Source organism: Acinetobacter sp. NIPH 1852, from assembly GCF_022549455.1.
Taxonomy (GTDB): domain Bacteria; phylum Pseudomonadota; class Gammaproteobacteria; order Pseudomonadales; family Moraxellaceae; genus Acinetobacter.
On sequence record NZ_JAKZGG010000005.1, the window covers coordinates 115,343 to 173,013 of the forward strand.

At 41.5% G+C, this 57,671-nt stretch carries 50 protein-coding genes and 4 tRNA genes (1 of these 54 cut by a window edge); 14 read left to right on the forward strand and 40 right to left on the reverse strand.

From position 1 onward, the window contains the following. The first annotated feature begins 19 nt into the window (after positions 1-19). Positions 20-1,222 carry an NAD(P)/FAD-dependent oxidoreductase gene (locus MMO38_RS05895; protein ID WP_241322907.1) on the forward strand — a complete coding sequence of 401 codons (1,203 nt, stop codon included), beginning with the start codon at positions 20-22 and terminating at the stop codon, positions 1,220-1,222. Between the two features lie 33 nt (positions 1,223-1,255). Here MMO38_RS05895 and MMO38_RS05900 read toward each other — a convergent pair whose 3' ends face one another. The 3 genes from MMO38_RS05900 to MMO38_RS05910 all read right to left on the reverse strand — a co-directional run bounded on the left by MMO38_RS05900 (position 1,256) and on the right by MMO38_RS05910 (position 3,527). Beyond that, complete coding sequence (locus MMO38_RS05900) at positions 1,256-1,432, reverse strand: hypothetical protein (RefSeq protein WP_241322908.1); 177 nt, start codon at positions 1,430-1,432, stop codon at positions 1,256-1,258. 94 nt (positions 1,433-1,526) lie between these two features. Then, complete coding sequence (locus MMO38_RS05905) at positions 1,527-3,089, reverse strand: mechanosensitive ion channel (RefSeq protein ID WP_004669875.1); 1,563 nt, start codon at positions 3,087-3,089, stop codon at positions 1,527-1,529. 237 nt (positions 3,090-3,326) lie between these two features. Continuing rightward, a complete protein-coding gene (locus MMO38_RS05910; RefSeq protein WP_004669874.1) occupies positions 3,327-3,527 on the reverse strand; it encodes a hypothetical protein in 201 nt (66 codons plus the stop codon). 208 nt (positions 3,528-3,735) lie between these two features. On the opposite strand from MMO38_RS05910, the gene MMO38_RS05915 reads away from it, so the two are divergent. Next, complete coding sequence (locus tag MMO38_RS05915; protein ID WP_004669873.1) at positions 3,736-4,158, forward strand: hypothetical protein; 423 nt, start codon at positions 3,736-3,738, stop codon at positions 4,156-4,158. Positions 4,159-4,257: 99 nt separating this feature from the next. Here the strand turns inward: MMO38_RS05915 and MMO38_RS05920 are convergent, their stop codons facing one another. After that, the gene (locus MMO38_RS05920) at positions 4,258-5,019 is read right to left on the reverse strand and encodes a ferredoxin--NADP reductase (RefSeq protein WP_241322909.1); all 762 of its coding nucleotides are present in this window, start codon (positions 5,017-5,019) and stop codon (positions 4,258-4,260) included. Positions 5,020-5,131: 112 nt separating this feature from the next. Here MMO38_RS05920 and gigC point away from each other — a divergent pair, with 112 nt between their 5' ends. Then, complete coding sequence (gigC, locus tag MMO38_RS05925; protein ID WP_005198287.1) at positions 5,132-6,016, forward strand: LysR family transcriptional regulator GigC; 885 nt, start codon at positions 5,132-5,134, stop codon at positions 6,014-6,016. A 10-nt stretch (positions 6,017-6,026) separates the two neighbouring features. Here gigC and MMO38_RS05930 read toward each other — a convergent pair whose 3' ends face one another. The 16 genes from MMO38_RS05930 to MMO38_RS06005 form a co-directional block, all read right to left on the reverse strand. Next, the gene (locus MMO38_RS05930) at positions 6,027-6,734 is read right to left on the reverse strand and encodes a cold shock domain-containing protein (protein ID WP_241322947.1); all 708 of its coding nucleotides are present in this window, start codon (positions 6,732-6,734) and stop codon (positions 6,027-6,029) included. Positions 6,735-6,850: 116 nt separating this feature from the next. Beyond that, complete coding sequence (locus MMO38_RS05935; RefSeq protein ID WP_004669869.1) at positions 6,851-7,141, reverse strand: cold shock domain-containing protein; 291 nt, start codon at positions 7,139-7,141, stop codon at positions 6,851-6,853. Positions 7,142-7,260: 119 nt separating this feature from the next. Beyond that, positions 7,261-7,896 (reverse strand): uracil phosphoribosyltransferase, encoded by a 636-nt coding sequence (gene upp / locus MMO38_RS05940; protein ID WP_241322910.1) that lies wholly within the window; start codon positions 7,894-7,896, stop codon positions 7,261-7,263. A gap of 106 nt (positions 7,897-8,002) precedes the next feature. Next, positions 8,003-9,499, reverse strand: a complete 1,497-nt coding sequence (nuoN, locus tag MMO38_RS05945; protein WP_004669867.1) for an NADH-quinone oxidoreductase subunit NuoN — start codon at positions 9,497-9,499, stop codon at positions 8,003-8,005. Between the two features lie 3 nt (positions 9,500-9,502). Then, on the reverse strand, positions 9,503-11,101 hold the full coding sequence (gene nuoM, locus MMO38_RS05950) for an NADH-quinone oxidoreductase subunit M (protein WP_004669866.1): 1,599 nt from the start codon (positions 11,099-11,101) through the stop codon (positions 9,503-9,505). Between the two features lies 1 nt (position 11,102). Beyond that, complete coding sequence (gene nuoL / locus MMO38_RS05955) at positions 11,103-12,998, reverse strand: NADH-quinone oxidoreductase subunit L (protein WP_005198300.1); 1,896 nt, start codon at positions 12,996-12,998, stop codon at positions 11,103-11,105. Then, positions 12,995-13,303: an NADH-quinone oxidoreductase subunit NuoK gene (gene nuoK / locus MMO38_RS05960; protein WP_004638057.1), complete on the reverse strand. Its 309-nt coding sequence runs from the start codon at positions 13,301-13,303 to the stop codon at positions 12,995-12,997. Before nuoK ends, nuoL begins: the two co-directional genes overlap by 4 nt. Further along, positions 13,303-13,821 carry an NADH-quinone oxidoreductase subunit J gene (gene nuoJ, locus MMO38_RS05965; protein ID WP_241322948.1) on the reverse strand — a complete coding sequence of 173 codons (519 nt, stop codon included), beginning with the start codon at positions 13,819-13,821 and terminating at the stop codon, positions 13,303-13,305. The genes nuoK and nuoJ overlap by 1 nt, the downstream gene beginning before the upstream one ends. Next, positions 13,821-14,363: an NADH-quinone oxidoreductase subunit NuoI gene (gene nuoI, locus MMO38_RS05970; RefSeq protein WP_004669863.1), complete on the reverse strand. Its 543-nt coding sequence runs from the start codon at positions 14,361-14,363 to the stop codon at positions 13,821-13,823. The genes nuoJ and nuoI overlap by 1 nt, the downstream gene beginning before the upstream one ends. Positions 14,364-14,381: 18 nt before the next feature. Continuing rightward, complete coding sequence (gene nuoH / locus MMO38_RS05975) at positions 14,382-15,398, reverse strand: NADH-quinone oxidoreductase subunit NuoH (protein ID WP_121930105.1); 1,017 nt, start codon at positions 15,396-15,398, stop codon at positions 14,382-14,384. Positions 15,399-15,401: 3 nt separating this feature from the next. Then, complete coding sequence (gene nuoG / locus MMO38_RS05980; RefSeq protein WP_241322911.1) at positions 15,402-18,086, reverse strand: NADH-quinone oxidoreductase subunit NuoG; 2,685 nt, start codon at positions 18,084-18,086, stop codon at positions 15,402-15,404. Positions 18,087-18,097: 11 nt separating this feature from the next. Further along, entirely contained in the window at positions 18,098-19,423 is a 1,326-nt protein-coding gene (nuoF, locus tag MMO38_RS05985; protein WP_241322912.1) for an NADH-quinone oxidoreductase subunit NuoF, read from the reverse strand. Further along, positions 19,420-19,929, reverse strand: a complete 510-nt coding sequence (gene nuoE / locus MMO38_RS05990) for an NADH-quinone oxidoreductase subunit NuoE (protein WP_004669859.1) — start codon at positions 19,927-19,929, stop codon at positions 19,420-19,422. Before nuoE ends, nuoF begins: the two co-directional genes overlap by 4 nt. A gap of 12 nt (positions 19,930-19,941) precedes the next feature. Continuing rightward, the gene (nuoC, locus tag MMO38_RS05995; protein WP_004669858.1) at positions 19,942-21,729 is read right to left on the reverse strand and encodes an NADH-quinone oxidoreductase subunit C/D; all 1,788 of its coding nucleotides are present in this window, start codon (positions 21,727-21,729) and stop codon (positions 19,942-19,944) included. Positions 21,730-21,815: 86 nt separating this feature from the next. Continuing rightward, complete coding sequence (locus tag MMO38_RS06000) at positions 21,816-22,493, reverse strand: NADH-quinone oxidoreductase subunit B (protein WP_004669857.1); 678 nt, start codon at positions 22,491-22,493, stop codon at positions 21,816-21,818. A 6-nt stretch (positions 22,494-22,499) separates the two neighbouring features. Next, positions 22,500-23,051, reverse strand: coding sequence for an NADH-quinone oxidoreductase subunit A (locus tag MMO38_RS06005; protein ID WP_004669856.1), 552 nt, complete (start codon positions 23,049-23,051; stop codon positions 22,500-22,502). A gap of 395 nt (positions 23,052-23,446) precedes the next feature. Between MMO38_RS06005 and MMO38_RS06010 the strand changes: the two genes are divergently transcribed. Both MMO38_RS06010 and MMO38_RS06015 read left to right on the forward strand, forming a co-directional pair. Then, positions 23,447-24,865 carry a diguanylate cyclase gene (locus MMO38_RS06010; protein ID WP_241322913.1) on the forward strand — a complete coding sequence of 473 codons (1,419 nt, stop codon included), beginning with the start codon at positions 23,447-23,449 and terminating at the stop codon, positions 24,863-24,865. A 92-nt stretch (positions 24,866-24,957) separates the two neighbouring features. Further along, positions 24,958-25,314 (forward strand): hypothetical protein, encoded by a 357-nt coding sequence (locus MMO38_RS06015; protein ID WP_004669854.1) that lies wholly within the window; start codon positions 24,958-24,960, stop codon positions 25,312-25,314. A gap of 96 nt (positions 25,315-25,410) precedes the next feature. On the opposite strand, the gene bfmS is transcribed toward MMO38_RS06015, so the two are convergent. Both bfmS and bfmR read right to left on the reverse strand, forming a co-directional pair. Then, positions 25,411-27,051 (reverse strand): sensor histidine kinase BfmS, encoded by a 1,641-nt coding sequence (gene bfmS, locus MMO38_RS06020; protein WP_005198311.1) that lies wholly within the window; start codon positions 27,049-27,051, stop codon positions 25,411-25,413. An 85-nt stretch (positions 27,052-27,136) separates the two neighbouring features. Then, positions 27,137-27,853, reverse strand: coding sequence for a response regulator transcription factor BfmR (gene bfmR, locus MMO38_RS06025; protein ID WP_004669852.1), 717 nt, complete (start codon positions 27,851-27,853; stop codon positions 27,137-27,139). 523 nt (positions 27,854-28,376) lie between these two features. Between bfmR and MMO38_RS06030 the strand changes: the two genes are divergently transcribed. The 3 genes from MMO38_RS06030 (at position 28,377) to MMO38_RS06040 (ending at position 32,819) form a co-directional block, all read left to right on the forward strand. Then, positions 28,377-31,211: a ribonucleoside-diphosphate reductase subunit alpha gene (locus tag MMO38_RS06030; protein WP_241322914.1), complete on the forward strand. Its 2,835-nt coding sequence runs from the start codon at positions 28,377-28,379 to the stop codon at positions 31,209-31,211. Between the two features lie 51 nt (positions 31,212-31,262). Next, the gene (locus MMO38_RS06035) at positions 31,263-31,397 is read left to right on the forward strand and encodes a preprotein translocase subunit YajC (RefSeq protein WP_165382399.1); all 135 of its coding nucleotides are present in this window, start codon (positions 31,263-31,265) and stop codon (positions 31,395-31,397) included. Positions 31,398-31,535: 138 nt separating this feature from the next. Further along, entirely contained in the window at positions 31,536-32,819 is a 1,284-nt protein-coding gene (locus MMO38_RS06040; RefSeq protein ID WP_241322915.1) for a ribonucleotide-diphosphate reductase subunit beta, read from the forward strand. 111 nt (positions 32,820-32,930) lie between these two features. Here MMO38_RS06040 and MMO38_RS06045 read toward each other — a convergent pair whose 3' ends face one another. The 7 genes from MMO38_RS06045 to MMO38_RS06075 all read right to left on the reverse strand — a co-directional run bounded on the left by MMO38_RS06045 (position 32,931) and on the right by MMO38_RS06075 (position 40,895). Beyond that, entirely contained in the window at positions 32,931-34,877 is a 1,947-nt protein-coding gene (locus MMO38_RS06045) for a DUF3732 domain-containing protein (protein ID WP_241322916.1), read from the reverse strand. Then, positions 34,874-35,362, reverse strand: coding sequence for a three component ABC system middle component (locus MMO38_RS06050; RefSeq protein WP_241322917.1), 489 nt, complete (start codon positions 35,360-35,362; stop codon positions 34,874-34,876). The genes MMO38_RS06045 and MMO38_RS06050 overlap by 4 nt, the downstream gene beginning before the upstream one ends. Then, the gene (locus tag MMO38_RS06055) at positions 35,359-36,585 is read right to left on the reverse strand and encodes an ABC-three component system protein (protein ID WP_241322918.1); all 1,227 of its coding nucleotides are present in this window, start codon (positions 36,583-36,585) and stop codon (positions 35,359-35,361) included. The genes MMO38_RS06050 and MMO38_RS06055 overlap by 4 nt, the downstream gene beginning before the upstream one ends. 323 nt (positions 36,586-36,908) lie before the next feature. Next, entirely contained in the window at positions 36,909-38,252 is a 1,344-nt protein-coding gene (locus MMO38_RS06060) for a DUF3526 domain-containing protein (protein ID WP_241322919.1), read from the reverse strand. After that, entirely contained in the window at positions 38,249-39,679 is a 1,431-nt protein-coding gene (locus tag MMO38_RS06065) for a DUF3526 domain-containing protein (protein ID WP_241322920.1), read from the reverse strand. The genes MMO38_RS06060 and MMO38_RS06065 overlap by 4 nt, the downstream gene beginning before the upstream one ends. Then, a complete protein-coding gene (locus MMO38_RS06070; protein ID WP_004669846.1) occupies positions 39,676-40,437 on the reverse strand; it encodes an ATP-binding cassette domain-containing protein in 762 nt (253 codons plus the stop codon). Before MMO38_RS06070 ends, MMO38_RS06065 begins: the two co-directional genes overlap by 4 nt. A gap of 275 nt (positions 40,438-40,712) precedes the next feature. Continuing rightward, a complete protein-coding gene (locus MMO38_RS06075; protein ID WP_241322921.1) occupies positions 40,713-40,895 on the reverse strand; it encodes a hypothetical protein in 183 nt (60 codons plus the stop codon). Between the two features lie 516 nt (positions 40,896-41,411). Between MMO38_RS06075 and mqo the strand changes: the two genes are divergently transcribed. Further along, positions 41,412-43,052, forward strand: coding sequence for a malate dehydrogenase (quinone) (gene mqo / locus MMO38_RS06080; protein WP_241322922.1), 1,641 nt, complete (start codon positions 41,412-41,414; stop codon positions 43,050-43,052). Positions 43,053-43,260: 208 nt separating this feature from the next. Here mqo and MMO38_RS06085 read toward each other — a convergent pair whose 3' ends face one another. Next, positions 43,261-43,434 (reverse strand): hypothetical protein, encoded by a 174-nt coding sequence (locus MMO38_RS06085; RefSeq protein ID WP_241322923.1) that lies wholly within the window; start codon positions 43,432-43,434, stop codon positions 43,261-43,263. Between the two features lie 28 nt (positions 43,435-43,462). Between MMO38_RS06085 and MMO38_RS06090 the strand changes: the two genes are divergently transcribed. After that, the gene (locus MMO38_RS06090) at positions 43,463-43,918 is read left to right on the forward strand and encodes a hypothetical protein (RefSeq protein WP_241322949.1); all 456 of its coding nucleotides are present in this window, start codon (positions 43,463-43,465) and stop codon (positions 43,916-43,918) included. Between the two features lie 52 nt (positions 43,919-43,970). On the opposite strand, the gene MMO38_RS06095 is transcribed toward MMO38_RS06090, so the two are convergent. Both MMO38_RS06095 and MMO38_RS06100 read right to left on the reverse strand, forming a co-directional pair. Further along, the gene (locus tag MMO38_RS06095) at positions 43,971-46,031 is read right to left on the reverse strand and encodes a choline transporter (RefSeq protein WP_005198325.1); all 2,061 of its coding nucleotides are present in this window, start codon (positions 46,029-46,031) and stop codon (positions 43,971-43,973) included. A gap of 120 nt (positions 46,032-46,151) precedes the next feature. Then, positions 46,152-47,750, reverse strand: coding sequence for a BCCT family transporter (locus MMO38_RS06100; protein WP_241322924.1), 1,599 nt, complete (start codon positions 47,748-47,750; stop codon positions 46,152-46,154). Between the two features lie 200 nt (positions 47,751-47,950). Here MMO38_RS06100 and betI point away from each other — a divergent pair, with 200 nt between their 5' ends. From betI to MMO38_RS06120, 4 genes are all read left to right on the forward strand, one after another. Beyond that, entirely contained in the window at positions 47,951-48,574 is a 624-nt protein-coding gene (betI, locus tag MMO38_RS06105) for a transcriptional regulator BetI (protein ID WP_241322925.1), read from the forward strand. After that, positions 48,567-50,039, forward strand: a complete 1,473-nt coding sequence (betB, locus tag MMO38_RS06110) for a betaine-aldehyde dehydrogenase (RefSeq protein ID WP_241322926.1) — start codon at positions 48,567-48,569, stop codon at positions 50,037-50,039. Before betI ends, betB begins: the two co-directional genes overlap by 8 nt. A gap of 78 nt (positions 50,040-50,117) precedes the next feature. Beyond that, a complete protein-coding gene (gene betA, locus MMO38_RS06115) occupies positions 50,118-51,812 on the forward strand; it encodes a choline dehydrogenase (protein ID WP_241322927.1) in 1,695 nt (564 codons plus the stop codon). Between the two features lie 64 nt (positions 51,813-51,876). Further along, positions 51,877-52,668 carry a TorF family putative porin gene (locus MMO38_RS06120; RefSeq protein WP_241322928.1) on the forward strand — a complete coding sequence of 264 codons (792 nt, stop codon included), beginning with the start codon at positions 51,877-51,879 and terminating at the stop codon, positions 52,666-52,668. 117 nt (positions 52,669-52,785) lie between these two features. Here MMO38_RS06120 and MMO38_RS06125 read toward each other — a convergent pair whose 3' ends face one another. The 8 genes from MMO38_RS06125 to nadA all read right to left on the reverse strand — a co-directional run. Beyond that, positions 52,786-53,961: a zinc-binding dehydrogenase gene (locus MMO38_RS06125; RefSeq protein ID WP_241322929.1), complete on the reverse strand. Its 1,176-nt coding sequence runs from the start codon at positions 53,959-53,961 to the stop codon at positions 52,786-52,788. Between the two features lie 350 nt (positions 53,962-54,311). After that, a complete protein-coding gene (locus MMO38_RS06130) occupies positions 54,312-55,916 on the reverse strand; it encodes a choline dehydrogenase (protein WP_241322930.1) in 1,605 nt (534 codons plus the stop codon). A 288-nt stretch (positions 55,917-56,204) separates the two neighbouring features. After that, positions 56,205-56,672, reverse strand: a complete 468-nt coding sequence (locus tag MMO38_RS06135; protein ID WP_005198340.1) for a DMT family transporter — start codon at positions 56,670-56,672, stop codon at positions 56,205-56,207. A gap of 322 nt (positions 56,673-56,994) precedes the next feature. Next, positions 56,995-57,071, reverse strand: a tRNA-Pro gene (locus MMO38_RS06140). Positions 57,072-57,089: 18 nt separating this feature from the next. Continuing rightward, positions 57,090-57,165: transfer RNA gene (locus MMO38_RS06145), tRNA-His, on the reverse strand. A 38-nt stretch (positions 57,166-57,203) separates the two neighbouring features. Further along, positions 57,204-57,280, reverse strand: a tRNA-Arg gene (locus MMO38_RS06150). Between the two features lie 70 nt (positions 57,281-57,350). Further along, a tRNA-Pro gene (locus MMO38_RS06155) sits at positions 57,351-57,427 on the reverse strand. Positions 57,428-57,559: 132 nt separating this feature from the next. Continuing rightward, positions 57,560-57,671 carry the 3' end of a quinolinate synthase NadA gene (gene nadA / locus MMO38_RS06160; RefSeq protein WP_004669832.1) on the reverse strand. The gene runs 953 nt beyond the window's last position, so only the last 112 of its 1,065 coding nucleotides appear in the window; the start codon falls outside the window, past its right edge — the gene reads right to left on this strand; the stop codon is at positions 57,560-57,562.

Below are 57,671 nucleotides of genomic sequence, written 5' to 3' on the forward strand. Positions count from 1 at the left end.
GCTTTTCGTCTATCGAGTTATGTCCATGGTTCATCAAGTTGATGTGGTTGTTTTAGGTGCTGGTGCATCAGGCTTGATGTTGGCTGCTGAGGCTGCAAAACGTGGACGATCGGTTGTGGTACTCGAAAAAGCCAATAAAGTCGGTAAAAAGATTTTAATGTCAGGTGGTGGTAAATGTAACTTCACCAACCTAGATGTTGAACCTAAAAACTTTCTTTCTGAAAACCCACATTTCGTTATTTCTGCCCTATCACGCTACACCAATTGGGATTTCATCGGTTTGGTTTGTGAGTATGGCATCGAATATGAAGAGCGCAAACACGGACAACTTTTCACCACGAAAGGTGCAAAAGAGATTCTGGAAATGTTGCTTGCAGAGTGTACCAAAGCAAAACGCGTCAAAATTGAAACCCATTGTGATGTTCATACAGTCACAGCAAAACAAGATTCTGGTTTTGTTATTGACACCAATCAAGGTACCTTTCAATGTGAATCCTTAGTTGTTGCGACAGGTGGATTATCCATTCCAACCTTAGGCGGTTCAGGTTTTGGTTATGAACTTGCACAACAATTCGGTCATCACGTCTTCCCAACTCGCGCAGGGTTAGTTCCATTTACTTTTTCAGATCAGTTTAAAGAAGTGACCTCTCGCTTAAGCGGTAACGCCTTGGATGTAAGTTTGAGCAATGATCGCCATCAATTCACTGAAGCATTGCTATTTACCCATCGCGGTTTAAGTGGGCCAAGCTCATTACAGCTCTCAAATTACTGGCAGGTCGGTGAACGCTTTAATATTGATTTCTTTCCGAGCCAAGACTTCACACAATTTTTCAAAGATAAGAAAAAAACACAGCCTAAAGTTTTACTACGTACCCTACTTAATGAATTCACCGCCAAAAGTATCGTACTCGAATTACAACAATTGATTTGGGCTGAGCAAAGCGAAACGGCGATTGGCAATATCAGTGATCTACAACTTGAACAAATCGCAGCACAATTGCATGCATTTTCAGTCAAGCCTTCTGGAACTGAAGGTTATCGTACAGCCGAAGTCACCCTCGGTGGTGTAGATACCAGCGAAGTCTCATCGAAAACCATGGAAAGTAAAAAACAGAAAGGCTTATATTTTATTGGTGAGGTGCTTGATGTAACGGGACACTTAGGAGGATATAACTTCCAATGGGCATGGTCATCAGCACAAGCTGCCGCCCAATTTGTTTAAACCACGACATCAATCGAGAGCTGGCTCAGAACTTCAACGATGCTCGGAAGTCTTTTCTGCTTCTGAAGAAGATGCCTTGCGTGCGTTGGGGCTTGATTGTTCTTTTTCAGCATTTGATTTCGCAAAGACAAATTTATAAGCACTCGCCAAAAAACCTACAGTGATCCCTGCAATAATAATCGGCGCGAATACTCGATTTGGCTTCTTCATTTCATTCTCCTATAAATTTTTTATTCATATATAAGTAAAACGACCACTCGCTAAGAGTGGTCGAATTGGCAAAAAAAATCAAAGATTATTTTTTCTATTCATCCGAATGTGGTGGAGATGGCGGTGTCGGTTGAACAGTATTAGGTGAAACAGTCTCGTTTTTATGCAAAGGATTTGGTTGTTTCGCATCAGCTTTTGCTTTATCGAGCAAATCACCAAGTAAACGTTCAGCGGGTTGACGACCACCCAATCCGAATGCCAGTGCAAATGCAACAGCGACCGAACCAAGCGTTAAACCGAATGCCAAATTCACAATCGAGTCTGCAATGCCCATTGCTTTTAAGCCCATTGCAATGACTAAGCCCATAATCAAGATACGAACCAGCGTACCCAACCAGCGTGAACAATTATATTCACCACGCTGCACGACATTTGCAACGACATTTGCCAGCCAGAAACCGATCACCAAAATCACAGCACCAAGTAAGATACTTGCACCAAACTGGATAAACATGGCGATGAGTACACTCACCTGTTCCAATCCAAGTCGATTTGCGGCTTCTGATACTGCAAACAGCATGGTAAAGAAGACGATCAAATAGCCAACTACATCAGATACACGAGTTTGTCCAAGGAAACGCTGCACATCCAGCTTCATTGGAACTTCATCAACACCTGCCCCTGAAATGAGTTCAGCAACTAAACGTCCGACAAAACGAGAGACCACGTATGCAACAATTAAAATCAATATCGCTGCAATGATTTGTGGTATCGCCAACATAATGTCATTGAGCATTGCTGTTGCAGGTTGAGAAATTGCATCTACCCCTAATGCCTCAAATGCAATGATCAATGTCGTAATCATGATCACAGCAAAAACAAAAGAGCCTAAAAATTTACCAACACTTGAATTTTTAAATAATCCCACTTTTTCAGCTTGTGCTTGTAGACCCACACTACTGACCAAGCCTTCCACAATTCCACGAACGATTTTTGCAAGAATATAGCCTACAAAAATGATTACACCAGTAATAAACAGACTTGGTAAATAAGCAATTGCTTCGTTCACCATATTCTGCACAGGAATCAATAAACCGGTTAAACCCAAGATAGATAAAACAATTGGTAAGAAAAGTAATAAAATTAACCAGTATATAATTTCACCAATATTACTACTGAGCGAACCGACACCGACCTCGCCACTTAGCTTTTCATCAAGCTCAGTTCGTGCAAGTACACGGGTGATGCCTGTTCGTACTAAACTGGCAATAAGCCAACCCAGTCCACCAACAACAATCGCAGCGATAAGATGCGGTATAAACAGTAAGACACTGCCCACCATATTACTAAACGGATCGCTAATACTATTGATATTGAGCACGTTTAATGCCCCAACAACAGCAAGGATCATAATGAACCAAAATACAATTTTGGAAACAATACCCTCAATATTCGGTGTACTGCCTGTCGCAGATGACAATCTATTATTGGTATCAAGTTTTTGCAGTAATTTCTTTACACCTGCCGCAATGACCAATGCAATAATCCACCCGATTAGCAGGATTGCAATTGCAGCTAAAATCGGCTGAAATTGATCCCAATAATACATTGCATCGAATCCTCCACGTTGGGAGGGATCTCTAAAAAATTCATTCATGTTGTTATCCTTATGTCATGTCGTGTTTTTACATTTTGTACGATCCAATCATGATCACTTTATAAGCAAGCACATAGTTTATGGATGCTTTAACCTTAGTTTTTGTCTATTTTCCAATCAATGAACCGCATCACTAATACAACAAAAAGCATGTAATAGTTTGCAAAAAGCCCCTTGATTTATACCAAAGGGCTTTGGTTATTTAACTATTCATCGAATATGGTCTTAAATGATGCTCTACGCATTCAGTAGCAACGACTGCACATAAGGCATAATTACCTGTGCAGTTGGTTTGGCTGAATGATCAGCGAGCATAAACACAAGCAGCGCGATCAGAAAGATACCAACAATAATGAGCATATAGACAGGTAGTTTCCGTTTACGCGCTGTATCTTCCTTACTTTCTACATGTGGTTTTGGCTTACTAAAATCATGCATCGCAGCTAGCCCTCTTGTTATTACTTATTTGACTTTCATCTTAGCAGTACGCAATGTTGCATTGTGTGAAGAAACATCGGACTATCGTTGTCTTGTTTGCAGAACTCTACTTTTTATTGTTTGACGTTTTGTTTAAAATATATGCGATTTTAGAATGCGATAAAAATAAGCTATAATATTTCTCCTCGTTTCTTTAATATTCTGCTTTATGTCCTATAGCCAACAGCGCGTTTCTCTTGAATTAGACACTGATGTCACGCATCAATGCTTTTTGCACCATACACGCGACGAACATTTGATTGGAATTATTGAGTTCAATAAGCCAAGCTATATCCTAAAATGGGGGGATTTGGAATATTTTCGACGTCGAACAGAAGAACTTTCGGTGATGCCATTGCCTGATTGTATCAATGCGATGATTGTTGATATTCGCAATGTACTGCCTTTCTTAGATAATGAAGTTCCGATTTTACCTTGGCGCTTATTGGAAGAGGATTGCCCTGTACGCTTGGTCGTCCCACAAGATCGTTTAGAGCATTATACGGGGATTTTTGAACCGACTTGGCTCTCTACAGATGTTGAGACCGCAATTCAAGAAATCCGCGAATTTATGGATATGTTTGTTCATTAACAATATATCCTCTCTCGCTCACTGCTTCCATCACTCTTGCGCTGCTACAATCGCCTTGCGGAGCTACAATCGCCCTTGCGCCGCTACAATCGCGGCTCATTACCAATAATTCTCTACCGCAATATTTCCCACACCACGCCGATTCATAATGAGACCACGCTGCTTTAATGCTTCTTTGGTGTCATCGACCATTTGTGGGTTGCCACATAACATCACATGACTGCTGGCAGGATTGAATGACAGTCCTACAGCCTTTTCTAAGTCACCATTTGCAATCAATACTGGCAAACGATCATGTAAAGCTGCATTTGGATCTCGGGTGATAATCGGCACAAATTTAAATCCAGAATGCCCCTCACCGAACAGTTCCGCAATCTCCTGAATACGCTCGATATACGCCAATTCAGACTCAGTTCGGACACTGTAAACCAAGGTAATTTGCTGATATTTGTTCCACGTTTCAAAATCTTGCAACATAGAAAGAAATGGCGCTAAACCTGTTCCCGTAGCCAACAACCATAAATCTTGTGGCAATGGCTGTTGATAACGAGCCAGTGTTAGATACCCATAAGATATTTTTTCGAGATAAAGTTCATCACCGACTTTTAGATGTTGTAAGTTCGAGGTAAATGCCCCATCGGGTACCACAATCGAAAAGAACTCTAAGGTTTCATCATATGGCGAAGACACCACGGAATACGCACGAATGACTAGCTCATCACCGACCATTAAACCAATCCGAGCAAACTGCCCTGCGGTAAATTTAAAGTGTGCTGGTCGAGTCATCGTGAAACTAAAAAGGTTGCTGGTCCAACGCTGTACCGATAAAACTTTTTCTACGCTAAATTTTTCAATTGACATGATTTGAACGTGGCACGAAACAGTGCGCTCATGGTAGCATGATCTGATTATTGATGAATACTCTAGGGTCTGTTAAATGTGACGAGACCCTCAACACGTTAAGGCTTTTAACATGCGCATGACATTACGCCAATTGGCAGTTTTCGTGGCGGTCGCTCAAGAGGGAACGGTAACCAAAGCCAGTGATGCTGTCCGACTCACACAAAGTGCGGCGAGCATGGCTTTAGCTGATTTAGAAGACGGTCTCGGCGCACCTTTATTTGACCGTTTAGGCAAACGATTACAACTCAATGATTTAGGAAGATTTTTACTTCCACAAGCTTTGGAAATATTAGGTCGCTGCGAATCCTTTGAACAGGCAGCAAAGGGAGAGTTACAAAGCATTGATTTACGCTTAGGCGCGACCCTGACCATCAGTGATTATTTAATGCCTGATCTCATGGCAGATTTTTTAAAGCGTCATCCACAAGCTCATCTACAACTACAAGTGGGTAATACACGCCAAATGATTGAAGCTGTGAATCAGTTTCAGCTCGATCTAGCGTTAATTGAAGGTTCTTGTCATTTACCATCACTGCAATGTATTCATTGGCGTAATGATGAATTAGCCGTGTGTTGTTCACCTGATCATCCCTTGGCCCAGTTAAATCGTCCAATCACGCAAGCAGATTTTCTTGATGTCGAATGGATTTTACGTGAAGAAGGCTCAGGCACACGCGAAGTGTTTGATAACGCCATCTTGCAAGACTTACCCGATGCCAATATTCGTTTAACCCTCGGTCACAATGAAGCGATTTTAAAAATCGTCGCAGGCGGTTTAGGGATGTCGTGTATCTCTAAGCTTGCAATTGAACCATTGCTTGAAAAAGGTCAATTGGTTATTTTAGACACGCCATATTGGCAATTGACACGTCCACTCTACATGCTGGTACATCGTCAAAAATATCAAGGACCTGGCTTAAAAGCTTTTTTACAGTTCTGCGAAAATCAGACTTGATCTAATCTTGTTATCGTCCAAATTGCCGTTCACATGGAATGCCATCTCCATCGCCATCCATTTCGGTATTTGGACAATTCCTTAAAAAGAAGACAGCCTCTTCATAAGATCTCATTTGAGAACAATGTTTACGTCCATCACAGCTAAACTCGCTGTTCACTGTGTTTGTTTGTGTCGATTGATGATTTTGAGTTAGATCATTATTATTTCCCAAGGACATTAGTGCTTTCTGCGATTTTTCTGTGAACTTTACTTCTGGTAAATCCCCTATCGCTTTTCGTTGTTCTTCAATAATTCTCTTTTGCTCTTCAATAAGCTGAGCTGTTTTTATTTTTTGCGATTGTTGATAGGACTGATATTTTTGGAAGACTAATCCCGTTAATATCGCGATCACTATCAATCCCACTATCATCAGAGTTATCCCATTCTTATTTGATTGAGAATGAGCTCGAGCCACTAACTTCTGAGCTGGTTCATTTTGAACAGTTGAATTGCCTAACGCTGTAGTCTTTAAATCTAAGCGAACGATATTTACAGCTTTATACTTCCCCTTATCCTCAACAATGAGAAACTTGAGCCTCTCTCCAAGTTTTGGCTCTCCAGCAGCTTTGGGAAAATCAGTAACGTGGAAGAAAATATCCGATTGATTTCCGTCTACTTCAATAAAACCAAAACCGCGTTCGGTATTATATTTTTTAATTTTTCCCTCAAGAAACATCATTAATACTCTATTTTTATAGTGACTATATTCTAATAAAAAATGAGGCTAAAAAGCCTCTTTTATCGGTATATTCAAAACGAAGTCTGAACCGATCAGCACAAAAAACTAAATCATTAGCGTCGAAAATTTGACAACAAATCTGTTGTGATCGATTCATTATGCGCCAGTATTTTAGTTTTTCTAGTTTTGGCAGGGTTTGGATCAACGCGCTCAATTTTTGTGGCTTTATATTTTCCATCATTTTCAATTACCACAAATTTCACTTTTTCATTTCTTTTCGGCTCACCGTCTGTTGGATATTCTGAAATATGAAAAAACACATCTCCTTCAGCCGTTGCAATAAAGCCAAACCCTTTGTCTGGATTGTATTGTTTAATTTTTCCTTGATAGAACTCTTGCTTCATTAACTTCACCCTATTCTGTAAACGCTGTTAGTCACAGTATATATAAAAAAAGAGACTGTTGATCCGCCCACAAAATTTTTACGGGTGAATGCAGCCTCTTTTTATCTGTATTTCAAAAATTAATCTTTTTGAACACTACCAAAAATCTTGTCACCAGCATCGCCCAAACCAGGAACGATATAGCCTTCTGCATTTAATCCTTGGTCAATCGAAGCCGTATACATACGCACATCAGGATGCGCCGCTTCAACTTTTGCAACACCCTCAGGTGCAGCCACTAAGACCATGACACGAATATCTTTACAGCCACTTGCTTTTAAGACATCAATTGCAGCAATCAAAGAATTTCCTGTTGCAAGCATTGGATCAATGATCATGGCTAAACGATTGGCGACATCTGGCACTAACTTTTTATAATAGGTACGAACTTCTAAAGTTTCATCGTCACGCTCTAAACCCAATACACTCACTTTTGCGCTTGGGATCAGATTAAGTACGCCTTCCAGCATCCCAATACCTGCACGTAAAATCGGAACAATGGTAATTTTCTTTCCTGCGATACGTTGTGTTGAGACTGTTCCTGCCCATCCATCAATGTCATGATCAACCACAGGTAAATCTTTGGTTGCTTCATAAGTCAATAACATCGTGACTTCTTGCGCCAATTCGCGAAAGTTCTTGGTACTAATGTTTGAACGACGCAATAAACCAAGTTTATGGCGAATAAGTGGATGACGAATTTCTTGAATGGACACAAGCAAATACCTAATTCATATTAATCTCTGACTATTATAAAGTGTTTTTTTACTCTTCAATAAAAAAGCCCCCAATTTTGGAGGCTTTTTTGTACAAATCAGATCATTACTGCTGTTGAGATAACATAAAGTGCAATGGAGAAAGAATTTCTGCCTTCAATGCCAAGTTAATCATCGGATCTGGATAAATACCCAAGAACAACACCAACAATGCAGCACCGAGTACCATGATACCACCCACTTGTTGACCCCAATGGGCATCAGCATCAATACGTGGTACATCAGGTGGTGTCATATACATGACCACCATCACACGGAGGTAATAATACAAACCGATACCACTACCGACCACGATCATCGCAGCCAAGAACCAGTGCTGAGTTGTAACTGCGGCCATCACAACAAGGAACTTACCAATAAAGCCCGCTGTTAATGGAATACCAGCCAAAGACAACATCATCACCGTTAAAGCGGCAGTCAAAATCGGACGGCGCCAAAACAAACCACGATAGTCTGCAAGACTTTGTGCTTCATCCACATTGTTATATGGACTAGACATCAATGCCACGACACCAAACGCACCAATTGTAGTGAGTACATAAGTAATCACATAAACCGTTACGCTACCTAGACTTGCATAAGTCATGCTGATTAAAGCAATCAACAAATAACCAAAATGCGCAATCGATGAATAACCCAAGATACGCTTCAAGTTCACTTGACGTACAGCGAGTAAGTTACCCACCACGATCGACAATACCGCAAGGATAGTTAAAACCGTAATGAGTCCTTGATGTAAAATTGCGCCAGACGTAAGTATGTAACGAACAAACAAACCGATGGTTGCAACTTTGGCGACGGTTGCCAAGAATGTTGCCATTGGTGCTGGTGCACCTGCATACACATCTGGTGTCCATTTATGGAATGGTGCAAGCGAGAGTTTGAATGCGACTGCAAAGACAATTAAAGCCAAGCCCAATAACACCATTGGCTGATCAATGACAGCAAATAATGTCTGAACAGAGTCATAGAAAGACAACGAACCTGTATAGGCATAGATATAAGCCATACCCATCAACAACATTGCAGATGCAGTTGCAGAAAGGACGAGGTATTTAATCCCTGCTTCCAAAGACTGACTACGTTGGTAGGTATATGCCAACATGCCATAAATTGGAATCGACATAAGCTCAAGACTGATGAAGAATGCCGCATAGTGTGAACTTGCAACCATCAACATTGCACCCGCTACTGAAGTCAGTAACAAGATATACAGCTCTTCGCGGTTGTCTTTATAAGTCTCAATATAGGCATGAGACAAAGTACAACATGCCAATGCAGCGATCAAAATTAAGAATTGATAGAGCATGGTAAATGGATCAACCATAAACATGCCCATCACGTTTACTGGAACAAAACTTCCACTAAACACGGTGTATACAATAAAGATTGCCGCAAGGTTTAAACCCACAACCGAGGTCGTGGCAATGAGGTTATGGTGACGTTTGATCGCAATCAATAACATCACCACGATTGCAGTCAATGCCACAATCATCACAGGCACAAGCGGCATAAGCTCAGAAAAAGAAAGTGTGAAGTTCATGATTTATTGCATCTCCACATGTTCAAGTTGAGTTGCTGCCTGCTGAACAGTTTCGACAACTTCTTGTACTGGCATATAACTATTTACGATCCATTGCATACTCGAATGAGATACATCCAAGAACGTTTGTGGGTAAATACCTAACCAAACTAAACCGATCACGCAAATCATCAAAATGCTGACTTCACGTGCCGATAGATCTTTGAGTGGACTTGTATAATGTTGCTTTTGTTCAGGGTTCGGTTCACCAAACAAGGCTTTATGAATCAAAATCAAACCATAAAGACCTGCAAATACCAAACTCACTGCTGCCATGATCGTGAACGTTGGGTAGGCTTTAAATGAACCCATTAAGATCAGGAATTCACCAATAAAGTTACCTAAGCCCGGTACGCCAACAAGCGCTGCCACGAAGAACATCAAGAAGAAAGGCAAGTATTGCAATTGACCACGAAGACCGCCCATTAAGCGCAAATCACGAGTGTGTAAACGCTCATACACTTGACCAGACATAATAAACAATGCCGCTGATGACAAACCATGTGCCAGCATCATAATCATTAAGCCTTGGAAGGTCAGAATATTACCTGCATAGATTGCAAGTAAAATAAAACCCATGTGTGAAATAGACGTATACGCAAGTAAGCGTTTCATATCTGTTTGCTGGTACGCTAAGAATGCACCGTAGAAAATACCAATCAGACCCAAAATGATTGCGATATCAGCAAATTGTGCTGATGCCGCTGGGAAGAATGGAATCACAAAACGAAGCAAACCGTAGGCTGCAGTTTTAATCAAAATACCCGCTAAGTCCACAGAACCCGCTGTTGGTGCTTGCGCATGCGCATCAGGCAACCAACCGTGTAATGGGAATACAGGAAGTTTCACCGCAAAACCAATGAAGAAACACAGCATGAATGCATAGGCAACTTCAGGTGGTAAATGGTTCGCTACAGCAAGTAAGTAGTTGTAATCGAAACCAATCATGCCCGTCATCATGTATCCATAAACCACGAGGCCTAGGATACCGATCAACATAATCAAACCAGCGATTTGAGTATATAAGAAGAACTTGGTTGCAGCATAAACACGTGAACGACCATTCGAGCCTTTATGACCCCATAACGCAATCAAGAAATAGATTGGTACAAGCATCATCTCCCAGAAGAAGAAGAACAAGAACATGTCAATCGCAAGGAAGACACCAATAACCCCACCCAAACTCCAAAGTAAGTTTAAGTGGAAGAAACCGACGTTTTTCTGAATCTCGCCCCATGAACAGCCAACTGCAAGTACACCCAGTAATGCAGTCAGTAGCACCATCAATAGAGATAAGCCATCCACCGCTAAGTGAATACTAATACCTAAAGTCTGAATCCAAGGAAGATGAAACTCCGCTGCCCAAACTGGAACTTTTGAGCCAATTTCATAAACGAATGTGCCACTTTGCCATAACGCGATACCTAAACCTAAGGTAATCAGCATACCAATCAAGGCAATCCAGCGCGGTAAATGTTGGTCGAATTTATCTACCAACCAACAAATAAAACCAGCAATGAAAGGAACTAAAATCAGTGCGGGTAAAATTAAATTGTTTTCCATTTTATTTCCCCACAACCTCAATAACGATCAAGACCATCAATAGCACCACGATACCAAGTGACATGCTTGATGCGTATTCACGTAATGAACCTGTTTGACGCGAACTTGTAAAGCTATTACCACCTTGCACAATCGCAGGAAGTACCAGCCACAAACCATCTACTGGATCGCGACCTAAAATTTTCGCAATCAATAAATAAGGTTTTACAAATACAATGTTATATAAAGCATCGAAACCAAATGCAGTACGGCAGATGTGTGCTAAACCTGAACCCAACGATGTTTGAGCAAAAGATTTGACCGCACCATAGGCAAAGACAAACAGCACAATACCAACCACTAAACCAGCAAGCGCAATACCAACCGCTTTTAATTCAACCGCATGCTGTAAATGTGCTAGCGCATCCGTCATCACAAATGCAGGGATACCCGCGGTATTTAACAGACCTTGTACCGGACCTTGCAACAAAGCACCAACGCCAGTTGAAAGTACAGCCAAAATTGCAAGCGGCGCCCAGTAAGTCGCACCTTTGATTTCGTGATATGGGGTCTTTTCTTCACCAAAGAATACAATCCAAATCAAACGGAACGTATAAATAGAGGTTAAGAATGCACCAGCAACACCCACCCAGAATAATGAACCATAGGTCTCAATACCTGTAGTGTGACCATGTGCCCAAACTTGCCATAAAATCGCATCTTTAGAGAAGAAGCCGACTGTGATGAATGGAATCGCCGCTAACGCACCGCCACCAATCGCAAAACAGGCAAATAAGAATTTGTTATGCTTGAATAAGCCGCCCATCTTGAAAATGTTTTGCTCATGATGGTAGGCCAAAATAACCGCACCAGAAGACAAGAACAATAACGCTTTAAAGAATGCATGCGTCAACATGTGGAACAAACCTGCTTGGTATGCTTCAGCACCCACCGCCATAAACATATAACCGAGCTGACTCATGGTTGAGTAAGCCAAGATACGTTTGATATCGGTTTGAACCAATGCTGCAAAACCAGCCACCAGCAATGTCACCGCACCTGTAATCGAAATGAATTGCATCACTTCTGGTGCCATTTCCATCACAGAGAACATACGGCAGCACAAGTACACACCCGCTGTAACCATGGTCGCTGCGTGGATCAATGCAGAAACTGGTGTAGGACCAGCCATCGCATCCGCTAACCACGTTTGGAGTGGGATTTGCGCTGACTTACCTGCTGCCCCCAAGAACAACATCAATGCTGTCCAGATCGACAATGAAGAGCTTTGCGTCATCACCGCTGCTGCATTTTCAACAATGTACTGTGTATTCAAAGTACCAAACTGTTGATAGAGCAAGAACAATGCGATCAGTAAAAATACATCACCCACACGCGTTACGGTAAATGCTTTGATCGCCGCCCAACCATTGGCAGGGTTTGAATAATAGAAACCAATCAGCAAGTACGAGCACAGACCTACGCCTTCCCAACCTAAGAACAATAACGCTAAGTTATCGCCCAGTACCAACAACAACATGCTGGCAACGAATAGGTTGAAGTAAGAAAAGAAGCGCGCATAGTCTTCTTCGCCACGCATATACCAAGATGCAAAAATGTGGATCAGGAAACCAACCCCTGTCACCATTCCCATCATCAGTAATGAAAGACCATCAAGTTGTAGGCTAATTCCCGGCTCAAAACCAGCAACACTGAACCATGTCCACAAGTGTTGAATAAAGACAGTTTCGCCACTATTGCTAAATGCCAAACCTGCAATTAAAGCAAATAGAGCAGATAAACCAACTGACCCCACACCAATAATTGCCGCTACATTTTCAGATAGTTTGTTACGTCCTGCCGCTAAAAGGATAAAACCAATGAGCGGAAATAAAACGGTTAAATATAATGTACTCATCCGCGCATCTCACTAGCAGCATCCACATCCAAATGATGGAAGCGATGATAGAACTGAAGGACGATCGCAAGACCGATACACGCCTCTGCCGCTGCAAGGGTCAAGATCAAGATGAACATGACCTGTCCATCTGGTTGCGCCCAAACACTGCCCGCTAAGACGAATGCCAATGCAGCGGCATTCATCATCACTTCAAGGCTCATTAACATAAATAATAGGTTGCGTCGCACCATTACACCGTAAAAACCCAGTGCAAAAAGGATGGTTGCGACAATCAAACCATGTTCTAAAGGGATGTGTCCCATTATTCTTTATCCTCTTCTGCACCTGGTTCACGTTTGCCTAGATGGAATGCTGCAACTAAGGCTGCAAGCAATAACATCGCGGCAACTTCTACCAATAATAGATAATGCGTAAATAATGCTTGTCCTACTGCTTTCGGACCCACCACTTCACGCCCCATCACTGCACCCAAAGTCGTATAGTCACTACCCAGCATCCAGACTAAAAGTAAGCCCATGAGAAAACTCATCAATGCAGGAAATGCCCAAGCATCAGAGCTTAACCACTTACTTTCTTGTTCAACGGTGTCTTGACCAAGATTTAACATCATGACCACAAACACGAACAAGACCATGATCGCGCCCGCATAAACGATGATCTCAAGCGCAGCAGCGAATGGTGCGCCGACGATCAGGAAAATACCTGCAACCGCAAGAAGTGACACGATCAAACTTAAAAGTGCATGTACAGGATTCGTATTGGTCACAACACGAATAGTCGAAACAATGGCCACAAGTGCCATCAAATAAAATGGCCACATCATGGTAATAAGCTCCGTACATCGATTGGTGCACTTTCTTTTTGTGCTTGACCTTTGCCTTTACCATCAATCGCCATACCAGCAACACGGTAGAAGTTATAGTCAGGATATTTACCCGGTCCAGAAATCAATAAGTTTTCTTTCTCGTAAACCAAATCTTGACGTACATATTCACCCAATTCGAAATCTGGGGTCATCTGAATCGCAGTTGTTGGGCAAGCTTCTTCACACATACCGCAGAAGATGCAGCGAGAGAAGTTAATACGGAAAAACTCTGGATACCAACGTCCATCTTCTTTTTCCGCTTTCTGTAATGAAATACAACCCACAGGACATGCAACCGCACAGAGGTTACATGCCACACAACGCTCTTCACCATCTGGATCACGCGTCAATACAATACGACCACGAAAGCGTGGAGGCACAATTTGTTCTGCTGGTACTTCTGGATATAAAATCGTGTCACGTTTACGCGTTACGTGGCTAAACACCATCCATAACGAACGTACAATCGATCCGAATCCAGCTAGAATTTTATACATTTTGTACTCCCTGCTGTCCTAGGCCTGATTCATCAGAATCACAGCACCAGTCACTAACAAGTTGACCAACGCCAATGGCAAACAAACTTTCCAACCAAAATTCATTACTTGGTCATAACGCGGACGCATTAACGAGCCACGAGCCAAGACAAACATCATTACAAAGAATGCTGTTTTGATAATGAACCAAAATACGGGTGGAACAAATGGAATTTCTAAGTTAAATGGTGCAAGCCATCCGCCGAAGAATAAAGTCACGATCAAAGCAGAGATCAGCACCACGTTGACATATTCAGCAACGAAGAACATCCCCCACTTCATCCCACCATATTCAACATGGTAACCCTCTGCCAATTCTTGCTCAGCTTCAGGCTGGTCAAATGGATGACGATGCGTCACCGCAACACCTGCAACCACAAAGATCAAGAAACCTAAAAATTGTGGAATGATGAACCACATATCACGTTGTGCTTCAACGATTTCACGGAGGTTAAATGAGCCTGCAATCGCAACCACACCCATTAACGAGATACCCAAGAACACTTCATAAGAAATGGTTTGAGCCGCAGAACGTAAACCGCCCAGTAATGAGTATTTGTTGTTCGATGCCCAACCGCCAAACAACACGGCATAAACTGCAATACCTGCCATTGCCATAAAGAACAATAGACCGATACTCATATCTGCTACGCCCAACATCGGACTCACAGGAATAACCATGAATGAAAGTACCGCAGTTGCCATCGCAACTGCTGGTGCTAAACGGAAGGTTAACTTATCTGCAAACTTTGGTGTCCAGTCTTCTTTAAACATGATCTTGAGCATGTCGGCAACGATCTGGAACATACCACCCGGACCAACACGGTTTGGACCATAACGGTCTTGCCAGAGCGCCAAAAGACGACGTTCAATAAACGACATCAATGCCGCGACCAACACCACAACCAGCAAAATGACAATCGCTTGAATCACTGAATACGCGATTGGCCATTGCTCAGCCCAAAGTGGCGTTTGACGTATAAATTCTTGATTCATGAATTACACTCCTACTGCCACAGACACAGGCTCAGCCAATGAAACGGTTGGTGCTAAACCAATTGGATAACCAATATAACCCGTTGGTAAATATTCAATCACTTGTACAGGTAAGCTAATGCTGGTTTCACCCGCCTTAACCGTAATACGTTGACCATCTTGAACATTCAAACGTGTCGCATCTTGTTCAGCCACTGCAAACATCGCTTCAGGAATACGAGATTCCATCGCAGGCGTTTTAATCGTGAACTCACCAGAACCAAAAATATGGTGCATTGGTACAAGACGGAAACTTTCAGGATTCACAACAACTGCTGTCGGTGCAACATAGCTACGTGCTGGACGCTTGGCTAAACGATCGAATAATCGCACACCTGAATCACCACCTTTTAAGTGACCACCCACTTCATCTTGGTATTTATTCCAAGCTTGTGGTGAGTTCCACCCTGCAGCCCATGCAAATGGAACTAACGATGACGCATTCTGTGTGCCAACATAACCTTCCATCGAATAGGTCAATGCAGAATCTAGATCAGTCGGTTGTTTTGGCTCATGTACAGAGATTCCAGCTCGCATCGCAGTACGACCCGAATAACGACGTGGTTCACGCGCGATTTTCAAACCATGAACACGATAGCCAGCATCTGGTGCAACATCTTGAATCGCTTCGAGTGCTGGAACATTCTTCACAATGTCATCAATCACATCATCAAGTAGCGTCCAGTCAACCACTTTACCTTTCATGCCCGTTTCAATGGCATGTAACCAGCGCCATGATTCTTTAATCGCATAATCAGGTTTGTAGTAGCTTGGGTCATAGACTTGATAGAAACGTTGTGCACGACCTTCTTGGCTCACTACCGTACCATCACCCTCAGCAAAACTTGCTGCTGAAAGGACGATATCCGCCAATTTCAAGGTTTCAGTTTCACTGTGGTCGAGCACGATCACTGTTTCAGCTTTATCTAACCCAGCTTTGACTTGTGCAACAGGTAAACGACGCGTTAAATCATTTTCAACAATCACAACCGCATCGAAATCTTGTGCAAAGGCTTGTTCTAAACTTAAACCACCAAACAATGCCAAGCCCATTGAGTTCACTTCAGGAACCGTCAAGGATAAACCTGCATTTCCACCCAAGTTTTGAGCAACTTGTGCTGCTGCTTCCATGATTGCAGGATCTTGCAGACTCGTACCAGAGATAATCAATGGCTTGGTCGCTGCTTTCAATGTGTCAGCAATGGTTTGCGCAAATGCTTTTGCATCATCTGCGAGACCTGTGAGTACTTCACCTTTAACCGCAGCCGCAACCGCAAAACCTAAACGCGCGATATCATTTGGTGATGCAACCACTTCACCCGTTGCCACATCCGCTAAACGCGTTTGTGTTGCAGCAAGGATGTAAATTGGAGATTTTGCATCTTGACCAATACGTTGTACAGGCTCAGCTAACCAGTCTGGTGTGCGTGTTTTAGCCGCCATTTCTTTGGCTTTATTTTTCGCAGCTTGACGAACAGACAAAGCCATACGTGGCGCAGTTTGGGTTAAGTCTTCACCCAAGATCAACACTGCATCATAGCTTTCAATTTCACGCATGTTCGGGTTATGAATACCCTGTGTTTGCATGATTGACGCAGCCAATTCAACCAGATTTTGCTCTTTTTGCGACATTCCTGTTGAATAGTTGTCTTGTCCAACCAATTCACGAAGCGCGTAGTTTGATTCCAAGCTTGCGCGTGGAGAACCAATTCCTAACACTTTCTTGCCTTGAAGTTGGCCAATCACTTGATCAAGTGCTTGATCTACAGTCACAGTTGCAGCAGTGTCACCATTGCGGAACTGTGGTTGACGAGGACGATCTTCGCGGTTGACATAGCCAGTACCGAAACGCCCTTTATCACACAGGAAGTATTGGTTCACTTCACCATTGAAGCGGTTTTCGACACGACGGATTTCGCCATAACGCTCACCCGGTGAAATGTTACAGCCAGAAGAACAGCCAAAACAGACGCTTGGTGCGTACTGCATGTCCCATTTACGGTTATAACGAGCCGAATGTGTTTTATCGGTAAATACACCCGTTGGGCAGACTTCCGTCAAGTTACCAGAGAATTCAGACTCTAAGGTTCCTGATTCTGGACGACCGAAATACACGCGTGATGCGTTGCCATATACACCGAAGTCTGTACCACCAGCATAGTCTTTGTAGTAACGCACACAACGATAGCATGCGATACAACGGTTCATCTCATGCGCAATAAACGAACCCAACTCTTGATTATGATGGGTGCGCTTGGTAAAGCGATAGCGACGACGATCGTGCTGCGTCATCACCGTCATATCTTGTAAATGACAGTGCCCACCTTCTTCACAGACTGGACAGTCGTGTGGGTGGTTGGTCATTAAGAATTCAACGATCGATGCGCGAAACTCAGTTGCTTCTTTGTCTTCGATTGAAATATAGGTGTTGTCGGTCGCAGGTGTCATACATGACATCACTAAACGTCCACGTGTGTCCTCAGGATTTGCATACTGAGTCACCGCACATTGACGACAAGAACCAACTGAACCTAAGGATGGGTGCCAACAAAAATACGGAATATCAAGCCCGAGAGATAAACATGCTTGTAGCAAGTTCTCAGAACCATTGACTTCGTACGATTTTCCATCGACATGAATTGTAGCCATAGTCGAATTCCTTAAACTTGTTCTACGTCAAGAGCTGGAGCATGGGTTTTAACCTTCGCTTCAAACTCATGGCGGAAATATTTTAATGCGCCCATCAGTGGTTCCATCGCACCCGGTGCATGGGCACAGAAAGTCTTACCGATCCACAACTTTTTAGTCAGTTCAGATAGATGTTGAATGTCTTCCATCTTCCCTTTACCATCTTCAAGTGCTTTCAATGCCTTAACAGCCCAAGGTAGGCCATCACGACACGGTGTACAAAAACCACAAGATTCACGCGCAAAGAATTCTTCTAAATTACGAGTCGCTGAAACCATACATTGGGTTTCATCTACCACCATCAGCAAACACGTTCCTAAACGAGAACCCGCCTTCATAATGCTTTCTGCATCCATTGGTAGGTCAATGTGTTCAGCAGCCAAGAAATCTGTTGATGCACCACCCGGTAACCATGCTTTCAGGGTTAAACCATCACGCATACCACCCGCATGGTCTTCAATCACTTCACGTGCAGTGGTACCAAATGGAAGTTCCCAAAGTCCTGGGAATTTCACTTTACCTGACGCACCATAAATCTTGGTGCCTGGGTCTTTGGATTTATGCGCAGAAAGATTGATATACCATTCAGGACCACGCAGCATAATCGCTGGCAAGTTATTGTAGGTCTCAACGTTATTTACAATCGTTGGACGACCCCATGCACCTGCCACTTGTGGAAATGGTGGTTTAGTACGTGGGTTAGCACGGCGACCTTCGAGCGAGTTAATCAATGCAGTTTCTTCACCACAGATATAACGCCCTGCGCCTGTATGCACGTGCATCTCGAAGTTCCAGCCCGTTCCTAGGATATTTTCACCCAAGTAACCTTTGGCACGGATTTGCTCTAATGCTTCATTTAAGTATTGAGCTGCTTCAACATACTCACCACGAATGAAGATATAGCCATGTGTCGCTTCTAGGGTATAACCCGCGATCAGCATCCCTTCAATCAATTGATGTGGAAGTTGTTCCATCAACAAACGGTCTTTAAAAGTACCCGGTTCCATTTCATCAGCATTACAGATCAAATAACGTGGACCACCATCATTTGGTGCCATTAATGACCATTTAATTCCTGCTGGGAAACCTGCACCACCACGACCTTTTACGGTTGCAGCTTTGACCACTTCCAATACATCTTTTGGTGGCATACTGAGTGCTTTTTTAAAGCCTGCATAACCTTCAAGCGCTTCATAATCATCAGCAGCACGAACATGCTCTTGCTTACTCAAACGCCAAGTCAATGGATGTGTTTCTGGGTTACCGTCGCCATAGATTGGTTTTGGTTCAGTATTCATACATACTTCTCCAATAACTGTTTGACCGATGACACATCCACTAAACCGTGGGTATCTTCATCAATCATTAAAGTTGGACCTTTGTCACAGTTGCCTAAACAACAAATTGGCAGCAAGGTAAAACGACCATCTGCTGTGGTTTGTCCATATTGGATTCCCAACTCGCGCTGGAACGCCTCTGCCAAAGTTTCTGCACCCATCAAGAAGCAAGCAATAGAGTCACACAATAAAATCACGTGACGGCCTACAGGCTGGCGATAAATGCGGTTATAGAACGTTGCTACACCTTCCAAATCAGCCACACTCATACTCAACAATTGCGCAATCGCATTCATTTGAGCGTCATCTACCCAACCATTACGGCGTTGTACACACTTGAGCGCATCCAGTGATGCGGCACGTGGGTACGGATAGTGATCAATGTGATGTTCAATGTCATGGATTTCTTCAGCAGTCAAAATCCCTTCAACATTCACACGAGGTTTTTTATCAGTCAAAATCATCATTATCGTTTACCCCTAGCGATCCACGTCAGCCATAACCACGTCAATGGTTGCCAAATAGATGATCAAATCAGAGACCAAGCTACCATTAATCACTGAAGGCATTTGCTGTAAGTGAGTGAATGTCGGCGTACGGATACGAGTACGGTAGCTCATCGTCGACTTATCAGACGTGAGGTAATAGGTACTTGCACCTTTCACCACTTCAGTCATAAACGATGCTTCACCTGCTGGCATTACAGGACCCCATGACACGCTCAAGAAGTGCGTAATCAAGGTTTCAATATCTTGTAAGGTCTTGTCTTTTGGTGGTGGAACAGCCAGTGGATGATCCGCTTTATATGGACCAGAAGGCATGTTATCCAAGCACTGTTGAATAATTTTCAGTGACTCGGTAATTTCACGGAAGTGAACCAGAACACGCGCGTACGCATCGCCTTCATATTCGAGCGGCACATCAAAATCGAAGTTTTCATAGCCGCTATAAGGACGATATTTACGGACATCAAAATCAATACCCGTTGCACGTAAACCTGTACCTGTCACGCCCCAAGCCAACGCAGATTTCGCATCGTATTGCGCAACATTGCGGGTACGACCGATAAATACTGAGTTTTTAAGTGCGGCAGTGTAGTACTCGTTCAAACGTTTTGGCATCCATTCCAATAACTCTTTAACCAGTTTTTGCCAGTTATTTGGAAGGTCATGCGCGGTACCACCGATACGGAACCATGCTGGGTGCATACGGTAACCCGTAATCGCCTCAACGATGTCATAGACTTTTTGACGATCTGCGAACATATAGAATACTGGTGTCATACCACCGGCATCCTGAATCGCCGTACCACAGAATAATAAGTGGTTATTGATACGGAACAATTCGTTCAACATGACCCGAATCACTTGAGCACGTTCAGGAACTTTGATTCCTGCCATTTGCTCTACAGCCATCACATACGGCATGTTCTGAGCACAACCACCCAAGTAGTCCACGCGGTCAGTATAAGGAATGAAAGAATGCCATGTTTGACGTTCAGCCATCTTTTCCACACCACGGTGGTGATAACCAATATCAGGCACACAGTCTTTCACTTCTTCACCGTCCAACTGTAGAACCACACGGAATGCACCGTGCGCAGATGGATGGTTAGGACCTAAGTTCAGGAACATGAAGTCTTCATCAGCGTTGCCGCGTGTTAGACCCCAGTCTTCTGGTACAAAACGTAGATGTTCTTGTTCGAAGTCTTGCTTGGCTTGGTCTTGCATATACGGCGTATATTCTGTCGCACGGGCAGAATATTCTTTACGTAACGGATGACCTTCCCAATAGGTTGGTAACAAAATACGACGTAGCATTGGATGCCCTTCGAAATTGATCCCAAACATATCGTAAGCTTCACGCTCGTACCAGTTTGCATTTGGCCAAATATTGGTTGCCGTTGGCAGGTTTAAATCATTTTCATTCAAAGCCACTTTGACACGAATATCACTATTACGCTCAAGTGAAAGTAAATGATAAAACACAGTGAAGTCAGATGCAGGTAAACCATCGCGATGAACACGTAAACGCTCATCCATCGCAGATAAGTCAAATAGCATGACATAAGGACGTTCTACTTTACGTAAGAACATAAGGACTTCTTGCACGCGTGCGCGCTCAACCCAGACTGTTGGAAACTCTTCAAAAGTCGCCTGCACGTAGAAGTTCTCACCAAATTTATTTTTGAGCTCTTCTACGATTGCAAATGCTGGGCGTGAATCAACTGGTGTTGACTCTGGCATAGCAATGTCAGTTTCAGCCATTGGTTTGGCTTCCTATTCAATACAAATTCTGGCAATTTTTTAGATGACCATACCCATCAGATATGTCAAAAACTCATCTTCAAAAATTATTTAATTTCATCCATAGAGCGCAAGTTTTTCACCGCAATACGTTCCGCATTTTTACGGTCGCGTTCTGGCATCATCTTTGGCTTATACACAGGCTGAAGATCATCACCAATTACGGCTGAAAGTGGACGGCGCTCAAGTTGAATTTGGTCTTGTAATAACATTAAAGCTTGGATCAATGCCTCTGGGCGCGGTGGACAACCTGGGACGTACACATCAACAGGAATAATTTTGTCTACACCTTGAACCACAGAATAGATGTCGTACATGCCACCAGAGTTAGCACAAGCACCCATTGAAATGACCCATTTAGGCTCAAGCATTTGTTCATACAAGCGTTGAATTACAGGTGCCATTTTGACAAAGCATGTTCCTGCAACAATCATCAAATCAGCCTGACGTGGTGAAGCACGAATTACTTCTGCACCGAAACGAGATAAATCATGTACGCCCGTTAATGTGGTTGCATATTCGACGTAGCAGCAAGAAGTACCAAAGTTAAATGGCCACAAAGAGTTTTTACGACCCCAGTTGACTGCTGTATGCACAGCATCTTCTAGACGAGTCATCATCACACTTTTATTGACTTCTTCCTCAAGTGGATCAGTTACGATTTGACGATCTTGTAATGGATATTGATCGGCATCCGGATTCGCACGGGTTAAAGTATATTTCATCCCGACTTACTCCTGTTCAGATGATGAGGTAGTCGGTGTTTTAGACTTAACACGACCAGAAGACTGCGCTGGAATTTGACCAGTAGGATCGATCACCAATTCTTCAATGTTATTGAATCGAGTAATGTCAGCGATATTCATATTTGGCGAACCAATCTTAGTTTTAACACCAGCCGCTTTACGACGATCTGAAGGTGCCCAGTTAAGTCCACCTGTAGAAAGCTCGTAAATCAAACCAATAAGTAACACTAAAATAAACACTGCGGCAGTGATAAAGCCAACCCAACCGACTTCACGGACAGAGGTTGCCCATGCATAGAGGTAAAGGGCTTCTAAATCAAAAACGACAAAGAAAATCGCAACGAGATAGAACTTGGCTGACAAGCGAATACGAGCACCGCCCGCACTTACTACACCTGACTCAAACTGTTCTTGCTTGGCACGTCCCCAAGCTTTACCCCCAAGGAGTAAAGGAACGGTCAGCATAAAAACGCAAAGAAATGTAACGCCGATCACGAAGGCAATAATCGCCCAATCGTATGGAGTAATGGCACTCATGCGGGGATAACTCCTGGCAGGCCTATTTTTAACAAAGAATGTATGTATTGGCCTTCAAATACACCAAACACAAAATTAATTCCGCCAATTGTACCTGATTTCTAATTTCGCATGCTAGTTGAAGCGCTTTAGTCTTTCGGATGATTTTGTCCTTAAAATTACAAATATATCCAAGATCATGGTTAATTCACCCTTAAAAATCGAATTAACAAATCAAACATAGCATGTTAATCATTTTTTTCTTTACCTATGTACCAAAAACTATCGCAATCTATGGTCTATGCTCAGAATTAATGCTCCATGCACTAAATCATTGCATTAATACAAATTTATGATGAAAATTTAAACAAAATTTATATAATAGCGCGACTAAATATCTAAGGAAACGCGTCAGAATGGCTCAATCAAGAGTAGCATCAAAACCCCTGTCGCTTTTCCAATTATTTTTAATATTTACGGGTGTGATTTTTTTGTGTTGCTTACTCGGTATCGCAACACGACAACTCAACTTTCTTGCTTCATTCTGGCCTGCCAATTCAGTGCTGTTAGGTTTGCTGATTCGCTTTCCACAGACCCGCCATCCAATCAGTTTTATCGGCGCAATTCTTGGCTATCTCATTGCAGATGGCTTACAGGGTACACCCTTTCTATTAAATATTTGTTTAACCTCTGCCAACTTAATCTATGTACTGGTCACACTTGCCCTCTACATAAAATTTAACGCCTTTATTCGCTCAATGCATCAAGGCTATTTCTATTTATTTTTATTTAGTTTTTGCTGTATTGGCGGATTGTCGAGTGCTTTATTTGCAGCGATTACACTGCCTTTTTTTGAGACTAAATTTACTTTAGGCTCGTTTTGGCTTGATTATGGACATTGGTTTACAGCAGAAATTCAGAATGCACTATTACTTTTACCCGCCATCATTAGCACACCGTATTTAGCCAAATTTAAACAACAACTCAATGCATTTAAATCTCAAATTATTCTAGAAAGCTTACCTTTGATTGCAGTCATTATATCAATTGTGATTGCCTACTATGATGCGGGTCCTGGCTCATTACTCTATCCTATTGCGCCATTGATTTGGTGTGCGCTGAGATACCCCCATTTTTCAGTGGCAATTATCACCTCTATTAGCTGCGCATTTATTATTCACCACGTCTCCCAACATTATTTAGTGCTCTATCCAGATCAATATCTAAACAATACGATCTCGATTCGTCTTGGGCTGATTATGATGACCATCGCGCCGCTAACGGTTTCCAGTATCAATGTGGTGCGATCTAAGTTGATTCGAGAGCTACAACACACGATTGCTCATGATGAGTTAACATCCAGCTTAACTAGACGTCAATTTCTACAATCCCTACAACTTTTACAACAACAAGCCAAAAATACAGGTCAAACAACAGCCTTCTTGATGCTCGACATTGATCACTTCAAACAAGTCAATGACAACTACGGTCATCTCATCGGAGATCGCGCCCTGCAAAGCTGTGTAAAAACCATTCAATCGCTTTTAAAGCCTCAGGACTTGATCGGACGTTTAGGTGGTGAGGAGTTTGCTATTTTCTTAACCAACACCAATGCCGACACAGCCTACCAAGATGCTGAAAGAATCCGTCTACACGTGAGTCAAACGCCAATTAAACTGGAACATCACCAAACTTTTTCGATCCAAATCAGTATCGGGATTTTTGTTTGCACGGCTGAAAATCGACATTCAATTGAATACTTATTTAAACAAGCGGACGACGCACTTTACCAAGCCAAAAGGCAAGGACGAAATCAGGTGGTGATTTCGACATAATATGTTGCAATTCAGCTAAATACTTTAATTATCTTTTTACACAGCTTCGGCAATAGATCGGTATTCTAAAGATAGACAATAAGGAGAAAAATATGGATCTAAAATTCGCACACCACTCAGATTATTTCTTTTTTTCACAATTACTCATGCGTCATATTGAGAATTACGTCCGTAAACACCCAGATGCAGATAATGCAATTTTCGATTTAAGGGATATTTACGAATTATTTAGAGAAGATTTTGCATCAACCACAACAAATCTTGAAGGAATTCTTAATATTGCAGATGCCTATCGAGTAGAAACCATAAATGGAGATGAACGACTGATCCAAAGCTATAAAATAGACGTTAAAAACAATTCTTTATTGGTTGATTTTAATGCAGATGCGTTACAAAGCTTAAGATCAGGTCGCCCCTTAATCGAACCTGATTCCTCTCTACAGGAATAGACCAACGCTGTATCTTTGAAAGATACACGATAAAGCCAAAGCAAACAGTGCTTTGGCTTTTAGTTATGGCATTTTATTCGGGTATTTAAGTGCTGATTATTTCTTTAAGGTTTGCTTATAACGTTTTGCAGGCCACGTCATCATAAAGCGAGCACCGCCTAAGTTTGGACTCTGATCCACATGAACCTCACCACCAAACCAATACGCAATACGACTCACAATAGATAAGCCTAAGCCATAACCACCTGAAGCACGAGTACGACTATCATCTAAACGTGCAAAGGCTTCAAAGATCCGCGCTCGCTCTTGCTCAGGGATACCCGGGCCATCATCTTCCACACACACATAAGCATTGCCGTCAGCGCGAACACCGCCACTAATACGCACCTTATGATCACAATAGCGAACTGCATTGCCCACTAAGTTTTGCACCACACGATGTAAATATCGACGCTCAGCATCCACTTTCAATACCAATGAAGGGGCAATCAACTCAATTTCTTTTTGTGTTTTCAGTGCCTCAGTTTCCATCGCAACTTGATCAAGCACTTCAACCAATATAATTTCTTCAAAATCAAGAGATGGGGTTCCCTGCTCAAGTTTGGCATAAGTCATGATTTCATCGATCAAGGTATTCAGTGCTTCGATATCCTTATCAATCATATCAACTTGTTGAATCCGATAATTATAATCATCTTCTTCAGCCAACATTTCCATCCCAAAGCGAATGCGCGCCACAGGTGTTCTAAGCTCATGCGAGACGGCCCGCATTAATTCCCGCTGCGCTTCGATCAGACGCTGAATATGGTCTGACATATTATTATAACTGGATGCCAAGTTTGCCATTTCATCGGTACCTTCAATCGGTACTCTCAAGGACAAATCACCTGACTTCATCTTATTCAAGGCATGGCGTACCTGACGGATTTTGCGCTCTAAAGGCAAAATCAATCCATACACACCCAAACTCAATAAGAATAAGCTAAATAGGGTAATACCTGCTGAAAGCTGAAAAGGCATCCAATTAAACATTGGCACTGGACCCAGTAGCAAAACGCGTGCTGGGTGATTCGGCATCGGTGAAACAATCGAAATGGTTGTGCCCCGTATGCTGGCACTGTCTTTATACAACAACACACTTTGATCTTGGCGCAACCGACCAATCTGCTCTGAGTCTAAGTTAATGTCTCGAATATCTAAAATTTCTATTGGATAATAAAAGTGCTCTTTAATTTTCTCTAAATACTCTCGCTCCTGCCCCGGATAAAAAATCAAATAATCCAAGACAAAAATAGGCAGCGCCTTCATTTGACGTTCGCCGAGTTTATCGACTTTTATATAGAGGAAATGCTGAGGATCATCTTTCAGACCAATAATGATATAACCGACACCATGATTTGCATCGTAACGAACCACCGACTTTTGCGCAGCGATACGTTTCTTTTCAGTCCGAGAAAGTTCGACTCTCGCTGCATCCACATAATAAATGGGCAATTCCAACAAGTCGGATGCATCGGAAATCCAATCTAATTTTTGTTGTTTTTCTGGTTGACGAGATACCCCCTCACTAATTACGTAGGAAATACCATCCGTGAGAGACTCACGATATTCTTGCGCACGTTGATAGTTAATGATTTGTACCAGCAAATAACAAAATGCGGCAACGACAACCACCAATACAACCAATCCAGCATAAATTCGCAAGAATATGCTGTTCTTAAGTACTCGACTCACCATAAGGGAAATGATTCCAAATTATTCAACTACTTCTCCTTGTCAAAAAAGAGAAACCCTCCTTTATGAGAAAAGGAGGGGCTGAATTTTACATCCCATTGGTTTCTTTAACGAATAAATAACCTTTACTACGTACGGTCTTAATACGTTTCGGATTTTCTGGATCATCGCCGATTTTTGGACGAATACGAGAAATACGCACATCAATTGAACGGTCTTGACCATCGTACTCAATACCACGTAGACGTTCAAAGATATCTTCGCGAGACAAGATACGACCTGCGTTTGATGCCAATAACCACAATAGGTCATATTCAGCACTGGTGAAATCAACTAGTTCACCATTTAAGGTCACTGAACGACCACCGTTATCAATCACAAGATCGTCAAACTCGATACGTTGCGCAACTTCATCTTCAACTGTTTTGTCGGTACGACGTAACAAAGCACGGATACGAGCCAACAACACACGTGGTTGAACAGGCTTAGCAACGTAATCGTCTGCACCCATTTCTAAACCAAGCACTTGGTCCATATCTTCAGTACGCGCTGTCAACATCAAAATCGGTTGATGATAATGCGGACGTACTTCTCGACAAACGGTTAAACCATCTGCGCCAGGTAACATCACATCAAGCACAACTAAATCTGGTTGCTCGCTGATAATTCGACGAATCGCACGGTTACCGTCAGTTTCGACCCCAACTTCTAAACCGTTACGGATCAAATACTCTTGTGTTAAGCGCGCTAAACGCTCATCATCTTCTACGATTAAAATTTTCGGTAACTTTTCTTCTTGGCTCATTTGTTCGCCCCTAAAATTTGGCATATACATTGGTTCATGTTTTGCAATATACACACGTTTACATTGTAAACAAGTAGCCGTTCACCAAACTGATACACGCCTACCTCATTTTGTTATAATTTTATTAAAATTATGAATTTTAATGGCTTTTTCAGTTTTTTATGCTTCTCTCCAACAAAATGAAAAATAAGTATAAAATTTGTTCCAATGTTAAACAATTTGTTTCTTAGTTGGTCAAAAAGAATTTAAGTGTTTGTTTTTTGAGTTATCCACAGAGTTATCTATACGGCTTTTTGAAGGGCTTTGCTATGCTATGTGTCTGTGAAATCAGCAGTTAAAACATGAAAAAAACTTTAGTAAAATGTCAATATTGATCTACTGCTAAAAATACCGTATCTTGTGTTTAAAATAAACTTTAACCACTAAGTCTTGTGTTTATCCCTCAAACATCGTGGCATATTTTTTGCTCGATTCAAACGGTCTATGAACATAAAAATATAGATGATAATGGAGCTATGCTGACATGAGCATCATCACTTCTACACCCGGCCAACTTCAGGTAATTAAGCGCACTGGTGAAATTGCGACTTTTAACGCTGAAAAAATCTCTGTTGCGATTGGGAAAGCTTTTTTAGCTGTTGAAGGTCAACAAGGTGCTGACTCTAGTCGCATCCATGACCGTATCACGCAACTGACTGAGATGGTTCTGAATACATTTAATCGCCGTTTACCATCAGGTGGTACGATTCATATCGAAGAAATTCAAGATCAAGTTGAATTGGCATTAATGCGCACAGGCGAGCAAAAAGTTGCACGCGCTTATGTGATCTATCGTGATCAACGTGCAACTGCGCGCCAACAAACTGGGGCAAACCACCACCCAACACTCCAAATCATTGATGCCAAAGGTCAACTACAACCGTTAGACTTAGATGCATTGACGACCACGATCGAAACTGCAAGTGCAGATTTGGAAGGCATTGATGTACAAGCCATTGTCGATGAAACTGTTAAGAACTTATATAACGGTGTCAAAGAGAGTGATATTGCCACCACCATGATGATGGCAACACGTACCCGCATCGAACATGAACCAAACTACACCTATGTGACGGCACGTTTGTTATGTAATGAGTTGGTCAGCACAGGCTTAATCTTCTTAGGTTTACCAACCGATACTTCGGAAGGTGATGCTTTAGAAACCTTCTTAAAGAAAGGGATTGAGCTAGATCTACTCTCACCTGATCTTCTTAATTTTGACCTTGCAAAATTGGCAGCCGCGATTCAACCTGAACGCTCAAACCAATTTACTTATTTAGGTCTACAAACTTTATTTGACCGTTACTTTATCCATTCAAATGGCGTGCGTTTTGAATTACCACAATTATTCTTTATGCGTGTGTCGATGGGTCTGGCTGTCAGTGAAGAAAATAAAGAAGACCGTGCAATCGAGTTCTATAACTTACTGTCTAGCTTCGACTACATGGCATCTACGCCTACCCTATTTAACTCAGGGACATTACGCCCACAACTTTCAAGCTGTTACTTGACCACTATTGGTGATGACTTGTATGACATTTATGGTGCAATGCGTGACAACGCAATGCTATCAAAATGGGCTGGCGGTTTAGGTAATGACTGGACACCTGTTCGTGCGTTGAACTCATATATCAAAGGTACGAATGGTAAATCTCAGGGTGTTGTTCCATTCCTGAAAGTGGCCAACGATACCGCAGTCGCTGTCAACCAAGGTGGTAAACGTAAAGGTGCAGTATGTGCGTACCTAGAAACTTGGCACTTGGATATCGAAGAATTCCTAGAGCTACGTAAGAACACCGGTGATGATCGTCGTCGTACTCACGACATGAACACTGCAAACTGGGTGCCAGACCTATTTATGCAGCGTGTATTTGAAGATGGTGATTGGACATTATTCACCCCTTCTGAAACACCAGATTTGCATGACTTGACGGGCGCTGCCTTTGCTGAGCGTTATGCTTACTACGAAGGCATTGCGAAAGAAAGCAATATGCTTCATAAGAAAATCCGTGCGAAAGACTTATGGCGCAAAATGTTGTCTATGTTATTTGAAACAGGTCATCCTTGGATCACATTCAAAGACGTATGTAACTTACGCTCACCACAGCAACACGTTGGCGTAGTTCACTCATCTAATTTGTGTACAGAAATCACCTTAAATACCAGCCAAGATGAAATCGCGGTATGTAACTTAGGTTCGATTAACCTTGTAGAACACGTTAAAGGTGGTGTGCTCGATCGCGAGAAACTTGCTCGTACCATCAAAACTGCGGTTCGTATGCTCGATAACGTGATCGACATTAACTACTATGCAGTTCCACAAGCAAAGAACTCGAACTTGAAGCACCGCCCTGTCGGTATGGGTATCATGGGCTTCCAAGATGCACTTTATGAAATGGGCATCGCTTATGGTTCTGATGCAGCAGTTGATTTTGCTGATGAATCAATGGAAGTGATTAGCTACTATGCAATCCAAACTTCGAGTGATTTGGCTGTTGAGCGTGGTGTGTATACAACATTTAAAGGTTCATTGTGGGATCAAGGTATCCTTCCAATCGACTCTTTAGACCTTGTTGCAAAAACTCGTCCAGAGCGTATGTTTGAAGTTGACCGTACTCAACGTTTGGACTGGGACACATTACGTGCCAAAGTTCAAAAAGATGGTATGCGTAACTCAAATGTGATGGCGATTGCACCAACGGCAACCATTTCAAATATTTGTGGTGTGTCTCAATCCATTGAGCCAACATTCCAAAACTTATATGTGAAATCAAATCTTTCTGGTGAATTCACCGTGATCAACCCTTACCTCGTTCGTGCATTAAAAGAACGTGGTCTGTGGGATACCGTGATGGTCAATGACCTGAAACACTTTGAAGGTTCTGTACAAAAAATTGCGCGTATTCCTGAAGAATTGAAAGCAATCTTTGCGACTGCATTTGAAGTGGATACACGTTGGATCGTTGATGCTGCGTCTCGTCGTCAAAAATGGATCGATCAAGCACAATCATTGAACCTTTATATCGCTGGTGCAAATGGTAAGAAGCTTGACATCACCTATAAGATGGCATGGTTACGTGGTCTGAAGACGACTTATTACCTCCGAGCTTTGGGTGCAACCTCTGCTGAGAAATCAACGATTAATACGGGTGCACTCAATGCAGTGAAACCAGCATCGGCTGAAGCTCCTATTGTTGCAGCACAAGCTGTAGAAGAGAAAAAGCCAGAAGCTAAAGTTGAAGAAGACGGTTTTACCACTGCGGCTCCAGTGCCAATGGCGTGTTCAATCGACAACCCAGACTGTGAAGCTTGTCAGTAAAATTCTCCTAAATCCCCCTTTTCAAAAGGGGGGCTTAATTAAAAGGCAGAGATTATGTTCAATTTTAGCCATAACTATATGTTAGGACTTGCTGTTCTAATCTTTGCTTTTATTTTCTTTTATGTGCCCATGGTTTATGCATTTTTAGCCATTCGCAAACAACAGCGTAAGCAAAATAAGTCTTAGGGATTGTAGATCTGAATTCATCAAAATTTTGAATATCAATCGATAAAACTTAATTTTGCTTACACAATATAAGCGTATATTTAAGATGTCTTTGTTGAGATGTCGATAACAGCTATACACAACGAAGAGAGAACGCAAATGTCTATCCTAAGTTGGGACGATTTTGAAGATGATTCGCAAAAACCGACTACACATGAACACAAGTCTGCGCCCGTCGAACCGAAAAAAACGGTTGATACGCAGATGGTATCTGATGCAGAGCCTGCATCGCCGAGCGTGGCAGCTTCACAATCCACTGGAGCCAGTGCCATCCGATCAACAAATCCCACCGATTCGTTGGCTCGAGCATCTAAAGCCTTAGAACACCTCGATGTTGCACCGGGTTTAGAAGAGCTTGAGATGGGTGCACAACGTGTGCAAGTTGATGACAAAGCGATGATCAACTGCCGTGCGGACTTGAACCAGCTTGTTCCATTTAAATATGAATGGGCTTGGCAGAAGTATTTAGACGGATGTGCCAACCATTGGATGCCACAAGAAGTTAACATGAACCATGATATCGCACTTTGGAAGTCTGAAAATGGCTTAACCGAAGATGAGCGTACCATTATCATGCGTTCTTTAGGTTTCTTCTCGACTGCGGACTCATTGGTTGCAAACAACTTGGTTTTGGCGATTTACCGTCATATTACCAACCCTGAATGCCGCCAATACATCTTGCGTCAAGCATTTGAAGAAGCGATTCACACCCATGCTTATCAATACTGTATTGAGTCTTTGGGCATGGATGAAGGCGAAGTCTTCAATATGTACCGTGAAGTCCCAAGTGTTGCGCGTAAAGCAGCATGGGGTTTGAAATATACACAGTCATTGAGCGATCCAACCTTCCAAACTGGTACACCTGAAAACGATCAAATCTTATTGCGTAACTTGATTGCATTCTATTGTGTACTTGAAGGTATCTTCTTCTACTGTGGTTTCAGTCAAATCTTGTCTATGGGTCGTCGTAATAAGATGAATGGTGTTGCTGAGCAATTCCAATACATCTTGCGTGATGAGTCGATGCACTTGAACTTTGGTATCGATATGATTAACCAAATCAAGATCGAAAACCCACAGTTATGGACGGCTGAGTTCCAACAAGAAGTCATTCAAATGATTCTTGAAGGTACGATGCTTGAGATCGAATATGCACGTGACACGATGCCACGCGGTGTATTGGGTATGAACGCAGCAATGATGGAAGAATACTTAAAATTCATCTGTAACCGTCGCCTATCTCAACTTGGTTTACCAGAGCAATTTGCTGGTGTTGCCAATCCATTCCAGTGGATGTCGGAAATGATGGACTTGCGTAAAGAGAAGAATTTCTTCGAGACGCGCGTAACTGATTATCAAACTGGCGGTGCTTTGAGCTGGTAAGATAAACGTCACGTTACGCGACACATAAGTTGGCAAAGAACGACACATAAGTTGTCATTGATAAAAAACCGCCATAAATTGGCGGTTTTTTTACATTATAAATGTGGAAACTTATAAATTAGGCCAATCATCAGGAACAAGCGCTGGTGGTTTTGTCCAAGGAGTTTCGACTAAACACTCCTGAAACCATTGATCTCTTAAATTTGCGTGCTCAGTAACTATTATTTGGAATCCAGGGACTTCTTTTTGAGTAAACTCTAACAATAATGTAAATAATAATTTAACAGCATTAATATCAGCATCTAATTCAGTTTTTTGTACTGTTCCATCAGCTTCTTGATACAATTTTTCTGATGGGAAATAAACTTGCGTAGGTTGATCTATCATAAGGAATCTAGGAACTGGTCTATCATTTTTTACCATGAATGAGTGTAAACCCAACAGTGCTGATAAGTGATAAGCTAAATAGTTTTCTCCCCCACCTGTTCGACTCATTGGAACAGGTCTATCAGGTCTATCAAAAATTATTGTAGGAACAGATAGGTCAAGCCTTACGGGAAAATCACAAAACTCTGCTTTAAATTTAACTATATATTTCGAGATCTGAGATGAAATATTATTCATTATTGAAATAAAACGATCATTACTATCATCACCCACGTAACTCTGCATGAGTTCTTCAATTCTTAGTTTTAATCTTTGATTTTCTGATTCAAGCAGAACTATATCTGTATTAGAAACTAAGCTTTCCAAAAAAAGACTTACTCTTCCAATAACACGTAGTGCTGCATTATTACGTGTTTTCGCTTTTTCCATTAACTCATTAGCTTCTATTGCTTTAGACAATTGCAACTCAATTAAGTTTATATTTTCAACAACTTCTTGTAGTTCATTTTTCAATCCAACTAAATATGCTTCCAACTTAGGCTTCTGTGCACCCACTTGATTCATTTCACGATTTAGAGACTCAAGCTCATTAAGCAATAATTTAGCTATAGGAGAATCTAATGATAAATTATTCTCACAGAATGGCCATTGCCATTCATTTGTTTCTGGATTACGAGGCAAAGCCTTTATTGATTCTAATCGACTTTTTTGCTCATTAGCTTCTTGTTCAAACGTCACTGTTTTTTTAGAAAATTGTTGTGCAGAATCTATTCTTGATTGAATACCCTTACGTGTTTTTCTTAGTTCGAGCAAATCATTTTCTAAGCTAGAAATAATATTTCCAGTATCTTCTGTAATAGAATTAGGTCTCCAATCCAATATTTTATTTAAAATATCTCTTAAGTCTTCAAGGTTAGAATATTTGGTGTCGGAATGTATAACACCCACAGCTTTAGCTTCAGATAAAAAACCCAAACCTTTTTCTAAAAAAACATCTCTATCATTTTTAGCTTGTTCTAATAATTTACCATTTAATTTAAGTTCTCTTCGTAAGTTTCTAATTCTAGCCTCGACCTCAAAGCGTTGATCTGAAGAAATCCCTAATAAGATAGGTAATGTATCGCGAATAGCTTGAGGTTGAAAAGCTTCATTTTGTCTATAAAAAAGCTGATCTTTATTAGCTACGAAACTCTGTTTCTGGAAAAGATAATAATAAGTATGCTTAATATTCGTATCAAAACTATTTCTAGTATGTTCTAAAGCTACATTAGTCCTATTTTCAGGTATCCCCAATAATCCAGACAATAAGGTAACAACAGTCTCATCATCAGTATTTACCACCAGATCCTTATAATTGGGAATTTCTAAATTATTTCCTCTTCTCATCATTACTGTACGGCAACTCGAATATCCTTTCGAGGGGGCAGGTTTAGCAACCAATACCTCCTCAGATTGAAAATGGTAAATTACAGCGAACCATGAAACTTTATCTCGAATGACACCTTCTGGAATATTAAAAGAAGAACGCCCCATACAATACTCAATAATTTCTGAGAGTGCTGATTTTCCAGTAGATGAACGCCCAGTAATAATATTCAAACCGTTTACATTAAATTTAAGGCTACGAACTCGACCATCATGACTATAAATATGAACAGATTTTATTTTCATGGTCTAACCCCAAATGTTGTATAAATCGTAGCTCTGTCACCAATATGAGAAAATTCTTTTCCTATTAAACGTGCTACACGTTGACAAGCTTTTGTTTCATAAGAACCTGATATAGTTTTTCTCACTGTCTCCGGCATTGATTTTAAACATCCCATTTCCGAAACACTAAAACATCCTCTTTCCATTAAGAATCCCAGCGCTTCAAGTGTGTAAGGCATTAAATCTCTAGCCCTTTGTGCAAAATTTATTAAAATTTGAGGATGTCCATTAACAATTTTTAATAAATAACTTCTTGGATTAGCAGCAATAATTTCACGTGTATCTTTGTGTAAGCATAAAGGAAGCACTAATAAGGCTAATGAAAATGGCATTCCATCTGAATCAACTTCTTCGTAGGCTTGCATTGCCCTATATAAGATCAACCCACAAAAAGCTGGATTAAAAAGATTTTTTATTTCAAACGGGCGATGATCCCATCTTTTCATTTAGAAATTCCCAAAATTTCACCAAGTCTATCCATAAAATGTGGGTGCCAAAAAATTCGTACATTTGAAGGGTTATTAGCAAGAATATGAAAACCGCCCCTAATAACATAAGGTTCTGTTACACGTTCTCTAATTCGTAATGAATGAATATTTCCACTTTCTAAATCAGCCCATCTATAAACATTTTTACCAGCTGATTTAAGTACATCTTCGGCATCACTCTCATTTAAATCTTCAAATACAACGTCTTTATAACGACTCCATTCATCAACCAATCTATCTTCAAAACTCTCTATTTCACCTGAGATTAAAATATTTTCACGTGCCCATGATGATCTCTGCTCAAATGCACGGTAATAATCTAAAATAGCATTACGGATACGATTTGAAGCAACTCCTATTTCTCTTAATTGAATTACGAATAACCTATTATCATTTTCAACATCGATTTCTTGGATTGGAGATTTATCCCTAAATGTAATTGGTAAGTTATCACTTCTATATTCCTCAGCTATCTGATGCAGTTTGTCAGAAATTTCAAAACCATAAATTGCGTCAGGCTTAACTCCACTAAGCTGATCAATTATTAGATCATTCCACCATCCTTCGAGCCGCTCAAAAATACTAGACCTGTATTCAGGACGAATAGACCTCATATGTTGATCTTTAATTATATGGGGAATATCAATAATTCTTGGGCCACTATCAAAAATAATGACTCTCGAAAGAAAATCTGTTTTTTCAAAATATTTTAACTCATTAAATTCAAGAGCTATAGCCTTAATAAGTTTAGATTTAGATCTAGAAATAGCCTCTTCAACTTCTGAAACTGTCTCTTCAAATTCCTTAATATGTTTATTCAATTTTTCAAATGAGAATTTATTTAAAAAAGAACTTTCGCCTATGGAACTCGTTGTAAATAAATAAAAACGTAAATTTGAGTTGATGCGATCATCACGCTTATATCTTGCAAGCCATATTCGAATAGATTTCCAAAAATCCGTATCCAAATCAGTCAGTCTTTCACCAATAGCTTTGTGCTTAAGAGAAGATAAAGTTTTAATTCCATTTTGATCAAGAAAGTCTAAATCATCATCTTTTTCTATCAAAAAGGATGTTTCCTCTGGTAACTTTAATAGCTGAAGTAAGGCAAATCTAGGCTGATAAATATAACCAAGTCCTTGTTCACCTGCGGAATAATTATCCGTTGATTTTCCAACCATTAAAAAACCTATTGCACTGAATTTTTATAAATTTTGATATTTATATCACTTAAAAAATATATTTACTATTAGACAAGATCAATTATTAGAAAATATGAAGTAAAAATAATGGAAAAGTTAAATTTTTAACTTTTCTACAAAAAATCTTCTACCTTTATTCTAGATACACGCAAACTTCAAAATGAGGCTGTCTCATATCTAATAAATTGGTAGCAGTCCATATAAAAATAGAGCCATCAGGCTCTATTTTTTTAAGTCAACAATCGGAGTCGAAGTTTGCAAGATCACGACGTGGCGTACTACGCCATCTATCCTAAAAATCATCAATTGTAGATACGTCTTATCCCCAACCCTGCGATCAACCAACAAAGGATTAACATAATCCAAGTATGCATATGGATTGGTCCAGCATCATGCGACTCTGGTTTAAACACAGGTCGTGCATCAAACTCAGCAGAATTAAATTCCAAATCATGGAACAAATAGGGGTAGTAATACGTTCGAATCTGTTTATGGTAATTCGTAATCTGATCCTGATAATGCAATTGCGCAGGTAGATCGGTATTTGCAAATTGATGTAAGGCAACTTGCGTACCAACACCCGGCAAGAACCATCCGATACGATCAGTCCATGCCTGACGTTTCAACAAACCTTCACGATATTGCTGTGCTTGCCCAGCCACGCTCTCATCCCCTACTTGATGAAAAGCAAAATACCATTTCCATTGAAAGCCTTTTGCCAAAGGCGCAGTATCTTTCCACTCAGGATGACTCGCGAAAAAACGTTGCATGGTTTGTTCTCGTGGAACTTCCCAAGCACCATGCACGATCTGACGTTGTGCTAGCATTAAATCTACCCCTTGATGGACAGGAATAGTTCGAACCAAAGTAACATTCGCTAATGTTGGGAGCACTAACGTCAACATCACCCAAGCTCCCATCAATGCAGTAGCATTGGTTACTGAGCGCCAACCACGTGTAGCAACAAGTAACGCAAGTCCAACCCAAAAAGCCAAATAACTTGCCACGATGAATACAACCATACTCACCGTCGTCCATGCAGTGCCCGCAACAACTGCACCAATTAACACAGGTACAACCAAGCAAGTTAAAAGCAGACCATATCGCAATGCAACACGACGTCGCCAAATACGTGTTCCATCAGGTAGTGAGAGCAACAAACCTAAACGACCAGACTGACGTTCTACAGAGATCAGATCATGTAACAGTGCGATCACAAATAAAGGAACCAGATAAATCAGTACAAATGCAAAATCAAATCGACCCGACAATGCCAATTCAGGATTGAATACTTCTCCTTCATATAACTGTGCCTGTAAACCCAAAGCCCGCATTCGCAACACATAAGGCGCTGCATCCCGTAATCCCAACGCTAAAAAAGCAGCATCAGACGGTGTATCCCAAGTATTATGAAAAGTATAATACGCTGGATAACCAACATCCCCTGCATCGGCATATTGATCTGCTATGGCCGCTACATCCTGTTCATGAATAGAAGCTAAATGTTCAATTGTCTGGTGTTGCCGTTCAACTTCTTTTAAGCCAGACCATACCGACATGGTTGTCAGAGCCAATAGTAAGAGAATGGCCACGATAGAGAGAGTTGATCGTTGAAACAAACGCCATTCATGTATTAACCATTTCATCGTACAATTCTCCCGAGTCGGCTAGCTTGGAACCATGTGGCAATAGCGAGAGCGACTAACCACAGCAATAAAATACTGCCAGCAGGTACAATTTGTTGCCCAGTTTCAGAGACTGTTCTAGGTTTAAACTCAAATGTTGGGAAAGACTGCCAATGCTTGTGGTCAATACGATTTTCCTTATTTTTATCAGTATCGTCCGCATAACTTAAGGCTTCTGCTTGAAGCCGATTCAATCCTTGAATCAGGTCGTAACGATAATGCTCTCCTTGCTCTAAGAAACGACGGAAATTATCTAAATCTGTGCCTGAGGCTGTCATCGAAAGACGACGTAATGCCAATGTTGGGCTGAGCCATCCAAACCGATCAACGATTTGGTTTTGTTGTGCTTGCAAGTCAAGCGTTGCTGTTGCATAGCGGTTAAACAATTCTGTAGATTGACGTTCACCCTCCATGCCGACTAAGCCTTTAAAGTTGACTGGCAAATCCTCAATACGTGTAACACCATATTCTTTTAACACTTTATCTCGGAACTCAGTAAACTTCGGATCATCTGGATTATGCGCATCGCCTAATGCTCGATATTCACGTTGTGCATTAATTTCATTTTCCATTCGGGTTGGAAGCTCAATGGTTGTATTGACAATATCAGGTATCCAGCGTGGTAATAAAATGACCATTACAGCCCAAACCGCTAACATCGCTAAAAGCACATCACGGGTACGTGCAAATAAGCTAGACATCAATACAACAGCAAAAGTCCATATGAGTAACCAGAGGATATAACCTGCCGAAAGCCACAAAACGAATGACCATAATGTCTGCCCACTCATCGCCATCCAGCCTAACGCTAAAAGTGCAGGTAAAATGATCAATCCAGCAAAGCCAGTAAGTGCAAGCAACTTGCCCATAACCAGTTGCCGACCGCTCACCCCTTGTGCCAATAAAACCCGCAAGGTGCCTGATTCACGTTCACGTACCACCCCTGAATGGCCAACAAAAATTAATAGCAGTGGTGCCAACACTTGCAGAACAAAAGCAGGAGTCAACTGACCAAAACGTAATAACAAAGAGGATTGACGTACGTCACCAAAGTTTGCACTATTCTGCCGATGCCCTTCTAAAAACAGCGTATTACCCGTATAAGCATCAATACCAGTATCAAACGCGGCCAATGGATTGAGTGGTCGAAATACGAAATGTCCATAATGAACCATTCGGTGGGGATGGCGATCAGGTTGGGCTTCAAATTCATGATTAACCTGCGCCTGATAATGCGCTCGCTCAGCATTGGTTTGATTTTGATGTTCCCAAGCATTAAATGTTGCGACTAACATTAAGACCAAGAGTAATAACAAACCAAAAACTGCAACTCGGTTTCGAAACAAATAGCGCCATTCTTCGCGGGCGATTCGCTTCACAACACTCATAGTTCATATCCTGCATAACGACGATGCAATGCACGTACGTCAAAGCGATCAACACCCGTTGCAGCAACCTCTTCAACTAAACGTCCAGCATCCAAGAAGCCAATACGATCTGCAACATCAGCCGCACTCAGTAGGTCGTGTGTTACCATTAAAATAGCAACGCCTTGTTCACGTAACACACCTAATAATCGGTTAAATTCAGTCGTTGCCTGCGGATCAAGTCCAGAAGTCGGCTCATCCAAAAGCAATGCTGGTACTTTACGAGCTAGAGCCAAAGCAATCGCAACTTTTTGACGCATCCCTTTAGAAAATCCACCGACACGGCGATCAAAAGCGTCTTGAGCCAACCCTGCCGCCGCCAATGCTTGGTCAATACTGTCCTGACTTACATTTTGATCCGCTAAATCAAGTAAATAAGCAACATTTTCCCGTGCACTCAAATGCTCATACAGTGCAACATTTTCTGGAATATAGGCAATATTACGTCGAGCTTCAGCAGCTTGTGTAACCGGATCAACACCCTGTACACGTACTCGCCCCGCTTGAGGTGCAAGAAAACCAAGAAATAAGCTCAGCGTCGTGGTCTTACCTGCACCATTGGCACCAAGCAGAGCATAAATCTCACCACAACGGATATGTAAATCTAGTTGTTGCAGAATCGTTTTGTTGCCATAACCAGCAACGACTGTACTGGCCTCTAACACATAATCACTAGAATCAATGACAGTAGAAGGTAGCTTTAGTTTGTTTATACTCACTCGAAACCCTTTTATTCAATCAAAAGTGTGAAGCTCACACTGGATGGCTACTAACGAACAAATGGCATACTGTTTGTACTTTAGCGATCATAACCAATCACTAGATGCTTGTAATACCGATATAGTTCGCGACAAGTATTGATAAATATCTTTGTAATCAATAATTAGTTTTTCAAACTTATATTTCAGACCCAATTCAAAACCCCTAGCCTCCCCAAGAAAGACTTGCGCATCTCTTCTTGCTGTTGTGGCATAGATTTCATCTGTTAAGTTTTTCAGCAAAAATGAAAATATGGCATGCCTTGATCGTCATGCTTACCATCATCTTTTGAATGTTCAATCGAGAGAGAAGTAAATAATTCATCATTGATTTTATAAAGAAGTAAAGCACTTAAAGCATCTAATTCTCTTTTTCCACCATCAAAATCCGAACCAATTCGTCTTGTAATTGTATTCACTCTGATGGCTCTTGAACGTTAACCACGGGAAAACTCACCAAGCCAAAAGGTTATGTTATAACATTTCAACATAAAGGTGTATTTATAACATAACATTTACTGCGTTTAAAGAAACTTAAGTCAAAACTTAGGTTTAAGATCCGTCTAATTCAGTAATTTTGAATACAGACACACATGCACGAATTTCATGGATGTAATTTCCACCATTGTCTAGGATATGTAAGCGAATGCTTCGTACTCTCCACTCACTTTCTCCCAAGTGCTTTAACCCTAAAGCTAAAGTATTCAGATAAGTTACCCTGACCAAGAATTAAAAAAGTGATATGAGTCACGTATTTTGAAACATTAAATACACAAAAATACTATCCAAATTAAAGTAAAATTCACAAAATTGTCTCCAACATCAATTAAAGCACTCACCTATCCAGATGTGTCTTTAATGCGCCAATCCTCATTTAAATCTTTTCTCCCTATATCAAACATATCGGGAGTCATTTAATTTTTAAGGTAAATTGAATGAAAAAATTTTGGAAATACTTATTAGCACTCCTTCTAGTGCTAATCGTTATCGCAATTGCCTTTCTTTTTAGACCTGTTACGTCTAAGGCAATCAAAACTAAAAGTGACGAACCGACTGTCGATGTCGTATTAATCGGTGGCGGTATCATGAGTGCCACTCTAGGTGCTTACCTCAACGAATTACAACCCGATTGGAACGTTCGCATGTATGAACGTCTTGATGCAGTTGCTCAAGAAAGTTCTAATGGCTTTAACAATGCGGGTACAGGTCACTCTGGCTTTATGGAAATGAACTATACCGAAGAAAAAGACGGTAAGATGGACGTTTCTAAAGCAGTCAATGTGGCGAGTCAGTTTGAAATTGCAAAGCAATTTTGGGCGCACCAAGTGAAACAAGGTGTATTGGGTACTCCAAACAGCTTTATTAACCCTGTGCCACACATTGCCTTTGTATGGGGTGACAATGTGAAGTTCATGGAGAAGCGTTATGCAGCCATGACTCAAGAACCACTATTCGCGGGCATGAAAATTAGTGAAGACCCAACTGAAATTCAACAATGGGCACCATTGGTGATGGATGGCCGTGATCCGCAACAAAAAATCGCAGCAACACGTATGGACGTTGGTTCTGACGTGAACTACGGCGCGATCACAACTCAGCTAGTCAATCATCTGGAAAAAAATCCAAACTTCAAACTCAGAACGTCAACTGAAGTAACTGGCATCAGCAAAAATGATGACAATACTTGGTCTGTTGCGTTTAAAGATTTGAAATCTGGTGAAGTAAACCATGTCAAAACACGTTTTGTGTTTATTGGTGCGGGTGGTGCAGCCATTAAATTATTGCAAATGACTGGCTTGCCAGAAGCAAAACAATATGCAGGCTTCCCTGTCGGTGGTGAATTCCTTGTTACCGATAACCCTGCAATCACTGAAAAGCATACAGCCAAAGTTTATGGTCGTGCGGATCTTGGCGCGCCTCCGATGTCAGTACCGCATATTGATACACGTTATATCGACGGTAAGAAATATGTCTTGTTTGGACCTTTTGCAACCTATTCAAATAAGTTCCTAAAATATGGTTCACAACTTGATTTACTTGCATCGACCAACAAAAACAATGTGTTGCCAATGGCAGCGATTGGGATGCAAAATGCTGACCTCGTTCAGTATTTGGTTAGCCAAGTATTGATGTCGGATGAAGATCGCTTCAATGAGTTGAAAAAATACTACCCTGAAGCTGATCCGAAAGACTGGCACTTACGCCAAGGCGGTCAACGTGTACAGATCATCAAAAAAGAGCCGGGCAAACCTGCTAAATTGCAGTTTGGTACAGAAATCTTCGCCTCTGAAGATAAGTCTGTAACGGCACTTCTTGGCGCTTCTCCGGGTGCTTCAACCTCACCGTACATCATGCTGAACTTGCTAGAAAAAGCATTCCCTGAGCAAACGGCTGGGGAATGGAATGGCAAACTTCATGAGATCGTTCGTTCTTATGGTCAAGACCTTGCAACAGATCCAGCGTTGTTAGATCAAATCCGTCATTACACCAGCTCAACATTAGGCTTAACCTACTCAACGCCTGCGAACTTAGTTCCTGCTAAAAAAGTAGCTCAAGCGGAAGCTGTGGCTCAATAAATAAATCGCTACATAAATCAAAAGGGATGAGTTACGACTCATCCCTTTTTTATTGAGTATGCCCTGCTTTGCTCTACTACATCACCCATGTTTACAGCATGTTCGCGTCGAGACTTGAGCGTATTGACCATCAATATACAGTCCGCACTTTTCTGTTACATTACTTGATTAAAAAAAGCTATTTGTGCTCATTAGCCCTCGCAGTTTGCTATTCTTCATTGTTACCAGACAACTGTATTTTTTTGTCTTGGTTCTCACTATGATGACTACGTGTGACATTATCAACATTGTTATTCAATAAACCCAACTGCAATTTACCCTTTTCCGAGAGCATACTTGGACGCGCCACCGCTATCGGGGCATCTTTATGACGTCTAATCATGCGCTTGGTATTTTGTAATCTAATTCATATGAAAGACTCGTTACCCGCAACTTCTGGCCTCTCTAAATTTATTATTTTTTCCGTCTTTGTATGGTTGGTTCTTTTATGCCTCCAATCCGCTTATATTGTGATTATTGGTGGCAGTGCTTATCTGTTTTGGACTTCGTTGGGTCTGTTGCTACTTAATTTATTGAGTTTCCGACCAAGCACTTTTAAAAATCGAACCGCGTTACTGTTCACGACTTTGCTGCTGATTTATTTAGCACTAAACTCTCTTTTTTGTACTTATTTGATTTTAGCATTCTATTGTATTTTCTATTTATATTCAGGTAATTATCGATACAAAAAGCTCATCAAACTCGCTGGATTGTTTTTAATTTTAATCGTATTTGCGCTATATCAGGCTCAGTCCTTACATGAATTAAAAGAAAAATACGCAGCTCATGACACAGGTGAAACATGGCAACAGTACGGCGCTTTATAATACCCCAATAAAAAACCCCACAAAATTTGTGAGGTTTTCTTTATTACAATGACTAATCCTGTGAATCAGGGTACAAAAGGCGATTCCCCGGACCAATACGATTCATATGCAAGAAAGACATATGCCGCTCATATTTATCCAAAATATCATTAATTACCTGTTCTTTGGTATAGCCAGCCAAATCATTATCCTGAGAGCCCTCGTATAAGAAGGTCTCTAAACGATAGTAGAATTGTTTACCACGTTTACCGCGCTCACTAAAGTTTGGTGCTGTATAACGCACAGGCCAGATTTGGTAGACGAAATTATGTTCCTCTTCCAAATAAATCGTGAGATCAAGATGATACAGCGCATCGTTTTCTTCTAGCGGTGTACTGGTCACATCAACCTGCATCCCCTGCTTAATCAGTTCATCTGCAACTGTTTTCACCGCAGGATGACACACCGTATCTAACATATGCTGCGTTTCGGTTGTCCCCGGATGCTTCATCACACGCCGTAAACGCTGCTTCCAGTTCAGAATATCAACATTACCCACCACAGGCGCAGCATTGAGACTACGACTGGCGTTGCGATAGTCTTCTAAGCGTAAAGATTTATATAATCCCGCCATCACCAACAGCATCACAAAACTAAAAGGTAGCCCCATAATCACTGTGGCGCTTTGTAAAGCAGTAATGCCGTTTGCCATCAACATCGCAAGGGTCAGTAAACCAATAGCAACCGCCCAAAAGACACGCAGCCAACGTGGTGCATCATTGTCAATATTGGAAAATTTGGTGGTGAAGTTACCCAACACCAATGCGCCAGAATCGGCAGAGGTCACATAAAATAGCAAGCCTGTAATCGTGGCAATCCCAGCGACAAATGCAAACCATGGATATTGTGCCAATAGGTCATAGAAACCATGTGCAGGATCAGTGAGAACCGTTTGTGCTAATGCCGTATTGCCATCAAAAATGACATTGTATAAGGCACTATTTCCAAAGATAGATAACCAAGTAATAGTGAACAGTAAAGGAATAATTAAAGTGCCACAGACAAACTCACGAATGGTTCGCCCACGAGAAATACGCGCTAAAAATAGCCCAACAAATGGTGACCAAGCCACCCACCATGCCCAGAAGAAAATGGTCCAACTATTCATCCATTCAGTCGGTTGTTCAAACGCAAAACTATCTAAAGCCAAGCTTGGGAAGCGACTAATATAATCACCAAAGTTTTGTACCAAAGCATTGAGTAAGAATTCGGTATTACCCAAAAATAAAACAAATAACATTAAGCCAATCGCGACATAAATGTTAATTTCAGATAAAACTTTAATCCCTTTATTGACCCCAGCCGTTACCGAAATAATCGTGACAATGACCGCGAATAAAATTAAACCTGACTGAACCCATAAACCTTCTGGCCAATCAAATAAAACATGCAGACCATAATTGATCTGAACAACAGCGATACCACAGGTCGTTGCAATACCAAAAATCGTTCCGATCACGGCTGCCGTATCGACAGAATGCCCGATCGGACCATCAATTTTGTTGCCAAAAATGGGATATAAAGCAGAACGAATGGTCAGTGGTAAGTTATAACGATAGCTAAAGTAGCCCAAAGCCATGCCCATCAAGGCATACATACCCCAGCCCGTCAAGCCGTAGTGAAATAATGTCCACACCATGCCCTGACGCGCAGCTTCATAGGTTTGTCCCTCACCCACAGGTGGATTCATATAATGAGACAAAGGTTCTGCCACCGAGAAGAACATTAAGTCCGTCCCGATCCCTGCGGCAAATAGCATCGCCGACCAACTCAATAAACTAAATTCAGGTTTTGAGTGTTTTGGTCCTAGCTTGATATCGCCATAACGAGAACAGGCAATAAAGACCACAAAGACTAAATAAAGCGTTGCTGCAAGTAAGTAGTACCAAGTAAATGTAGAACTGACCCAACCCAAAACCGTATTCAATACGTGATTGGCGAAATCATTAAACAAAATCGTGGTTAATGAAAATATTAAAATTATGAGCGCTGAAACATAAAAGACCACACGATTAAGATGGTCTTTTGTTTGAATAGATGAATCATCAACTGCTCTTGGATTATCTGTCACCATACAATCCTCAAGGAATTCGAGAAAAAAAGAAAATATTCATCGTTGTCTTTTCCCTATTTAAGCAATAAAGAAAAGACGCATCTGAATAAAAAAATGAAAAATAAAGGTCATTAACCGAAATTACATATCTTCTGATGGTTTGGTCTGTTGTTGGGATGACTGTGATGTCGTCGTTACAACTTGTAGCTGTTGATCTTGCTTCAATGCTTTGGCTAAACCAAACATATAAAGCAAAATAATTACGGAGAATGGCAATCCACAGAGTACAACAGCACTTTGCATCGCATCAAAGCTACCCGCTAAGAGCAAGCCAATACTGACAATAGTAATCACCACCGACCAAAAGATACGTAACCAAATAGGTGAATCACTCTCATTACTACCCCCTTTCGAAGATAGATTTGCGATCATGAGTGTACCCGAACCCACTGGGGTCAAAAACAAAACGAAACAAATCATAACAACAATCCCAGCAATATAAGGATTGAAAGGCAAATATTCGAGAAATTTAAATAACGATAATGCGGGGTCAGCCAAGACCATTTCCCCTAAAACCTTTTGTTTTTGGTCTAAAATTAAATGAATGGCGGTATTTCCGAAAATCGAAATCCACGCCAAAGTAAAACCAAGCGGAACAAGGCATACCCCTAAAACCACTTCACGAATGGTGCGCCCTTTGGAAATACGCGCGATGAACATGCCAACAAATGGCGCCCAAGCAATCCACCATGCCCAGTAAAATACCGTCCATGAACCCAACCATGTATTTGCTTGCTGATCGTACAAATACATATCAAAACTTTTGGCAATAAACTGGCTCAGATAATCCCCTACGTTTTGCACTAAACCATTGAGTAGATGATTAGTCGGTCCTGTTAAAAACACAAATAACAACAACACATACAATAAGCGCAGATTAATACGCGACAGCCAAGCCAAGCCTTTTTCAATCCCGATCACCGTGGTGATCGTTGCCACAAACATCATCAACAACACCACTGCTATCAGCGTTGTATGATTATTAGGGATGTCAGGTACGAGATAAACAAGGCCAGAGACGAGGACTAATGCGCCAATCCCTAAGTTGGTGACCAATGAAATAACCGTGGCTAAAATACCAAATCCATCGACAAAATCCCCGACCCAGCCATAAATCCGCTCACCAAAGATAGGATAAAGGGCTGAACGCAATGCCAAAGGCAAATCTAAACGGAAAGCAAAATAACCCAGCGTCACACCGATCAAGGCATACAGCACCCAACCATGAATACCCCAATGTAAAAAGCTATACATCATGGCATCTCGCGCCGCCTGAACCGTGCCGCCCTCACCTTCAGGTGGTCTTAGGAAATGATCAACAGGTTCAGCAACACCGTAATACAGCAATGCAATGCCAATACCCGCTGAAAATAGCATCGACACCCAAGCCATATAACCAAACTCAGGTTTATCGTGATCTTTTCCCAGTGGAATCTGCCCAACCCGCGAAAAAGCCAACCATGCAACAAAGCCTAAACAAGCAACGATGACCAACATGTAATACCAGCCAAACAATTGGTTGACTTGCTCTTGCACATAGGTGAGCCAAAACTGACTTTGTTCTGGAAACAGCACAAACAATAGGCCGAAAATGCCAATACTGATTGCCGAGCTCCAAAAAACAAATAAATTTAATCGAACGCGTTCGGATGTAAATCCAGCATTACTTTTTGACACCATGTGGTTGCTCCTTGCAATCGGTGTGTTCTTATTACTTTAAATCTTGACCAACCAATCAAAAATTCATTGATTTTTACAGATCATACTTTTTATTGATTGAACGTTCAATCAATAAAAAGTATGATAAAAAAATGTTATGATGTTCAACATTGAGAAATGTTAAATAAAAAGTACCTGAATCGGGCTTTCAATGGATCAACATGACAAAACGTAGAGTAAAACCTGAGCACGTGCGACGCGAAGAAATTATCAGCGCCGCATTCAACGTGATTTATGAAGTGGGGTTATCCAACACCACCATTGCACAAATCGCAAAAAAAGCTGAAGTATCAACGGGTATTGTGAGTCATTATTTTGGTGACAAACAAGGACTCATCAATACTTGTATGCAGGAAATGCTTAACGTTTTACGTCAGAAAACAGATCAATATAAAGTTGAAGCTGATTCACATCCAGAAAGCCAGATTAAGGCCATTATTGATTCCAACTTTGATATTAGTCAGGTCAATAAACAAGCCATGCGTGTTTGGTTGGACTTTTGGTCTGCAAGCATGCACCTACCCGAACTTGGTCGTTTGCAACGCATTAATGATCAACGCCTGTATTCGAACTTGAAATTTTATTTTCTCAAGTTGCTCGATAAAGAACAGGCCAGCATTGCTGCTCGCGGATTAGCGGCATTGATTGACGGATTATGGCTACGCGGCAGTTTAAGCAGTCACGACGAGTTTGACAGCCAACTTGCCCGTTCGATTGCTTATGACTATGTCAAAACGCAATTACAATTTGCGAAAAAACCTTTGCAGGAGAAACAGAATGAGTGATGCACACGTTCACCAATTATATATCCACGGACGCTACGTTGAAGCAACCAGTGGTAAGACATTTGATAGTATTAACCCTGCCAATGGTGAAGTGATCGCAACACTTCAACAAGCCTCACAACAAGATATTGAAGCCGCCGTTCATAGCGCACAACAAGGACAAAAAGTCTGGGCAGCCATGACCGCGATGGAGCGTTCTCGTATTTTACGCCGTGCAGTTGACATTTTACGTGAACGTAATGACGAGCTGGCACAACTTGAAACGCTCGATACAGGTAAAGCCTATAGCGAAACATCGACTGTTGATATTGTCACAGGTGCCGATGTACTTGAATACTACGCTGGTCTTGCCCCTGCGATTCAAGGTGAACAAGTCCCGCTTCGTGAATCAAGCTTTTTCTATACCCGTCGTGAACCACTCGGTGTCGTTGCTGGTATTGGCGCTTGGAACTACCCAATTCAAATTGCTTTATGGAAATCTGCCCCTGCACTTGCAGCAGGCAATGCCATGATTTTCAAACCAAGCGAAACCACTCCCCTAACCGCATTCAAACTTGCAGAAATTTATACCGAAGCAGGTCTTCCTAACGGTGTATTTAACGTTGTACAAGGTGCTGGTAGTGAAATTGGACAATGGTTAACTGAACACCCTGTCATTGAAAAAATTTCATTTACTGGTGGTGTCGAAACTGGCAAAAAAGTCATGGCCAGTGCCGCAGGCTCTACCCTTAAAGAAGTCACCATGGAACTGGGTGGTAAATCACCACTGATTATTTGTGCCGATGCAAATATCGACCGTGCCGCAGATATTGCGGTGATGGCAAACTTCTTTAGTTCGGGTCAAGTTTGTACCAATGGTACCCGTGTCTTTGTACCAAAAGCCCTGTTAGCTGATTTTGAAGCGGCTATCGTCGAACGCGTAAAACGTATTCGTATCGGTGACCCGATGAATGCTGAAACCAATTTTGGTCCGCTGACCAGCTTTCCACATATGGACAAAGTGCTCTCTTATATCAATGCAGGCAAGCAGCAAGGCGCTAAGCTATTGATTGGTGGCGAACGTGTCCTCGATGGCGATTTTGCACAAGGTGCTTACGTTCAACCTACCGTTTTTAGCGACTGTACCGATGATATGCGGATTGTACAGGACGAAATTTTTGGGCCAGTCATGAGTATTCTCAGTTATACCACTGAAGAAGAAGTGATTCGTCGTGCCAACAATACCACCTTTGGTTTAGCCGCTGGCATCGTGACTCAAGATATCAGCAGAGCGCATCGTATGATTCATCAGATCGAAGCGGGTATTTGCTGGATCAATACTTGGGGCGAGTCCCCTGCTGAAATGCCAGTCGGTGGTTATAAACAATCTGGCGTTGGACGTGAAAATGGTTTAACCACTTTGGGCCATTACACCCGTATTAAATCCATTCAAGTTGAGCTTGGTGATTACCAAAGCATTTTCTAAAAAGCATTGCGCTTTATCTTCACTTGATCAACTGAATCACGATGTATTCAGTTGATCATGCAACAATAAAGGCTAATTATGAATAAGCAAGAATTCGATTACATTATCATTGGCGCAGGATCTGCCGGAAATGTTCTCGCAGCACGTCTCACAGAAGACCAAGATGTGACTGTTTTATTATTAGAAGCAGGCGGTCCAGATTATCGTTTAGATTTTCGTACTCAGATGCCAGCAGCTTTGGCTTTTCCTCTACAAGGTCGCCGCTATAACTGGGCCTATTTGACCGACCCAGAACCACACATGAACAATCGCCGTATGGAATGTGGTCGTGGTAAAGGCTTAGGCGGTTCATCCTTAATTAATGGCATGTGCTATATCCGTGGCAATGCGATGGATTTAGACCAATGGGCAACGCACAAAGGTCTTGAAGATTGGACCTACGCAGACTGTTTACCATACTACCAAAAAGCAGAAACCCGTGATATCGGTGGCAATGACTATCACGGCGATCATGGTCCTGTTTCGGTGACCACTCCCAAACAAGGCAATAACGAACTGTTCCACGCGATGATCGAAGCAGGCGTACAAGCAGGCTATCCACGAACCGATGACTTAAATGGCTATCAACAAGAAGGTTTCGGTCCAATGGATCGTACCGTAACACCTCAAGGACGTCGCTCAAGTACAGCACGTGGCTATTTAGATATGGCCAAAGGTCGTCCTAACTTGACCATCGTTACGCATGCCATGACCAACAAAATCTTGTTCAATCAAAAACAAGCCGTTGGCGTGGAATATATCATTGGCACGGATCAAGCCAACATGAAACAAGCACAGGCCAAACGTGAAGTGCTGCTATGCGCAGGGGCAATTGCATCGCCACAAATTTTACAGCGCTCAGGTGTTGGTGAAAGTACCTTCCTCAAATCTATGGACATCGAAGTAGTACAAGATCTTCCTGGTGTAGGTGAAAATCTACAAGACCATTTGGAAATGTACTTGCAATACAAATGTAAGCAACCTGTTTCGCTTTACCCTGCATTGAAATGGTATAACCAACCCGCGATTGGTGCTGAATGGCTGTTCCTTGGCAAAGGCATCGGCGCAAGTAATCAGTTTGAGGCAGGTGGTTTTATCCGCAGTTCAGGTGAGTTTGATTGGCCAAATATCCAATACCATTTCTTGCCTGTGGCGATTAACTACAACGGCAGTAATGCAGTGAAAGAACATGGTTTTCAAGCCCATGTTGGTTCGATGCGCTCGCCATCCCGTGGTCGGATTAAACTAAAATCTAAAGACCCGTTTGAGCATCCAAGTATTTTGTTCAACTACATGTCAGCAGAACAAGATTGGCGTGAATTCCGCGATGGTATCCGTATTACCCGCGAAATTATGCACCAACCCGCACTTGATCCATATCGTGGCGAAGAAATCAGTCCCGGAAAACACGTGCAAACTGATGCAGAACTGGATGACTTTATCCGTAACCATGCTGAAACGGCCTACCACCCATCATGTAGTTGCAAAATGGGCGAAGACGAGATGGCCGTGGTTGATGGACAAGGTCGTGTTCATGGCGTGCAAGGCTTACGTGTCATTGATGCCTCGATTATGCCGTTGATCATCACAGGTAATTTAAATGCCACCACCATTATGATGGCAGAGAAAATTGCCGATCAAATTCGTGGACAAAAGCTACCACGTTCGCAAGCGTCTTATTACAAAGCAGGCTCAACGCCTATCCGCCAGAGTCCTTTACGTCCATTTGCATAACCTAGTCCAGTTATGTTCAGCGCCTTAGCGATCTAAGGTGCTGCCAACCATTAGGAAAATTCAAATGAAAAGAATTTTATTCACAATCCCTTTCGGCTTTTTTTTACACACGGCTCATGCAACCGAGTCAACAACTGAAACAGTATCACCGTTTAGTGCCAATCTCACCGTTGCAAGCCAATATGTATCACGCGGCTTTCAACAAACATGGGGCAAACCCTCCCTACAAGGCGGTCTTGATTATGCACATCCCAATGGCTTGTTCGTGGGTACGTGGGCATCAACGGTAAGTGATCATTTTATCCGTGATGCTTCTGTAGAGTGGGATGTTTATACGGGTTATTCTCGCAGCTTTGGCGACCTTTCTCTCGGTGTCACTGTCGCTTACTATTTTTATCCAGGTGCAGAAACCACAGCGGAAACAGGTAATACCAGTTTTGACTATGGTGAAATTATTCCAGAGATTGCTTATGGACCCGTCACCGTCAAATATGCAGTGACTTATACCCAAGATTATTTTGGTAATAACTCAAAGACTTTAGGTGTCGGCAATGATCAACACTCACGAGGATCAGGCTATTTAGATGTCAACTGGCATCAACCGTTAGGTCAAGGCTGGTCTGCCGATGCACATTATGGCAATCAACGTATTAAAAACTTTTCGGCCGCAAGCTTTCAAGATGCCAGTTTCTCAGTCAATAAAGAACTGCCTTATGATCTTGCTGCTAGCCTCATGTATAGCAAAGCATGGGACAAAGAGGATTATTACAAAGAATATAGTAATGGCAATCCAAATGCCCGAATCTCAAACCCGATTGATTCGACTGTGACATTCTCCCTCACCAAAAGTTTTTAAGTAGTCAATTTAACTAAATTCCAATATCTGCTGAGACAGAGATTGCTTAGGCTATTTTAGTCACTTAAAACAAAACAGCTGCTATTTCCAAAAATAGCAGCTTTTTTTGAATTTCTTTTAAGCTTTAATCAACTGAATATCCGATCCTGCTCGTTTTGGATCAATCAAGATTTTTGCATGTTGTTCTGGATCACGTAATGCATCAAAGGCATTGCTTACCCCTTCCAAGCCCACCACACCTGTAATCAGTGGTGAAACATCAATTTTTCCTTCAGCAATCATATGCAAGGTGTCACGGAACTCCAGTGGCGTATAACCCAGCACATACTGGATTTCGAGTTCTTTATTGATTGCCAAAGCTGGTTCGATCTTATCGCTTTGCATACAAACACCAACCCCCACAATACGTGAGAACAGTGGTGCACCCTCCAATATCTGCTGCATGATACCTGCCACACCAACACACTCAAAAATCACTGGGCGCTTCGGTAACAAACCGAGTTTGTCACCCACACGCATTGCATTGACCCATGGCAATGAGAAAGTCTGAACTTTATCAAAAATGCCCATCCCCATATTAATTGCTTCAGAGACATTACCCAGCAAACCAAGCTCTTTCCAACTGCTAAATGGAGATTGTTGTTTAGGATCAATCAATATATCTGCACCGCATTGCTCAGCCAACTTACGGCGATTTGGTGAAAAATCACTGGCAACCACGGTTTTTACACCCATTGCTTTGAGCATAATAATCACACCTAAACCAACTGGACCACAACCGATTACCATTGCTGGCTCATTTTTCTTAATTCGGCTACGACGCACGGCGTGTAAGGCAACAGCCATAGGCTCAGTAAGCGCAGCACGATCCGCATCTAAACCATTGGGAACTTCAAACATCAAACTAGATTGAACTAAAACTTGTTCTGCATAACCGCCTGATGCACTTGGTGAAAGGCCTGTTGGTACATAACCTTGTGGATCAACATTGAGCAATGGCATGGCACAAACCAAAGTGTCTGCTTTTAATTTACGGCGTGTTTTTGGACCATAATCTAAAACCTTGCCACAGAACTCGTGTCCCAATATAAATTGATCTGAGGATTTGGCTACACCATTAAAGCCAACTCGCGCCGCTAAATCATGCATGTGATCACAGTGATGTTGCATATGTAAATCAGAACCACAAATGCCACAACGTACCACTTCAAGTAATACTTGCCCTTTCGCTGGGACTAATTGGAGACTGTCTTCCAGCTTTAACTCAGCGTTATGACAAATTAGAGACTTCATAGGTTGCTTTCCTTATTTTTTTAATGCATTTGTTCGCTTTTCAGATTTTTGATCTACTGAAACAGTATAGCCAACAAAATCTTGCTTAATCTTGACAAACTGCATTGTCAAAATCTATGGCTTAAATATCAATATCTCTATCAAATCAGGTCAGCAAGAAAAGTGTTGTCTCACAGTTATTATTGTTAAACCAATACAAGCTCTCTCTACTACTACTTAAAAATTATAATTTTAGCTTTCCACGTATGTTAGAAACACCACGACACCCTATTGAAAATGAAACGGCGTAGGGGCGAATTGCATTCGCCCTCTATAAATAAAAATTCGCCTGATTTTGATGAAAATTGATTTTATTTCCAAGCCTGACGAATCATATCAACTGCTTTTTCAGCAATCATAATCGCGGGTGCATTGGTATTACCATTCACTACTGTTGGCATAATCGACGCATCAATGACTCGAAGTCCTTCTATACCATAGACTTTAAGCTCTGGATCAACCACGGCCATCTCATCCACACCCATTTTACAGCTGCCCACTGGGTGATATACCGTATCGACGCGCTGACGCAAAATCTCTCGAATCTGATCATCAGATTGCACATTGGCAGTAAACATATCTTCTTTAATTTTTTCACTCAAAGCTGGTGCTTGCATCAACTTCTGCGTGACTTTAAATCCATCCACCATATCTTGAAGGTCTTGCTCATCTTCAAGGAATTTAAAATCAATTAATAGCGGATCATCTACATTTTTACCACTCAATTTGACCGAACCACGTGCACGTGGATTGAGCAAACACACATGACAAGAAATACCATGTCCAGCATGCATTGTTCTCGCATGGTTATCCACGATGGCGATCACGAAATGTAATTGCAAATTCGGCTTGTCTAATTCAGGTCGCGTTTTTAAGAAACCACCACATTCAGCATAATTGGTGGTAATCAAACCACGGCGCTCTTTACGATAGCGTCCAATTTGTTTGACTAAATCTAAGCTCCCACCAACAGATAAACCGAATGTCCCGTCCATCAGCTTGGTTTTATAAGCAAAAATAAAGTCGGGATGATCATGTAAGTTCTCACCTACCCCTGCCAAATCTTTTATGACTGGAATACCATGCTTTTCTAGCTCTTGGCGTGGACCTATGCCTGATAGCATCAACACTTGCGGCGATTGAAATGCGCCAGCTGACAACAACACCTCTTTGTTGGCTTTAACGATCGTGGTTTGGCTTTTTTGTTTATACTCTACCCCAATCGCACGACCATTTTCGATAATGATACGGGAGACGGTCGCATGGGTAATCACATGTAAGTTAGGACGTTTACCTAAATAAGGCAATAAATAGCCTCGTGCAGCACTCCAACGTTCACCATTTTTTTGAGTGACTTGATACACGCCTAAACCTTCTTGTTCAGCGCCATTAAAATCATCATTGAGTGGATAGCCAGCCTGTTTTGCCGCTTCAATAAATGTTTGCTGATAAGGATTATCTGAATTCAACTCACTGACATTGAGTGGACCATGCTGCCCATGATATTCATTTTTAATGCTTTCGTTATGTTCTGATTTTTTAAAATATGGCAACACTTCATCATATGACCAGCCGGTATTTCCCAGTGCAGCCCAATGATCATAATCATCACGATGTCCACGGATATACACCATTGCATTAATCGCTGAACTCCCCCCCAAGCATTTACCGCGGGGTTGATAGCCTTTTCGTTGATTCAAACCCTTTTGTGGAATCGTTTCGATTGCCCAGTTATTCAGTTTAGTTGGAATACTAATCACAGCCGCCGCAGGTGTATTCACCAACCAGCTATTTCCATCGCCGCCAGCTTCTAATAAACATACAGAAATGTTTGGATTTTCAGATAACCGCCCAGCCAATACACATCCTGCTGAGCCACCACCAATAATTACAAAATCAAAAGCTGTTTGCGTCATATCTATCTCTATTTTTTCTTTTTAAAAAGTGCATGCATTATGCAGAATATGGTATTTAAATACTGTTGTCGTTGTCTAACTGACTTAAATCATAAAGTGCAAAATAACGTGTTAACAATCAAATCACAATAGCCAAATCCTGCAAGACAGTTGCAATAAATAATCATTCTGATCGAAGGATTAAGCTATCGATACTTTTTCTGATTTTTCATATTTTAAATTTTCGATTTAATGACAAGATATCTGAATCATTTATTCATCGTTTCTCAGCCATACTTACAATATTTTTTAAGCTGTCGAATGTCTATATTCGCTATAGATCATGATCAATCCTCCCATAAAAATAAGTCCCAGACCGAATAATCTAAGACCATCTATTTTTTTAATCTGCATTCCGAGAAAACCGCTACTATCAATTATTGTGGCAAAGATCATTTGACCTAAGAAAATCCAAAGTAATGTATTGGTTGCCCCAATATGTGGAGCAGCTAAGAACATGCACAGGATATAAAGTGATCCTAATAAGCCAGATAGCCACATCCACCATGAGGTTTGTTGGTACAACGGCGGCTTAATACTGCCATCGACAAATAGTGCAATAACCAATGATGCAATCGCCCCACCAACATATAAGAAAAATGTTGATTGTATTTGAGTGGCACCACTTGCTTGACGGAAGGCATTAATCATTGCCAATTGTAGCGGTACGATGAGCCCACCCAAAAGACTAATAAAGACATAGTTTATGTTATGCATGCACTCACTCTCTTTAGAGTTTTTAAAACTGATTTATAGAGTAGGAATGAAATACAATGAGTGATCAACTTTCGATTCATATCTCATATTCTGACCGAGCGAATATTAAGATCACTTTTTAGGTCTGTTATATAACAACAGATATGAAAGATAAAATACTAGCTTGAAATTATGACAAACAAATTCATATTTAAACGTTGGTCATTTAAATGAATCAATCAAAACAGAAGAGACTTCATCAAGAAGCGAGTGAGAGTTGCCTAAAAATTCAGGCACAAAAAAACCGCTCATTTAGCGGATTTCTATTTCATCTTTAAGATGATGGTCGGAACAGTAGGATTCGAACCTACGACCCCCTGGTCCCAAACCAGGTGCGCTACCAGACTGCGCCATGCTCCGATACTCTCTATAAAAGAGTGGGGTGAATGACGGGATTCGAACCCGCGACAACCGGAATCACAATCCGGGGCTCTACCAACTGAGCTACATCCACCATAACATACTTTTGATTCTATGTACCAAGCTACCAAATGGCGCGCCTGACAGGATTCGAACCTGTGACCATCCGCTTAGAAGGCGGATGCTCTATCCAACTGAGCTACAGGCGCATAACCGATGATAAAACTATCATGCGATACTTGGCCGATCCTAAAACAATGTTTTTCAACATGTTTTAATTGGTCGGAGCAGTAGGATTCGAACCTACGACCCCCTGGTCCCAAACCAGGTGCACTACCAGGCTGTGCTATGCTCCGATCTATCTCAGCTTTTATTGTATCGCACATCGTGCGGTACGGTGTGCATTCTAGGCTTGACGTTGCATCACGTCAACACCTAGTTTTAAAAAAAATGATTTTTCCTTATCAAATGTATATTTAACAAACATTTTAACGCTTTAACGACGCGCTAAAGTTCAACATTCGATCTAAAGGTAATTTGGCACGTTCTGCCAATGCTGGATCGACGTGTATTTCTTGATCGCTATGTTGTAACACATGC

Bases quoted from the DNA above. Each gene is read 5' to 3' on its own strand.
- MMO38_RS05900 (WP_241322908.1), bottom strand. From the start codon at position 1,432: ATGAAGAAGCCAAATCGAGTATTCGCGCCGATTATTATTGCAGGGATC.
- MMO38_RS06120 (WP_241322928.1), top strand. From the start codon at position 51,877: ATGAAAAGAATTTTATTCACAATCCCTTTCGGCTTTTTTTTACACACG.
- MMO38_RS06055 (WP_241322918.1), bottom strand. From the start codon at position 36,585: ATGGTTGGAAAATCAACGGATAATTATTCCGCAGGTGAACAAGGACTT.
- MMO38_RS06125 (WP_241322929.1), bottom strand. From the start codon at position 53,961: ATGAAGTCTCTAATTTGTCATAACGCTGAGTTAAAGCTGGAAGACAGT.
- betI (WP_241322925.1), top strand. From the start codon at position 47,951: ATGACAAAACGTAGAGTAAAACCTGAGCACGTGCGACGCGAAGAAATT.
- MMO38_RS06010 (WP_241322913.1), top strand. From the start codon at position 23,447: ATGGCTCAATCAAGAGTAGCATCAAAACCCCTGTCGCTTTTCCAATTA.
- MMO38_RS05905 (WP_004669875.1), bottom strand. From the start codon at position 3,089: ATGAATGAATTTTTTAGAGATCCCTCCCAACGTGGAGGATTCGATGCA.
- nuoH (WP_121930105.1), bottom strand. From the start codon at position 15,398: ATGAATCAAGAATTTATACGTCAAACGCCACTTTGGGCTGAGCAATGG.
- nuoF (WP_241322912.1), bottom strand. From the start codon at position 19,423: ATGAATACTGAACCAAAACCAATCTATGGCGACGGTAACCCAGAAACA.
- bfmR (WP_004669852.1), bottom strand. From the start codon at position 27,853: ATGAGCCAAGAAGAAAAGTTACCGAAAATTTTAATCGTAGAAGATGAT.
- MMO38_RS06060 (WP_241322919.1), bottom strand. From the start codon at position 38,252: ATGAAATGGTTAATACATGAATGGCGTTTGTTTCAACGATCAACTCTC.
- MMO38_RS06040 (WP_241322915.1), top strand. From the start codon at position 31,536: ATGTCTATCCTAAGTTGGGACGATTTTGAAGATGATTCGCAAAAACCG.
- nuoI (WP_004669863.1), bottom strand. From the start codon at position 14,363: ATGTATAAAATTCTAGCTGGATTCGGATCGATTGTACGTTCGTTATGG.
- MMO38_RS06065 (WP_241322920.1), bottom strand. From the start codon at position 39,679: ATGAGTGTTGTGAAGCGAATCGCCCGCGAAGAATGGCGCTATTTGTTT.
- nuoE (WP_004669859.1), bottom strand. From the start codon at position 19,929: ATGATGATTTTGACTGATAAAAAACCTCGTGTGAATGTTGAAGGGATT.
- MMO38_RS05930 (WP_241322947.1), bottom strand. From the start codon at position 6,734: ATGTTTCTTGAGGGAAAAATTAAAAAATATAATACCGAACGCGGTTTT.
- nuoL (WP_005198300.1), bottom strand. From the start codon at position 12,998: ATGAGTACATTATATTTAACCGTTTTATTTCCGCTCATTGGTTTTATC.
- bfmS (WP_005198311.1), bottom strand. From the start codon at position 27,051: ATGGTGAGTCGAGTACTTAAGAACAGCATATTCTTGCGAATTTATGCT.
- MMO38_RS06050 (WP_241322917.1), bottom strand. From the start codon at position 35,362: ATGAAAAGATGGGATCATCGCCCGTTTGAAATAAAAAATCTTTTTAAT.
- nuoM (WP_004669866.1), bottom strand. From the start codon at position 11,101: ATGGAAAACAATTTAATTTTACCCGCACTGATTTTAGTTCCTTTCATT.
- nuoN (WP_004669867.1), bottom strand. From the start codon at position 9,499: ATGAACTTCACACTTTCTTTTTCTGAGCTTATGCCGCTTGTGCCTGTG.
- betB (WP_241322926.1), top strand. From the start codon at position 48,567: ATGAGTGATGCACACGTTCACCAATTATATATCCACGGACGCTACGTT.
- gigC (WP_005198287.1), top strand. From the start codon at position 5,132: ATGCGCATGACATTACGCCAATTGGCAGTTTTCGTGGCGGTCGCTCAA.
- MMO38_RS06030 (WP_241322914.1), top strand. From the start codon at position 28,377: ATGAGCATCATCACTTCTACACCCGGCCAACTTCAGGTAATTAAGCGC.
- mqo (WP_241322922.1), top strand. From the start codon at position 41,412: ATGAAAAAATTTTGGAAATACTTATTAGCACTCCTTCTAGTGCTAATC.
- nuoJ (WP_241322948.1), bottom strand. From the start codon at position 13,821: ATGTGGCCATTTTATTTGATGGCACTTGTGGCCATTGTTTCGACTATT.
- MMO38_RS05920 (WP_241322909.1), bottom strand. From the start codon at position 5,019: ATGTCAATTGAAAAATTTAGCGTAGAAAAAGTTTTATCGGTACAGCGT.
- nuoG (WP_241322911.1), bottom strand. From the start codon at position 18,086: ATGGCTACAATTCATGTCGATGGAAAATCGTACGAAGTCAATGGTTCT.
- MMO38_RS05895 (WP_241322907.1), top strand. From the start codon at position 20: ATGTCCATGGTTCATCAAGTTGATGTGGTTGTTTTAGGTGCTGGTGCA.
- MMO38_RS06015 (WP_004669854.1), top strand. From the start codon at position 24,958: ATGGATCTAAAATTCGCACACCACTCAGATTATTTCTTTTTTTCACAA.
- MMO38_RS06000 (WP_004669857.1), bottom strand. From the start codon at position 22,493: ATGAAATATACTTTAACCCGTGCGAATCCGGATGCCGATCAATATCCA.
- MMO38_RS05910 (WP_004669874.1), bottom strand. From the start codon at position 3,527: ATGCATGATTTTAGTAAGCCAAAACCACATGTAGAAAGTAAGGAAGAT.
- nuoC (WP_004669858.1), bottom strand. From the start codon at position 21,729: ATGGCTGAAACTGACATTGCTATGCCAGAGTCAACACCAGTTGATTCA.
- MMO38_RS05915 (WP_004669873.1), top strand. From the start codon at position 3,736: ATGTCCTATAGCCAACAGCGCGTTTCTCTTGAATTAGACACTGATGTC.
- betA (WP_241322927.1), top strand. From the start codon at position 50,118: ATGAATAAGCAAGAATTCGATTACATTATCATTGGCGCAGGATCTGCC.
- MMO38_RS05935 (WP_004669869.1), bottom strand. From the start codon at position 7,141: ATGAAGCAAGAGTTCTATCAAGGAAAAATTAAACAATACAATCCAGAC.
- MMO38_RS06095 (WP_005198325.1), bottom strand. From the start codon at position 46,031: ATGGTGACAGATAATCCAAGAGCAGTTGATGATTCATCTATTCAAACA.
- MMO38_RS06100 (WP_241322924.1), bottom strand. From the start codon at position 47,750: ATGGTGTCAAAAAGTAATGCTGGATTTACATCCGAACGCGTTCGATTA.
- MMO38_RS06135 (WP_005198340.1), bottom strand. From the start codon at position 56,672: ATGCATAACATAAACTATGTCTTTATTAGTCTTTTGGGTGGGCTCATC.
- nuoK (WP_004638057.1), bottom strand. From the start codon at position 13,303: ATGGGACACATCCCTTTAGAACATGGTTTGATTGTCGCAACCATCCTT.
- MMO38_RS06130 (WP_241322930.1), bottom strand. From the start codon at position 55,916: ATGACGCAAACAGCTTTTGATTTTGTAATTATTGGTGGTGGCTCAGCA.
- MMO38_RS06085 (WP_241322923.1), bottom strand. From the start codon at position 43,434: ATGATTAGACGTCATAAAGATGCCCCGATAGCGGTGGCGCGTCCAAGT.
- MMO38_RS06045 (WP_241322916.1), bottom strand. From the start codon at position 34,877: ATGAAAATAAAATCTGTTCATATTTATAGTCATGATGGTCGAGTTCGT.
- MMO38_RS06090 (WP_241322949.1), top strand. From the start codon at position 43,463: ATGAAAGACTCGTTACCCGCAACTTCTGGCCTCTCTAAATTTATTATT.
- MMO38_RS06005 (WP_004669856.1), bottom strand. From the start codon at position 23,051: ATGAGTGCCATTACTCCATACGATTGGGCGATTATTGCCTTCGTGATC.